The 53,938-nt window shown below is 59.2% G+C and carries 52 protein-coding genes and 10 pseudogenes; 45 read left to right on the forward strand and 17 right to left on the reverse strand.

Annotated elements, in window-relative coordinates; translation table 11 throughout:
• Window positions 1–180 precede the first annotated feature (180 nt).
• The 4 genes and pseudogenes from GA829_RS33855 to GA829_RS37050 all read right to left on the reverse strand — a co-directional run bounded on the left by GA829_RS33855 (window position 181) and on the right by GA829_RS37050 (window position 3,682).
• Window positions 181–990, reverse strand: coding sequence for an SDR family oxidoreductase (locus GA829_RS33855; RefSeq protein ID WP_195179932.1), 810 nt, complete (start codon window positions 988–990; stop codon window positions 181–183).
• Between the two features lie 729 nt (window positions 991–1,719).
• The gene (locus GA829_RS33865; protein WP_195180184.1) at window positions 1,720–2,268 is read right to left on the reverse strand and encodes a VOC family protein; all 549 of its coding nucleotides are present in this window, start codon (window positions 2,266–2,268) and stop codon (window positions 1,720–1,722) included.
• A gap of 289 nt (window positions 2,269–2,557) precedes the next feature.
• Window positions 2,558–2,701: pseudogene (locus tag GA829_RS37045) on the reverse strand (SMP-30/gluconolactonase/LRE family protein); the annotation flags it as partial.
• 771 nt (window positions 2,702–3,472) lie between these two features.
• Window positions 3,473–3,682, reverse strand: a complete 210-nt coding sequence (locus tag GA829_RS37050) for a hypothetical protein (RefSeq protein WP_258052430.1) — start codon at window positions 3,680–3,682, stop codon at window positions 3,473–3,475.
• Between the two features lie 162 nt (window positions 3,683–3,844).
• Here GA829_RS37050 and GA829_RS37425 point away from each other — a divergent pair, with 162 nt between their 5' ends.
• From GA829_RS37425 to GA829_RS33885, 4 genes and pseudogenes are all read left to right on the forward strand, one after another.
• Window positions 3,845–4,075 (forward strand): NAD(P)-binding protein, encoded by a 231-nt coding sequence (locus tag GA829_RS37425; protein ID WP_308462362.1) that lies wholly within the window; start codon window positions 3,845–3,847, stop codon window positions 4,073–4,075.
• 98 nt (window positions 4,076–4,173) lie between these two features.
• Window positions 4,174–4,881 carry a GMC family oxidoreductase N-terminal domain-containing protein gene (locus GA829_RS37430; RefSeq protein ID WP_308462363.1) on the forward strand — a complete coding sequence of 236 codons (708 nt, stop codon included), beginning with the start codon at window positions 4,174–4,176 and terminating at the stop codon, window positions 4,879–4,881.
• Between the two features lie 310 nt (window positions 4,882–5,191).
• Window positions 5,192–5,530 (forward strand): GMC family oxidoreductase, encoded by a 339-nt coding sequence (locus GA829_RS37435; protein ID WP_308462364.1) that lies wholly within the window; start codon window positions 5,192–5,194, stop codon window positions 5,528–5,530.
• A gap of 252 nt (window positions 5,531–5,782) precedes the next feature.
• A pseudogene (locus GA829_RS33885) lies at window positions 5,783–6,127 on the forward strand (helix-turn-helix domain-containing protein); the annotation flags it as partial.
• A gap of 247 nt (window positions 6,128–6,374) precedes the next feature.
• On the opposite strand, the gene GA829_RS33890 reads toward GA829_RS33885, so the two are convergent.
• Window positions 6,375–7,406, reverse strand: a complete 1,032-nt coding sequence (locus tag GA829_RS33890) for an IS110 family RNA-guided transposase (RefSeq protein ID WP_195176981.1) — start codon at window positions 7,404–7,406, stop codon at window positions 6,375–6,377.
• A gap of 71 nt (window positions 7,407–7,477) precedes the next feature.
• Between GA829_RS33890 and GA829_RS33895 the strand changes: the two are divergent.
• The 3 genes and pseudogenes from GA829_RS33895 to GA829_RS33905 form a co-directional block, all read left to right on the forward strand.
• Window positions 7,478–8,080: pseudogene (locus GA829_RS33895) on the forward strand (IS630 family transposase); the annotation flags it as partial.
• A gap of 581 nt (window positions 8,081–8,661) precedes the next feature.
• Window positions 8,662–11,208 carry a membrane-bound PQQ-dependent dehydrogenase, glucose/quinate/shikimate family gene (locus GA829_RS33900; RefSeq protein ID WP_195179926.1) on the forward strand — a complete coding sequence of 849 codons (2,547 nt, stop codon included), beginning with the start codon at window positions 8,662–8,664 and terminating at the stop codon, window positions 11,206–11,208.
• Window positions 11,209–11,252: 44 nt separating this feature from the next.
• Window positions 11,253–12,587 carry a DUF2254 domain-containing protein gene (locus GA829_RS33905; protein WP_195179925.1) on the forward strand — a complete coding sequence of 445 codons (1,335 nt, stop codon included), beginning with the start codon at window positions 11,253–11,255 and terminating at the stop codon, window positions 12,585–12,587.
• Window positions 12,588–12,594: 7 nt separating this feature from the next.
• Here GA829_RS33905 and GA829_RS33910 read toward each other — a convergent pair whose 3' ends face one another.
• Complete coding sequence (locus tag GA829_RS33910; RefSeq protein WP_195180156.1) at window positions 12,595–13,863, reverse strand: cation:proton antiporter; 1,269 nt, start codon at window positions 13,861–13,863, stop codon at window positions 12,595–12,597.
• A gap of 372 nt (window positions 13,864–14,235) precedes the next feature.
• Here GA829_RS33910 and GA829_RS33915 point away from each other — a divergent pair, with 372 nt between their 5' ends.
• The 12 genes from GA829_RS33915 (at window position 14,236) to GA829_RS33970 (ending at window position 25,719) form a co-directional block, all read left to right on the forward strand.
• Window positions 14,236–14,331: a pyrroloquinoline quinone precursor peptide PqqA gene (locus GA829_RS33915; RefSeq protein ID WP_195179924.1), complete on the forward strand. Its 96-nt coding sequence runs from the start codon at window positions 14,236–14,238 to the stop codon at window positions 14,329–14,331.
• 121 nt (window positions 14,332–14,452) lie between these two features.
• Window positions 14,453–15,391: a pyrroloquinoline quinone biosynthesis protein PqqB gene (pqqB, locus tag GA829_RS33920; protein ID WP_195179923.1), complete on the forward strand. Its 939-nt coding sequence runs from the start codon at window positions 14,453–14,455 to the stop codon at window positions 15,389–15,391.
• A complete protein-coding gene (gene pqqC / locus GA829_RS33925) occupies window positions 15,388–16,146 on the forward strand; it encodes a pyrroloquinoline-quinone synthase PqqC (protein ID WP_195179922.1) in 759 nt (252 codons plus the stop codon). The genes pqqB and pqqC overlap by 4 nt, the downstream gene beginning before the upstream one ends.
• Window positions 16,143–16,439 (forward strand): pyrroloquinoline quinone biosynthesis peptide chaperone PqqD, encoded by a 297-nt coding sequence (pqqD, locus tag GA829_RS33930; protein ID WP_195179921.1) that lies wholly within the window; start codon window positions 16,143–16,145, stop codon window positions 16,437–16,439. Before pqqC ends, pqqD begins: the two co-directional genes overlap by 4 nt.
• A complete protein-coding gene (gene pqqE / locus GA829_RS33935; protein WP_195179920.1) occupies window positions 16,436–17,560 on the forward strand; it encodes a pyrroloquinoline quinone biosynthesis protein PqqE in 1,125 nt (374 codons plus the stop codon). The genes pqqD and pqqE overlap by 4 nt, the downstream gene beginning before the upstream one ends.
• 61 nt (window positions 17,561–17,621) lie before the next feature.
• Complete coding sequence (locus GA829_RS33940) at window positions 17,622–19,448, forward strand: PQQ-dependent dehydrogenase, methanol/ethanol family (RefSeq protein WP_258052431.1); 1,827 nt, start codon at window positions 17,622–17,624, stop codon at window positions 19,446–19,448.
• A 16-nt stretch (window positions 19,449–19,464) separates the two neighbouring features.
• The gene (locus tag GA829_RS33945; RefSeq protein WP_195179918.1) at window positions 19,465–20,004 is read left to right on the forward strand and encodes a c-type cytochrome; all 540 of its coding nucleotides are present in this window, start codon (window positions 19,465–19,467) and stop codon (window positions 20,002–20,004) included.
• 5 nt (window positions 20,005–20,009) lie between these two features.
• The gene (coxB, locus tag GA829_RS33950; protein WP_195180185.1) at window positions 20,010–20,990 is read left to right on the forward strand and encodes a cytochrome c oxidase subunit II; all 981 of its coding nucleotides are present in this window, start codon (window positions 20,010–20,012) and stop codon (window positions 20,988–20,990) included.
• The gene (ctaD, locus tag GA829_RS33955) at window positions 20,987–22,927 is read left to right on the forward strand and encodes a cytochrome c oxidase subunit I (protein ID WP_195180186.1); all 1,941 of its coding nucleotides are present in this window, start codon (window positions 20,987–20,989) and stop codon (window positions 22,925–22,927) included. The genes coxB and ctaD overlap by 4 nt, the downstream gene beginning before the upstream one ends.
• Window positions 22,920–23,519, forward strand: coding sequence for a cytochrome c oxidase subunit 3 (locus GA829_RS33960; protein WP_195180187.1), 600 nt, complete (start codon window positions 22,920–22,922; stop codon window positions 23,517–23,519). The genes ctaD and GA829_RS33960 overlap by 8 nt, the downstream gene beginning before the upstream one ends.
• A gap of 421 nt (window positions 23,520–23,940) precedes the next feature.
• Window positions 23,941–24,807: a cytochrome c oxidase assembly protein gene (locus GA829_RS33965; protein ID WP_195180188.1), complete on the forward strand. Its 867-nt coding sequence runs from the start codon at window positions 23,941–23,943 to the stop codon at window positions 24,805–24,807.
• Between the two features lie 18 nt (window positions 24,808–24,825).
• Entirely contained in the window at window positions 24,826–25,719 is an 894-nt protein-coding gene (locus tag GA829_RS33970; protein WP_195180189.1) for a c-type cytochrome, read from the forward strand.
• 550 nt (window positions 25,720–26,269) lie between these two features.
• On the opposite strand, the pseudogene otnC reads toward GA829_RS33970, so the two are convergent.
• The 3 genes and pseudogenes from otnC to GA829_RS33985 form a co-directional block, all read right to left on the reverse strand.
• Window positions 26,270–26,898, reverse strand: a pseudogene (gene otnC / locus GA829_RS37695) (3-oxo-tetronate 4-phosphate decarboxylase).
• Window positions 26,895–28,148, reverse strand: coding sequence for a 3-oxo-tetronate kinase (gene otnK, locus GA829_RS33980; protein WP_195180190.1), 1,254 nt, complete (start codon window positions 28,146–28,148; stop codon window positions 26,895–26,897). The pseudogene otnC and the gene otnK overlap by 4 nt, the downstream one beginning before the upstream one ends.
• Window positions 28,145–28,912 (reverse strand): FCD domain-containing protein, encoded by a 768-nt coding sequence (locus tag GA829_RS33985; RefSeq protein ID WP_195180191.1) that lies wholly within the window; start codon window positions 28,910–28,912, stop codon window positions 28,145–28,147. The genes otnK and GA829_RS33985 overlap by 4 nt, the downstream gene beginning before the upstream one ends.
• Window positions 28,913–29,103: 191 nt before the next feature.
• Between GA829_RS33985 and GA829_RS33990 the strand changes: the two genes are divergently transcribed.
• From GA829_RS33990 to GA829_RS34035, 10 genes are all read left to right on the forward strand, one after another.
• On the forward strand, window positions 29,104–30,042 hold the full coding sequence (locus GA829_RS33990) for a ketopantoate reductase family protein (protein ID WP_195180192.1): 939 nt from the start codon (window positions 29,104–29,106) through the stop codon (window positions 30,040–30,042).
• A gap of 4 nt (window positions 30,043–30,046) precedes the next feature.
• Window positions 30,047–31,579 carry a sugar ABC transporter ATP-binding protein gene (locus GA829_RS33995; RefSeq protein WP_195180193.1) on the forward strand — a complete coding sequence of 511 codons (1,533 nt, stop codon included), beginning with the start codon at window positions 30,047–30,049 and terminating at the stop codon, window positions 31,577–31,579.
• Window positions 31,576–32,592: an ABC transporter permease gene (locus GA829_RS34000; protein WP_195180194.1), complete on the forward strand. Its 1,017-nt coding sequence runs from the start codon at window positions 31,576–31,578 to the stop codon at window positions 32,590–32,592. The genes GA829_RS33995 and GA829_RS34000 overlap by 4 nt, the downstream gene beginning before the upstream one ends.
• Before the next feature lie 88 nt (window positions 32,593–32,680).
• Window positions 32,681–33,700: a substrate-binding domain-containing protein gene (locus tag GA829_RS34005; protein WP_195180195.1), complete on the forward strand. Its 1,020-nt coding sequence runs from the start codon at window positions 32,681–32,683 to the stop codon at window positions 33,698–33,700.
• Between the two features lie 101 nt (window positions 33,701–33,801).
• The gene (locus tag GA829_RS34010) at window positions 33,802–34,620 is read left to right on the forward strand and encodes an MBL fold metallo-hydrolase (RefSeq protein ID WP_195180196.1); all 819 of its coding nucleotides are present in this window, start codon (window positions 33,802–33,804) and stop codon (window positions 34,618–34,620) included.
• A gap of 4 nt (window positions 34,621–34,624) precedes the next feature.
• Entirely contained in the window at window positions 34,625–35,641 is a 1,017-nt protein-coding gene (locus GA829_RS34015; RefSeq protein WP_195180197.1) for a zinc-binding alcohol dehydrogenase family protein, read from the forward strand.
• On the forward strand, window positions 35,642–36,496 hold the full coding sequence (locus tag GA829_RS34020; RefSeq protein ID WP_195180198.1) for a fumarylacetoacetate hydrolase family protein: 855 nt from the start codon (window positions 35,642–35,644) through the stop codon (window positions 36,494–36,496).
• Window positions 36,497–36,498: 2 nt separating this feature from the next.
• Entirely contained in the window at window positions 36,499–37,578 is a 1,080-nt protein-coding gene (locus tag GA829_RS34025) for a Gfo/Idh/MocA family protein (protein WP_195180199.1), read from the forward strand.
• 71 nt (window positions 37,579–37,649) lie between these two features.
• Window positions 37,650–37,952 carry a putative quinol monooxygenase gene (locus tag GA829_RS34030; protein ID WP_258052432.1) on the forward strand — a complete coding sequence of 101 codons (303 nt, stop codon included), beginning with the start codon at window positions 37,650–37,652 and terminating at the stop codon, window positions 37,950–37,952.
• 323 nt (window positions 37,953–38,275) lie between these two features.
• Entirely contained in the window at window positions 38,276–39,841 is a 1,566-nt protein-coding gene (locus GA829_RS34035) for a hypothetical protein (RefSeq protein ID WP_258052433.1), read from the forward strand.
• 220 nt (window positions 39,842–40,061) lie between these two features.
• Here the strand turns inward: GA829_RS34035 and GA829_RS34040 are convergent, their stop codons facing one another.
• From GA829_RS34040 to GA829_RS34050, 3 genes and pseudogenes are all read right to left on the reverse strand, one after another.
• Window positions 40,062–40,328 carry a hypothetical protein gene (locus GA829_RS34040; RefSeq protein WP_195180201.1) on the reverse strand — a complete coding sequence of 89 codons (267 nt, stop codon included), beginning with the start codon at window positions 40,326–40,328 and terminating at the stop codon, window positions 40,062–40,064.
• Between the two features lie 89 nt (window positions 40,329–40,417).
• Window positions 40,418–40,684, reverse strand: a pseudogene (locus tag GA829_RS34045) (multicopper oxidase domain-containing protein); the annotation flags it as partial.
• A 70-nt stretch (window positions 40,685–40,754) separates the two neighbouring features.
• Window positions 40,755–41,543: a nucleoside phosphorylase gene (locus GA829_RS34050; protein WP_195180202.1), complete on the reverse strand. Its 789-nt coding sequence runs from the start codon at window positions 41,541–41,543 to the stop codon at window positions 40,755–40,757.
• A 33-nt stretch (window positions 41,544–41,576) separates the two neighbouring features.
• Here GA829_RS34050 and GA829_RS34055 point away from each other — a divergent pair.
• A pseudogene (locus tag GA829_RS34055) lies at window positions 41,577–42,204 on the forward strand (class I SAM-dependent methyltransferase).
• Window positions 42,205–42,316: 112 nt separating this feature from the next.
• On the opposite strand, the gene GA829_RS34060 reads toward GA829_RS34055, so the two are convergent.
• Window positions 42,317–42,514 carry an integrase core domain-containing protein gene (locus tag GA829_RS34060; protein ID WP_195180203.1) on the reverse strand — a complete coding sequence of 66 codons (198 nt, stop codon included), beginning with the start codon at window positions 42,512–42,514 and terminating at the stop codon, window positions 42,317–42,319.
• A gap of 220 nt (window positions 42,515–42,734) precedes the next feature.
• Here GA829_RS34060 and GA829_RS34065 point away from each other — a divergent pair, with 220 nt between their 5' ends.
• From GA829_RS34065 to GA829_RS34075, 3 genes are all read left to right on the forward strand, one after another.
• The gene (locus GA829_RS34065; RefSeq protein WP_195180204.1) at window positions 42,735–43,130 is read left to right on the forward strand and encodes a thioredoxin family protein; all 396 of its coding nucleotides are present in this window, start codon (window positions 42,735–42,737) and stop codon (window positions 43,128–43,130) included.
• 9 nt (window positions 43,131–43,139) lie between these two features.
• A complete protein-coding gene (locus GA829_RS34070) occupies window positions 43,140–43,859 on the forward strand; it encodes a cytochrome c biogenesis CcdA family protein (RefSeq protein ID WP_195180205.1) in 720 nt (239 codons plus the stop codon).
• A 101-nt stretch (window positions 43,860–43,960) separates the two neighbouring features.
• Window positions 43,961–44,263 carry a hypothetical protein gene (locus GA829_RS34075; RefSeq protein ID WP_195180206.1) on the forward strand — a complete coding sequence of 101 codons (303 nt, stop codon included), beginning with the start codon at window positions 43,961–43,963 and terminating at the stop codon, window positions 44,261–44,263.
• 229 nt (window positions 44,264–44,492) lie between these two features.
• Here the strand turns inward: GA829_RS34075 and GA829_RS37055 are convergent, their stop codons facing one another.
• Window positions 44,493–45,014: a hypothetical protein gene (locus GA829_RS37055; protein ID WP_258052437.1), complete on the reverse strand. Its 522-nt coding sequence runs from the start codon at window positions 45,012–45,014 to the stop codon at window positions 44,493–44,495.
• Between GA829_RS37055 and GA829_RS34085 the strand changes: the two are divergent.
• Window positions 44,905–45,541 (forward strand): annotated as a pseudogene (locus GA829_RS34085) (DUF2270 domain-containing protein). The gene GA829_RS37055 and the pseudogene GA829_RS34085 sit on opposite strands and share 110 nt — an antisense overlap.
• A 245-nt stretch (window positions 45,542–45,786) precedes the next feature.
• Window positions 45,787–45,906, forward strand: a pseudogene (locus GA829_RS34090) (VIT1/CCC1 transporter family protein); the annotation flags it as partial.
• 165 nt (window positions 45,907–46,071) lie between these two features.
• On the opposite strand, the gene GA829_RS37060 reads toward GA829_RS34090, so the two are convergent.
• Window positions 46,072–46,170: a sulfocyanin-like copper-binding protein gene (locus tag GA829_RS37060; protein WP_258052434.1), complete on the reverse strand. Its 99-nt coding sequence runs from the start codon at window positions 46,168–46,170 to the stop codon at window positions 46,072–46,074.
• A 323-nt stretch (window positions 46,171–46,493) separates the two neighbouring features.
• On the opposite strand from GA829_RS37060, the gene GA829_RS37065 reads away from it, so the two are divergent.
• The 10 genes and pseudogenes from GA829_RS37065 to GA829_RS34145 all read left to right on the forward strand — a co-directional run bounded on the left by GA829_RS37065 (window position 46,494) and on the right by GA829_RS34145 (window position 53,080).
• Window positions 46,494–47,114 carry a PepSY domain-containing protein gene (locus tag GA829_RS37065; RefSeq protein ID WP_258052435.1) on the forward strand — a complete coding sequence of 207 codons (621 nt, stop codon included), beginning with the start codon at window positions 46,494–46,496 and terminating at the stop codon, window positions 47,112–47,114.
• 43 nt (window positions 47,115–47,157) lie between these two features.
• Complete coding sequence (locus GA829_RS34105) at window positions 47,158–47,688, forward strand: cytochrome b/b6 domain-containing protein (RefSeq protein ID WP_195180215.1); 531 nt, start codon at window positions 47,158–47,160, stop codon at window positions 47,686–47,688.
• A 173-nt stretch (window positions 47,689–47,861) separates the two neighbouring features.
• The gene (locus GA829_RS34110; protein ID WP_195180217.1) at window positions 47,862–48,116 is read left to right on the forward strand and encodes a hypothetical protein; all 255 of its coding nucleotides are present in this window, start codon (window positions 47,862–47,864) and stop codon (window positions 48,114–48,116) included.
• 237 nt (window positions 48,117–48,353) lie between these two features.
• Window positions 48,354–48,557, forward strand: a complete 204-nt coding sequence (locus GA829_RS34115) for a hypothetical protein (protein WP_195180208.1) — start codon at window positions 48,354–48,356, stop codon at window positions 48,555–48,557.
• 178 nt (window positions 48,558–48,735) lie between these two features.
• A complete protein-coding gene (locus GA829_RS34120; RefSeq protein WP_195180209.1) occupies window positions 48,736–49,788 on the forward strand; it encodes a sensor histidine kinase in 1,053 nt (350 codons plus the stop codon).
• 66 nt (window positions 49,789–49,854) lie between these two features.
• Window positions 49,855–50,220: a response regulator gene (locus GA829_RS34125; protein ID WP_195180210.1), complete on the forward strand. Its 366-nt coding sequence runs from the start codon at window positions 49,855–49,857 to the stop codon at window positions 50,218–50,220.
• A gap of 89 nt (window positions 50,221–50,309) precedes the next feature.
• Window positions 50,310–50,749 (forward strand): annotated as a pseudogene (gene tnpA / locus GA829_RS34130) (IS66-like element accessory protein TnpA).
• Window positions 50,733–51,086, forward strand: a complete 354-nt coding sequence (gene tnpB / locus GA829_RS34135; protein WP_195180211.1) for an IS66 family insertion sequence element accessory protein TnpB — start codon at window positions 50,733–50,735, stop codon at window positions 51,084–51,086. The pseudogene tnpA and the gene tnpB overlap by 17 nt, the downstream one beginning before the upstream one ends.
• Before the next feature lie 44 nt (window positions 51,087–51,130).
• Window positions 51,131–52,726 carry an IS66 family transposase gene (gene tnpC / locus GA829_RS34140; protein WP_195180212.1) on the forward strand — a complete coding sequence of 532 codons (1,596 nt, stop codon included), beginning with the start codon at window positions 51,131–51,133 and terminating at the stop codon, window positions 52,724–52,726.
• Window positions 52,727–52,864: 138 nt separating this feature from the next.
• The gene (locus GA829_RS34145) at window positions 52,865–53,080 is read left to right on the forward strand and encodes a hypothetical protein (RefSeq protein WP_195180213.1); all 216 of its coding nucleotides are present in this window, start codon (window positions 52,865–52,867) and stop codon (window positions 53,078–53,080) included.
• Window positions 53,081–53,275: 195 nt separating this feature from the next.
• Here GA829_RS34145 and GA829_RS34150 read toward each other — a convergent pair whose 3' ends face one another.
• Both GA829_RS34150 and GA829_RS37700 read right to left on the reverse strand, forming a co-directional pair.
• The gene (locus tag GA829_RS34150) at window positions 53,276–53,479 is read right to left on the reverse strand and encodes a hypothetical protein (protein WP_258052436.1); all 204 of its coding nucleotides are present in this window, start codon (window positions 53,477–53,479) and stop codon (window positions 53,276–53,278) included.
• 98 nt (window positions 53,480–53,577) lie between these two features.
• Window positions 53,578–53,751, reverse strand: a pseudogene (locus tag GA829_RS37700) (DUF982 domain-containing protein); the annotation flags it as partial.
• Window positions 53,752–53,938: the final 187 nt, after the last annotated feature.

Consider the following 53,938-nt stretch of genomic DNA (forward strand, 5'->3'; position numbering starts at 1 on the left):
TCGCATGCCGCATGCCGAGCTCGTCATGAGCGCGTTTGAGTTGCGCTTGCCAATCGGCGCGCAGGCCGAGCGTGGCATGGCCGCTTCCGATTGTGTGTTCCCAGAAATGGGGCAAGGGCGTTGATCGCGCGCCTAGATCGCCCGAAAAGTTCGCAGCCATACCGGTATTTCCTTTTTCGTTCAGCCGCCCGTCGCAAACCCTGGATACAGCGTCATTCCGCCATCGACGAACAAGGTGGTGCCAACCACGTAGTCGGAGTCGTCGGAAGCGAGCCATACAGCAGCCCTGGCGATATCTTCTGGTTCACCGATCCGACCATAGGGGACCAGTGTAAGCAGCGATTTCATGGCTTCGGGTGTGCTCCAGGCCAATGTGTTGATCGGCGTGCGAATTGCGCCTGGCGCGATAGCATTGACGCGGATACCCTTGGGCGCGAGTTCCTGCGCCATACTTTCCATCAACAGCTTGATACCGCCTTTGGACGTGGCGTAGTTGGCATGACCGGCCCAAGGAATGACCTGATGCACCGAGCTCATGCAGACAATCTTGCCTGCGGCTCGCGACACGGAAGGTACTACGCCACGGCGAAGAAATTCCCGTGTCGCAGCCTGCGCGCACAGGAACTGGCCGGTCAGATTGACATCGAGAACCTTGTTCCACTTTTCCAAAGTCATCTCGGTAAAGGGGGCGTCTTGTTGCAGGCCGGCATTCGCGACCAGGATGTCGAGTGTGCCGAACTCTTCGATCGCTCTGGCAAACATCGCTTCGACTTCATTTTGGCTGGAAACGTCGGCTTGCAACGCCAGCGCGTTCGCCCCTCCAGCGCGGATCCTATCGACAACCTTCGTTGCCGCGTCCTCGTTTGTTACATAGTTGACAACCACATCGGCTCCTGCCGCACCGAGCGCGATTGCGACACCCTCCCCAATCCCGGAATTTGCGCCAGTCACGAGTGCCTTTTGACCCGTTAAAGGTTTTAAGAAAGACATTTTGAATTGTTTCTCACATCGGGTGGGAAGCACGATGCCAAATCAACGTGCTGGTGCCATTTTTGTCAGACGTAAGTGTGCCCTGCGGCAATTGGACATGACAACCTAATGCTTGGCCAGTTCTTTTGGTTTCGACACGATTGTTTGAACACGGAGAAATATCCATGAGTGCCGACCCATCGCATATGCCGACTGTCCCTTATTGGCATCTCTGGACCGACAGGGAGGGCTTAAGCCGGCTTACCCGATGCCTTATGGAAAGTTTCCAGTTGCGGTCGATGCAACCGCCGGCCGATCCGCAATGGCAAGGCGACAAGACAAGCGGCAGAATGACAACAATGGTGACGGTTCAGCCTGTAGGCTGGGTCGGCGTCTGGCATGAGAACCCGAAGCCGCAATGGATCATCCCACTTTCGGGCCGCTGGTTCGTGGAGGCCATGGACGGCACACGCGTCGAGATGGGACCGGGAGAGTTTTCCTTCGGAGGCGACCAGGGATGCCGAGAGCGGAACGGCAGGAAAGGGCATCTGTTCAGGCACTGTCGGTTCATCACCTGCCACGTTGATGGTTGTGCAATTGGAGGATAGGGATGCGCCAGCAGCGCCTTGCGCATTCCGCTGACCTTGAGACCACAACTATCGGAAATCAAGGCGATGACCGTCTGGGTCGAATATGATGCCTTCGAAACCAGGATGCCCCTCGATCACCACATGCGTCGCTGCGGCGCTTTCATCTGAAACGGGCTTTTCGGCGCGCATTTCTGGGTCGCGGTAAGCAAGGAGCTCCAGATGCGGGCCGGAGCTGCCGTTCAAATTCGAGGCCGATTACCTCGACTTGTGTTGCCGTGCCGGCTGCCATGTTGTCAAGCCGACCCTGCTCGGCGCCACGATTGACTTGCCGTGATCCGATACGCAAACCGATGCTCTCGTAGAAGTGAAGGCTGCGCTCAGTATCCGCCACCGCCATGGCGCTGTGGTCGATGCCTAGAAATATGCCCTCATGCCCCTTCCACAATTCGGGCACCCGGTCTGGGGGGAAGCATATGAAACTCAAGCGGATGGCCTTCGGGTCCCGGAACTTGAACGCCGCTACGCCACCTGAAGCCGCTGGCAGCCGCTGTGGTCCGTCAAGCGTAATTGGCGACCAGCCATCATGCTTGGCCAGCGCCTCGCATGCCTTGCCCATATCGGTGACGACGATGGCGCAATGCTGAAACCGGGGATCGTTGCCGGTGATGTCCTTGAGGATAGGCGAGTTTTTGCCCGGCCGATCTCCCAATGCGCTGGGACCCAGGAACAGCCGGTCGGTGTCCGCGCGGTTGAAGCCGAAGACATTTGATAAAAGCCAGCCAGTGCGTTTGGCGCGGTCGACAGCAGCCGAAAGGCTTCAACCCTGGCCATGTCACCCTCTTGGCGTGCGCGCGCCGCGCCGATTTAGGAAAATGGCGTAGAGCGTATGCGATCCGCCGATGAACAGCCGATTCAGATGCGGTCCGCCGCCGAAGCAACAAATTCGAGACGCAGTAGGGGACGCCGATCTTTCCCAACAATTCCCCCTGCGGGCTGATGCAATGAACGCCGTCCTTTGCGCTTGACCAGACATTGCCGTCTTCGTCGAGCGCCAAGCCGTCAGTATAGCCCGGCTCGACCTTGTAGAAATCACATAGGCCGGAGATGGCACGGCCATCCGGTGATACGTCGCAGACCTTCATCACCTGAGCCGGGTTCGGTTTCGTCTGGTCGCCAGTCTCGGCTGATGTAAAGCCGCGATTCGTCGGGCGAAAAGGCAAGGCCGTTCGGTCCTTTCGAATGCGCTTGAGATAGTGGTTAAGCCCTTTGTGGCCGGATCGAAACGATAGACGGCGGGTGCGAGCTCACTCTTCCGTCGGAGGCCTTCATAGTCGTTGGAGATGCCGTAGACGGGATCGGTAAACCAGATCGTGCCGTCCGATTTCACCACGATGTCATTGGGTGAGTTCAAACCGGCGGCCGTTGAACATGCGAGACGAGGAGTGGTGACAGAACCGTCGTGTTCGACGCGACCGACGGCCCGGTCGAGGTGAGAACAAGAACACAACGCGTCCCTGGCAATCCCGCGCCTGCCCATTGGCGTTGGCTGATGGCGAGCGCCAGACGGAAATGCCCCCGGTCTCGGTCCAACGCATGGTGCGGTCGCGCGGAAGGTCTTGAAACAGCAGGCATCCCCAGTCGCCCATCCAGACCAGTCCTTCGATCCATCGGAAAACCTGACGCCAGTTCTTCAAAGCGGGGCGTTGGCGAGGATGTAGGAGGGAGAACTTTGGGTCGGACGATCTCGATCGGGCTGCCGGTTGTCATTATCGATGCAGGGATCATTACGGCAACACGACATCGTGCGCATAGGGGTAGGTCGATGCAAAAGGCGCGTGTACGAAAGCGCTGGCTTCATCGGCGCGTCCGCCAAAAGTGATCAGCAGGAAGCCGCCGGCCAGCGCGAAAATTCTTCAGGAAGTCCCAAAAAACGTCGCGGCCCTTGCTCGGTCCCACAATGTGAAATCATCGGTCGCCCAGAACTGCTTCCATAACAGCGCGTCACCATGCAGTAGCCGGCGAGGACGAAGGCGGCAAGCCGATTCCGCTATGCCGGTCAATACGCCAAGCGACATGACGATTTCGACGAACAGGCCGGTCAGGATCAGCACTTTAGCGGTCATCTGGAACCTGCCATCTCATTTGCCTGGTCAACAGCCCCGTGGAAATTGATGACCTTGTCCATGGCGCTGAAGGGCAGAAAGAGGAGGATCAGAAGGAGCCGTGTTGTAAAAGTTTATTGCAATGGCCACTGTCACTTTCCTCGATGTGAGGGATAACTGATATTGGGCAGCTTAACCGTTTCGACAAGCCGTCCATTGCGGGCGTGTGGGAACATGGTGGCCTGCGGATCATTGAATTGCAGCGCTAAGGATTTGGATGATGACTGCATCGAACGATCGTATGACGTGATCATCATCGGATCAGGTCCAGGAGGCGGCACCATGGCCTGGCGCCTTGCCCAGACAGGCAAGCGTATCCTGTTGATCGAACGGGGTGGCTACCTGAAAGCGTGAGCGCGAGAATTGGGATTCCGACGCCGTTTTCCGCCAGGGTCGCTATCAAACAGAGGAAACTTGGACCGTCTGCCTCAGGCGAGGAATTTCGTCCAGGCTTGCATTATTTTGTCGGAGGCAATTCCAAGGTCTATGGTGGCGTTCTCTTCCGACTTCGCTTGGAAAGATTTCGAAACGATCAGGCATCCCGACGGCGTATCGCCCGAATGGCCGGTCAAATACGACGAGTTCGAGCCTTATTATCAGGCTGCCGAAGAGCTGTTCCAGGTGCGGGGCCGTCGGGGAGAAGACCCGACAGAACCGCCATCGCGCGAAAACCCTACGCCTTTGCGCCAATCTCACATGAACCGCGCATTCAGCAGCTCTCCGACGATTTGGAACGGGAAGGTTTGCATCCATTCCACTTGCCGATGGGCGCTCTGCTGGTCGAGGACCAGACCGGTCAGGCAACGCCACATTCACCGCTTTTGCGCTGTGATCCCTTCGACGGCTTCCCAAGCCTTACCAACGGAAAGGCAGATGCACAGATCATCACGGTCGACCCGGCGCTCGCATCCAATCCGAATCTGACGCTACTGACCGGCGCCTATGCCGAACGCCTCTTGACGAACCAGGAATGGCACGGTGGTGACGGGCATCGAGGTCACGCTCGATGGCCACACATGCCGCATGACGAGCGTCTCGTCGTCGTTGCATGCGGCGCCTTGTCGTCAGCGCTTTTGATGCTGCGCTCCACAAGCGACAATCACCCCGAAGGACTGGGCAACGCATCCGGTCAGCTAGGTCGGCAACTACATGCGGCATAACAATGCGACGATTCTGGCAATCTCCAAGACGCCCCAAATCCGACGCAATTCCAGAAAACCCTGGGCCTTAACGACTTCTACCACGGCCACGATAAGAAGCCCGGCAAACGACTGGGAATTCCCGCTCGGCCATATCCAAATGGTGGGAAAGTCGGACGGGATACAAATCGAGGCTGAAGGCCTGCCGGGCTTCATGCAATGGTTTCCAACAATGCGTTTGACTGGCTCGCCAAGCATTCGGTCGACTTTTGGCTGACCTCGGAAGACCTGCCTATGTCGCAGAACCGCAATCTACTATCGGGATGGTCGGGTGCACCTTGATATGACGCCGGACCAACATGGAAGCGCACCAGAGATTGAAGGACAAGCTTCGCGCTATATTGCAGCGCGACCGACATTCACCCCCATCTTTTCGAACGCCAAGCTCTATCTCGGAAAGGATGTTCCCGTCGGAGGGACGGCCCATCAGGCAGGCACCTTGCGCTTCGGGGAGAACCCTACTGACTCGGTGCTCGACCGCGACTGCAAGGTTCACGGGATAGACAATCTTTATGTCACCGATGCAAGTTTCTTTCCCTCCATCGGTGCGGTCAACCCGACACTGACGATCATCGCAAATGCACTGCGGGTGGCGGACCGAATCGTTTGATCGGCTGGTCTGAATGCGACGCTGTCCTACCTACCTGGGCAGGCGGCATTGGGCGCAACCACCATCGTTGATTCTGGGCAAGCAGGTAGTTAGCGGTTGGGTCGCCTGTCAGAATCCGAGCTACGCATGGAAGGAGAACTCGGATCGTTTGCAATTGGAACATTAGAGCGGGATGAGATTATGGGAGTCGTGGGATTCCCAAATCACATCGGTTCTGATTCAACCTTCATGCTGGATAGGAGGCCAGCATGGATGGCAGTCTATTCGATGGATCTTCGTGATCGGGTTGTTGCCGCGGTCAAGATTGAAGGACTTTCGCGGCGCGCGGCCGCGAAGCGATTTGGGGTGAGCTACAGCGCGGCCATTGAGTGGCTGAAACGGCTGGAAGAGACCGGCAGCGTGGCGCCTGGCCAAATAGGCGGTTACAAACCGAAGAAGCTATCGGGCGCGTGGCGCGACTGGCTGATCGAGCGCTGCCGCGACCGGGACTTCACCTTGCGCGGGCTTGTGGCCGAGCTTGGCGAGCGTGGTCTGACGGTCGACTACCGCTCAGTGTGGGAATTCGTCCATGCAGAGAAGCTCAGTTACAAAAAACGTATGGCTCGCCCCGCCTGCAAGCGATTTTTGACGGCATCTCAGTCTGCGCCAACGTATCCGGTCTCGGGGCAATGATCGTCCCCGGCCAAGATGGAGCTTACGCGCGTACCGATCCTCATAAAGACGTCGGCGTCTAGCGCCATTTTTTTGGTCAGGATGTCGGCACACCGTTCGACTGTCAGGCCATCTTTTCAGTCCACTCACAGACAACGCCGGCCTGAAGGTCTCCCTTCCGGCCGATCTCTGATTATCCGACCGACGGCAACGCCGCCATCTGGAACGGACGCCCGCTTCTCAGCACCGCCCAGATGATCCTGGCCATCTTCGCCGCTAGCGCGACGACAGCCGTGTTCATATGAGTTCGCGACAGCAGGCCTCGAAGCCATTCGCCCAACAGCGTCTTCCCTTTGGCAAGGGACGGCAGCGCTGCTCGTGCTCCATGGATCAGCATCCTACGAAGATAGCCGTTGCCGCGCTTGCTGATCCCCAGAAGCTTAGGCTTACCTCCGGTCGTCATTTGTCGAGGCACGAGTCCAAGCCAGGCCGCAAGGTCACGGCCCCGGCCAAACGTCTCGGCCTTTCCGACCGACGCTACGAACGCGGTCGCATTCAATGGGCCGATCCCCGGGATCGTCGAGAGCAGCTTCATTGATGCGTCCGTGCGAGCGAGGGTCGCGAACTCCGCGTCGAAGGAGACGATGCGGGCATCGAGGGCGCGCCACTCGGCTCGCATGTCCTCGATCAGAACCCGGATCCGACGGCCGATCGCCATCTCTCCGGCGAGAAGCTGTTCCAGTCGGAGTTCAAGCTTGCGCCGCCCCTTGGCAATCATGATTCCCCGCTCGAGCAAAATCGCCCGAAGCTGGTTGATCAGAGTCGTGCGCTCGCCAACCAGCCGATCTCGAGCCCGGTGCAGGCTCTGCATGTCGAGTTGCTCGTCGCTCTTCAGATCGACAAAGCGCATCGTTGGGCGGGTCGCGGCTTCCGCTATCGCCTCGGCATCCCGATCGTCGTTCTTCTGCGCTTTCACGTAGGGACGAACATATTCGGGAGACATCAGCCGTACATCGTGGCCCTGCTCACGAAGCTGCCGGCCGAGATGATGGGCGCCGCAACAGGCTTCCATCGCCATCACGCAGGCCGGCATTCCCGCCGCCAGCTTCACCACGCTGTCCCGACGCATCCGGCGCCGCAACAGCACGTTCCCGGCTTCGTCCAGCCCGACAACGCTGCAAACGTCCTTTCCAAGATCTATACCAAGAACCTTGATCTCATTCATCGGCTCAACTCCGTGCCAGACTCATCGACGACGCAATCATGCGCCGAGGGAAAGGGGCGAGCCATTCCATAAAGACGCTGATCGCCGCCGAGCAGGAGCGTCCCGATGTGGCGCGCCGGCGGGTACAGTGGAGGAAGTATCGCGGCCGGATCGATCCGGCCCGACTGGTGTTCATCGACGAGACCTGGACCAAGACCAACATGGCGCCGCTCAGGGGCTAGGCGCCGGTCGGCCAGCGGATCAAGGCCAAAGTGCCGCACGGCCACTGGAAGACCATGACTTTCCTGGCCGCGTTGCGCCACGATCGCGTCGAGGCGCCTTGGCTGATCGATGGACCGATCAACGGCGAAAGGTTCCTCCTTTATGTCGAGAAGGTTCTCGCTCCGACCCTGCGGCCCGGCGACATCGTCGTCATGGACAATCTCGGCTCGCACAAAGGCAAGGCAGTGCGCCGCGCCATACGCGCCACCGGCGCAAGGCTGTTCTTCCTGCCGAAATACTCACCCGACCTCAACCCGATCGAGCAGCTCTTCTCAAAGCTCAAGCACTGGCTGAGAAAGGCAGCGAGCCGAACCGTCGAAACCGTTTGCGACGCCATCGGGCAGACCCTCAACCGCGTAACACCGACAGAGTGCTCGCACTATTTCGAAAACTCAGGATATGACCAAAACTAATCTCATCCCGCTCTAGTCACTTCTAAGAGTTCGTCATGAGCGGCAGGCATTGAGGTGCCTGCCGTGATCAGGTGGCAAAGCTTGATCGGCCCGCGTTCTCCGCCAGAGGCGCGGGCCTCTATCGAGAGGCACAACAACTCGGGTGCTCAGCGATCTATGTCCAGCGAGTAAAAGAACACGGTTGAGCCGTTGAAGCGGACTTTGCGCAAGCGGTCGAGAAAACCGTCCGAACATGAGCCCGACGATAACGACGGTCACAGCAAAAAAGAGGAAGTCGATTTTCGCATTTGGTTCCTTGCGAAAGAAACAGGGATCAGTCCGGATCAGGCTCGCGAAATTGTTCGCGGTCCAGCGAAGGACCGGGCGTCACTGTTGAGCGCAGCACGGTCCCTGCGAGCCCCCAGCGGCGATCAATAGCTCGGCGATCAATGGCTCCTGACGGCAAGGCGATAGTCAATCACGAAATGTTGCACTTTGGAACAGTCCGCGACCTTAGGCGTTCACGGTTATCAGGAATGCGTTGCGTTCATATTTGCTTGGATGCCCAGCGTTTTGAGGCACCGAAAAACAGGAACTGAGCCATGTACCGCACGATTGTTTCGTCGCTGACAGGATTGTTCGGCGTTCTTATTTTCATTGGCGGTGCATGGCTGGCAGTGATTGGTGGGTCGTGGTTCTTCATCCTTCTCGGCGTCGGTATGTCCGGTTCGGCATTTCTGCTTTTCCAGCGGCGCCCAGAGGGCTTAGCGCTATACGGCGTCACCGTCCTAGTGACATTCGTGTGGTCAGTTTACGAAGTCGGCTTCGACTGGTGGGCGCTGTCAGCACGGGGCAGCCTACTGGTTGTAATCGGTGTGCTTTTGTTGCTTCCGCCGATGGTTCGCTCCCTGCACAGGCCTGAAATAGGCTGGGCCCGCTATGACGCGTCGAGCGGGATTCTCGCCGGATCAATAGCCGTTGCCCTGGTCGCGGGACTCTATTCAATGTTCCTGAGCCAGCACGACACAGGCGGCGTATTTTCAGACGCCCAGATGGCGACAAACAAGACCCTTGAGACCGGCGTGCCAGACGGCGAATGGCAGGCTTATGGCCGCACCAACGCTGGTCGACGTTATTCGCCGCTCGACCAGATAACGCCAGCAAACGTCGACAATCTCAAGGTCGCCTGGACCTATCATACCGGCGACATTCGTGGCCCCAACGACCCGGGGGAAGCGACCTACGAAGACACGCCTCTCATGATTGACGGGACCGTTTATGTCTGTACGCCGCACAACCTGGTGATTGCTCTTGATGCGGTTTCTGGCAAAGAGAAATGGCGGTTCGACCCGCATTTGAAGCAGACCGCCAAGCAGACAACCCAACATCTGACCTGCCGTGGTGTTTCCTACTTCGATGGCGCATCGGCAAAGCCCGCTGCCGCCGGCCAGCAGCCTCCGGTGACAGCGGACAGCACAACCAAAACCGAGGAGCAGAGAGTAGCGGAAAGTGCGGCCGAAGTAACAACAGGTGCGGCTGGGGTACCGCAGAACGTTGTCACAGGACAGGCAAAGCGCGGCGATCCAAACCCTGTTGTGAACCACAAGACGACTGCGGCAATGGCCAATCTTGATCCGACATGTATCAAGAGGTTGTTCGCACCGACTTCCGACGGGCGGCTGATCTCCATCAGTGCTGAAACCGGCAAAATCTGCCCAGGTTTTGGCGGTGACGACGGCACCATCAACCTTTGGGCTAACATGCCCAACATCTCGCCCGGTTCTATTTATTCCACGTCTCCACCTCTCGTGACCGATCGCCTGGTGATTGTCGGCGGCTCCGTCAACGACAACGTCGCGACAACGTCACCGTCCGGTGTCATCCGGGCCTACGACGTAAACACCGGCGACCTCGTCTGGAATTTCGATTCCAAGAACCCCGATGCGACGGCGCCCATCGCGAATGGTCAGACCTATTCTGAGAACGCCCCAAACTCGTGGAGTGTTTCAAGCTATGATCCCAAGCTCGGGCTGATTTACCTGCCGATGGGCAACCAATCGCCTGACCAGTACGGAGTCGGCCGCAGCGCCAGCGTGGAAAAGTATTCGTCCTCAATCCTCGCATTGGATGTCAACACCGGCAAACCAGCCTGGGTGTTCCAGACAGTCCATCATGATCTGTGGGATATGGACGTGCCTGCACAGCCCAGCCTAGTGGACCTGACCATTGGCGGCACGGAAATCCCGGCGCTGGTCGCGCCGACCAAGCAGGGCGAGGTCTACGTCCTCAATCGCAAAACAGGCGAGCCGGCGCTCCCGGTCAAAGAGGAACTCGCGCCCAGCGGGGCGGTCAAGGCTGACACCACGGCTCCGACGCAACCCGTATCGACAATTTCGTTCAAGCCACCGCCGCTCCAGGAAAAGGACATGTGGGGTATCTCGCCGCTGGACGAGCTTGTTTGCCGGATCGAATTTCGCGACCTCTATTACAAAGGAAGGTATACTCCGCCGACAGAGCAGGGTTCGATCATCTACCCCGGCAATTTCGGAGCGTTCAACTGGGGTGCGGTGGCTGTCGATCCCAATCGTCAAATCATGTTCGCAATGCCCGTCTACCTCGCCTTTACGTCGAAGATGATCCCGCGCCCGGACCAATATACACGCGTCGTTACCAAGGAAGGTGGGGACGTCTTCAATGAGAATTTCGGTGCACCCTATGCGGCCAAGATGGGCGCATTCCTGTCGCCGCTTGGGCTGCCCTGCCAGGCGCCGCCTTGGGGCTATGTCGCCGGTGTCGATCTGACGACAGGCAAGACGATCTACAAGCATGTCAACGGAACGGTGCGCGATCTTTCGCCGATCCCGCTGCCATTCAAGATGGGTGTGCCGGGAATTGGTGGCCCGATCATAACCAAGGGCGGCGTCGCTTTTCTTAGCGGGACCCTCGATTATTATGTACGCGGCTATGATTTGAAGACAGGCAAGGAGATCTGGCGTGACCGGCTCCCAGCGGGCGGTCAGGCCACCCCATCAACCTATCTCGGCTCCGATGGGAGGCAATATCTTGTTGTCGTTGCCGGCGGCCATGGCTCGACCAACACGGCGGCAGGCGATTCCATCATTGCCTACGCGCTGCCGAAATCCGGATGAGGGATTAGATTGGGATCAGATAACGACCGCCGCGACTTGAAATCGTGAAGGCTCGGCTCAGAAAATTCCTGACGTCTCTGGCCGACACGTTTTGGCTGGTTCCTGCTGCTATGACCGCTGCAGGCATAGTGCTGGCACTTGGCATGGTCGCCGTTGATCGGAGCGGCGTCATCCCGATGTCCCTCCTGGACAATTCCTGGCTTTACAACGGCGGCGGCACTGGTGCGCGAACCTTGTTGGGCGCGGTCGCTTCCTCCACTATAGGTGTTGCCGGCACGGTCTTTTCCATTACCATTGCCGCGCTTTCACTGGCTGCTGGACAAATGGGACCGCGCCTCTTGCGGAACTTTACCAAGGACCGCGGCAACCAATTCACATTGGGCGCATTCCTCGGCACTTTCTGCTATGCCCTCATGGTCCTACGCACGGTACGCACCCAGGATGAAGGCATTTTCGTTCCGCATCTCTCGCTTACCGTCAGCATTCTGCTGGCTTTCGTCTGCGTCGCCACTCTTGTTTTCTTCGTTGGCCACATGGCGGGGCGCATTAACGTAGACACCGTCATTGCGTTGGTCAGCCTGGACGTGCAGCGCGCATTCGGGCGAATAGCCGTGAAAGAGAGACAACCATCGCCTCCTCCGCTGTCGTTCTGGAAAGAGGCAGCGGTCATTCTGGATGGTCGCCGAGGTTACCTGCAGCAGCTGGATGACACCGGATTGGCGGAATGGGCGGCCGACAAAGGAACGGCGGTGAGATTGCTGGTGCGACCCGGCGACTTTGTGTTTCCGGGGGCGCCGATCGCGTTGATGACGCCGCCGGTAGATGGCGCAGAGGAAGCCATCCGCGATGCAACCGCCTTGAGTGCGCAGCGCGGGAGCTCTGCTGATATCGAATTCGCGGTGCGACAGCTTGTCGAGGTGGCCGTGCGGGCGCTGTCTCCGGGCATCAACGACCCGCATACCGCTGTGAGCGTGATCGACCGCTTCGGCGCCGCGCTCTGTGAACTCGCCCCACTTCATCTGCCCGCTGGTGTGCTGCTGCACGAAGGAAACCCGGTGCTCGTCGTTCCAGCCGTCGGGTATGACGGACTTGCGGATGCGATGTTCCACATGATCAGGCAGAATGCAGCAGGCAGTGCCGCCGTACTCATTCGCTTGCTGGACGTGCTCACGGCGGTAACGAGTTGCGAGCACGACCCATCTCGCCGGGCTACCTTGCACCGTCATGCCGATCTGGTGGTAGGTGATGCGAAACGCAACATTTCAACGCCCGAAGATATCCAAGACATCACCCGAAGGCATTCTGGTTTCCTCGCGATGAAGGACCATGGCCCCTTTGGCCACCTCGAAGCGCTGACCCAAAATGCACCCAAGAAATAGCACGGTTTTAATCATTGCCGCTTTTGTAACTGAGCACCGTGCGGCGCGCGACGTAGCCGAGCGTCGATCCCTGCACGATCACGCTGAACAGCACAACCGCATAGGTTGCCGCCAGGATCGTTGGCTTTGCCGTGCCTTCGGGAACAGAGAGCGCCAGCGCAATGGATATGCCGCCGCGGATCCCGGCCCAGGTCAGGAACAGAACGTTGCGGCCCGACATCAGCCGGTTGACCCAAGGGACCAGGATGGGTGCACCGACAGCGAGGAAGCGTGCGGCGATCACGATTGGAATGGCCGCGGCAGCGACAAGCAGTGAAGCCGGGTCAAATCGCAAGATAAGCACTTCCAGTCCGATGAGCAGGAACAGCAACGAATTCAGAACCTCGTCGATGAGTGTCCAGAGACCGAAAAGGTATGTTTGGGTACGGTCGCTCATCGCATCGCGGGGCCCTCGATAGCCAATGAGCAGACCTGCCGCTACGACTGCAAGTGGGCCACTGACATGAATGCGCTGCGCGAGCGCGTAGGTTGCCGTCACCAGCGCCAGCGAAATGAGCACTTCGATTGCGTAGTCGTCGATCAGCCGCATGCCCCAATAGGCAATGTAGCCCGTTAAGATGCCCAGCAGAAGCCCACCACCGGCCTCTACAATCAGGAGTTCGGCGACCGACGTCAGGCTCGTGCTTTCCTCGGGCGCGCCGATCGCGAACGCCAGCAGGATCGTGAAAACGACAATGCCGACACCGTCGTTGAACAGGGACTCGCCCTGCATCTCTACTTCGAGACTTGCCGGGGCCTCAATATTCTTGAGCGTGGCCATGACAGCCACCGGATCGGTGGGGCTGATGAGCGCGCCAAAAACCAGCGCCCACGACAGCGGCAATGAAAGACCAAGAAGGCCAGCGGCCTGCCAAAACAGGAGGCCTATGATGAAGGTCGACGCTATAGTGGCGAAAGTAGCAAGCACGATCACAGGTACCGCGCGACTGAGGAGTGTTCCAAAATCTACGTGGAGCGCACCTGCGAAAAGCAAGAATGCCAGCATCCCGTTCATGACGACCGATGTAAAGTCTATTTGGAGCAGCGTCTTGGTCAGGGGCTCGAACAGGTGCTGCTCTGGCAGGATGGCGTCTATCATCACCAAAATGAGCGAGGCCACTACACTCATTGTCAGCAGGCCGATGGTGTGCGGCATAGGCAGAAATTTATGATTGATCCACCCCAACACCGCTGACGTCGTCAGGAGGAGAGCAGACATTTCGAATATCGACAGCAGCGGCTTATCTCCAGGTCGCGGTGGTAAAAAATAGATTGCTGCGAAGATGCGGCCAGCGCCGTATCGGTTGTTCTCGGTTCCAACCGTCGGGATTGCAGCGCCGCAATCTTGTACGTGTCTTCACGTCCATGGGAAAGGTACGCGGTGCGGTCAAAGTTGAGAATATGGAGAACACGGGGCTCTTTGAGAGGCGCCAGCCAGGCCCGTTGCAAAAGAGTTCGTATGCTAATTCCAGAGGAACCGGATTCGCATCACGACGTTGTGTCAACGCAAAGCCGCTCACGGCCTTATAACCACTTAAACCCTCACCATGAAGTATCGTTAGGTTGGTGACGGCAGACTCCGACGCGCTTGGTATAAAAGGAGAAAGCTATGAAGAAGACCTGGAAGAAGCCGACCATGTGCCAGGTGGCAGCGGGCTTTGAAATATCGCGCTATTTGCCTGCGGAGATTGCTTCGAAGAAATAGCCAGTAAAGCGCGCCCTTCCAAACCGGGGCGCGCTACCCCTTCCATGTCGAAGGGCCTGTTAGCGTTCAGCGGAAGAATGCTATAAAATTCATTCGACTGCTCTAATAGAGTGGCGTCCTGATGCGCATGAAGATACTCGGATCTGCCGCAGGCGGTGGCTTGCCGCAATGGAACTGTAATTATTACCTAAGCCGCGCAGCACGTTCTGGTTTGGCAGGCATTCATAAACGTACACAATCCAGCGCCGCCGTCTCGGCCGATGGGGCGGCTTGGGTCCTTTTCAACGTCTCACCCGATATCAGACAGCAGATCGCGGAGACGGCGGTGTTGCAGCCATCCGTGAATTCGCAGCTCCGCTCGACGCCGATCCGTGCGGTGGTACTCACTAATGCCGATGTCGATCATATCGCCGGCTTGCTCAGTTTGCGAGAGCGGCAGCCCTTTGCTATTTATGCGACGGTACAAGTTTTGGCGGCCTTGGACGCGAATTCTATCTTTAACGTCCTAGATCCGGAACTTGTCCCAAGACGCTTACTGCCGCTAGCGGAAGAAGTGGCGATCCGCGATGCTGAAGGACTTGAGACGGGTGTGACGGTTGAGTGCTTTCCTGTATCGGGCAAGATCGCACTCTACCTGGAAGACAGACAGCACCCGCATGCGAATTTCAGCTCGAATGCCGGTGACACGATTGGGATTCGCGTTGCTGGTGGCACCGCTGGCGGCGCGGTCTTTTATATCCCAGGCTGTGCGAGCATCGATGCCGTCCTGCGTGCAATGCTCACCGACGCGTATTGCCTGTTGTTCGACGGCACGGTCCATGCCGATAATGAGTTGATTGCCGCCGGTGTCAGTCATAAATCCGGAGTTCGGATGGGCCATCTGGCGATGTCGGGCAACGCAGGTTCCATCGCCGCTCTGGCCGATTTGAATATCAGTCGCCGGGTCTTCATCCATATCAACAACACCAACCCTGTTCTTGATGAGAACTCGGCCGAATACATGTCAGTTCGGGCAGCAGGGTGGGAAGTGGCCCGCGACGGAATGGAGATAGAATTTTGAGCGATTTCCACCGCGCGGCTAAAGGAGGCTTGTCGGCCATAAAACTCGAAGCTCTGCTGAGACAAGTAGGGGCCGAACGCTACCACCACCGTCACCCTTTTCATCAAAAGATGATCAGCGGCGCACTCTCGAAAACGGAGATGCAAGCATGGGCGCTGAACCGCTTTTGTTACCAAGCCGTGATTCCTCGCAAGGACGCGATGATCCTCGCCCGTGCCGAGGATCCCGCCTTTCGTGCTGCATGGCGCAGGCGCATCGAGGATCATGACGGAGCGGACGGCTGGAGTGGGGGTATAAAGCGATGGCTGCATCTTGCAACCTCCCTCGGTCTCGACGCTGACGTCGTCAAGAGCGAACGGCTGGCGCTGCCGGCAACACGTTTCGCAGTCGGTGCCTATCTCTCTTTCTGCACGAACCGGACGCTAATGGAGGCGGTCGCGTCGTCACTGACGGAGATGTTCTCGCCGGCCATAATCGGCGAGCGAGTTCCGGCAATGCTGGCTAAATACGATTACGTCACCGAGGACACGCTGGCTTATTTCACGCGACGTCCCGAACAGGCTACGCGCGATGCCGACTTCGCCTTGGCATACGTTCTCAAACATGCCACCACGCCGGAGCGACAGCAGCAGGTGGTCGATGCCCTCGTATTCAAATGCGATCTCCTTTGGGCGATGCTAGACGCTCTTCAGCATGCCTATGGCGAGAAGACAAACATACCGCCCGGCGCCTTCTGTCTGGAACTTTCGCCATGACGGAGCTGCGAAAAAGAGCGCTGTTGGCACCACATTCTGTTCCGTTCCTGCCAAAACACGTGCGCATTCAGTTCGATCCCGTCCGAAGCGCATTCGCCGTACTGTCGCCCGAGAAGGTTTTTTGGCCGAACGAGATCAGTCTCGACATATTGCGGCGTTGCAATGGGCGTTCCTCGGTCGCTCAGATCATCGCCGGTCTTGCCGCCGAGTATGACGCGCAGGAGGAGGACGTTGCGACCGACGTCATCGCGTTCCTACAGGGATGGTCCGACCAGCTGTTGGTCAAGCTATGAGCGCACCCCTCCTACCTCCTATCGGCATGTTAGCGGAACTAACACATCGCTGCCCCCTGCAATGCCCCTATTGCTCTAACCCGGTCGAACTGCTGAAGGCTAATCGCGAACTCGATACGCGGACCTGGCTGGAGCTGTTCGAGCAGGCCGCCGAACTTGGCGTTCTTCAGGTACATTTGTCAGGCGGTGAGCCAACGCTGCGCCGGGATCTCGAGCAGATCATAGCCAGGCTTTCCGCCCAAGGCGTTTATACCAACCTAATCACTGCGGGCGTCGGCATTGCCGATGGCCGCATCGAGGCATTTGCTGAAGCTGGGCTCGACCATCTGCAACTCAGTTTTCAGGGTGCGAGACCGGAGACCACAGAGCGTATCGGCAATCATCGGGGTAGCCACGAGAAGAAGCTCGCCACCGCGCGACGCGCTCGTGCGGCGGGCTTGCCGTTGACCATCAACGCACCCATCCACCGCCACAATATCGAAGAGGTGCCGGGATTCATTGAACTTGCACTTTCGCTTGATGCCGAGCGCCTCGAGATCGCCAATGTACAATACGCCGGATGGGCGTTGACCAACCGCGGTGCATTGATGCCTGATCGCGCTGCGGTCGACAGGCAGGTCGACATCGTGGCGACGGCGCGCGAGCGGCTGGCGGGCATCATGAACATTGACTTCGTCACCCCAGACTATTTCGCCACCTTTCCGAAGCCGTGTATGGGGGGCTGGGCGCGCGACGCATTCATTGTCACACCCGACGGCACGGTGCTTCCATGCCATGCAGCGGAGACGATACCGTCGCTCTCCTTCGAGCGATTCGGGTCCCGCGGCCTCATGGAAATCTGGCGCGACTCGCCGGCATTCAATGCGTTTCGCGGCGTCGACTGGATGCAGGAGCCTTGTCGCACTTGCGATCGGCGCGAAATCGATTGGGGCGGCTGTCGCTGCCAAGCGATGGCAATCGCGGGGGATGCCGCGGCAACAGACCCGGCTTGCGTAAAATCGGTCATCCATTCCCGTATGGAAATATTGGTCAGGAATGCCGTGTCAGGGGCTGTGCCGGGCGAGAAAGACATCAGCCCGTTCGTCTATCGCCGCATAGCCCAACAACCTCCCTCAAAATAGCAAAAACGCATGCAACCGTTCAGGCCACACGGCGTTAATCCGAAAAGGCGGGGAGGGTTGCATGCGCATTCTACTGACCATAGCGGCTTTAGCTGCCATGACAGGGTCGGGACAAGCGCAATCAGCACCTACGGCGGGGATACCAAAATCGTACTCGGACGCCACGGCAAATTTTGCCGGCGCCGGCAAGCCCGGCGAATGGACAAGTCAGGCACGCGATTATGCGAACACCCGGTTTAGCCCTCTTAAAGAAATAACCCCCGATAATGTTGGCAAGCTGAAGGTGGCCTGGACATTCTCGGACGGCACGCAATACGGTCATGAGGGCGCGCCGCTGGTAGTAGGCGATACGATGTATGTAGTTTCGCCCTATCCCAACACGGCCTATGCGCTTGATCTTTCGAAGCCGGGACCTTCGATCAAGTGGAAGTTCGACCCCAATCCTTCCCCCCAGGCAATTGGCAAGGCCTGCTGCGATGCCGTTCTTCGGGGTTGGGCTTATGCCGACGGTAAATTGATCTACAATCTCCTCGACGACCACACTGTCGCTGTTGATGCGTCGACAGGAAAAGAGGTCTGGCGGACGGCCTTGGATAGCTTGGAACATGGCGTGACCATGACCCAATCGGCCTTTGCCGCCGACGGCAAAGTATTCGTCGGCAACTCCGGCGGTGAGATGGGCGTCAATGGGTGGTTGGCCGCCCTGGATGTCGGCACCGGGAAGGAAATCTGGCGCGCGCACGCTGTCGGCCCGGACACGGATGTCCGTATCGGCGACAGTTTCAAACCCTATTACGACTGGATGAAGGGTAAGGACCTGGGGATCAAAACCTGGCCAGTGGACGCCTGGAACACGGGTGCCGGTGCTTCATGGGGGTTCGTGTCCTATGACGAAAAGACCAAGACAATTTACTATGGCACCAGCAATCCTGGTCCCCGCGTGCCGGCCCAGCGTCCCGGCGACAACTTGTGGACCAGCGCGATGTTCGCGCGGGATCCAGAGACCGGAATGGCCAAGTGGGCCTATCAGTTCACCCCGCATGACCAATGGGACTATGACGGCGTCAACGAAGCGGTTCTGCTTGACATGCCGATCGACGGCAAGATGCGTCAGACTCTGGTGCATTTCGACCGCAACACGTATGCCTACACGATCGACCGCAACACCGGCGAAGTGCTGCTGGCCAATACTTTTGCCTATCAGAACTGGTCCACCGGCTTCGACAAGAAGGCTGGACGGCCGATCGTAGATCCGGCCCGCGAGCCCAAGCCCGGTGTGAAGATCGACAGGGTCTGTCCACCCGACATAGGGCAGAAGGACTGGGAGCCGCCGGCCTTCAGTCCGAACACCGGCTTACTCTATGTCGGTGTGTTCAACATCTGTATGGGCCTGACGGACCACGAAGTCTCCTACATTTCCGGTACGCCCTATGATGGCATGGAGATGGAGCGGTTTTCAGTGGACGGCCCCGATGGAAACTGGGGCGGCCTGATCGCCTGGGACCCAGCTCATGGCAAGAAGATCTGGGAAGTCCCAGAGAAATTCATGGTCATGAGTGGCGTCATTGCCACGGCGAGCAATCTCATCTTTTACGGCACCACGGATGGATGGTTCCGCGCGCTAGACGCGTGGACGGGCAAAGTTCTTTGGTCGCAAAAACTCGGCTCGGGCATCATTGGACAGCCGATCACCTATATTGGGCCTGATAACCGGCAGTATGTGGCTGTTGCCGCCGGAGTGGGAGGTGCCGCGATGGTGCAGAAGGAGCGGCCTGGCTTCCTGCCGCGCGGCAATACGATCTATGTTTTTTCCGTCGATGGCGACACAGTCAAGACAGCGGCCGACGCCACTCCTATCCCCGTTGGAGCGGCCACTCAGCAGCAGTAACCGCCAGGAATTCGCCATGTCACTCGGTCGCATTCTTATCGCCGTGCTCATCCTCCTGGCTGTCGGCGCAGGCGCGACGGGATGGCTGATTATGACACAGAGGCAGTCGCAGAATCGAATAGACGTCGCCTATCCGGAAGGAATTGCCGCGGTTGTCCCCCTGGGCTTGAGCGCGGGTAGGTCGCCGACTCTGAGTGCCAGCACCGCGAATCCATTGGCTAACGATCCTAACTCTGTCCAGGAAGGCAAGAAACTCTTCACGTCGATGAACTGTGCGGGTTGTCATGGCTATAAAGCCAAGGGTGGGATGGGACCGGATCTCACGGACACGGCCTGGCGTTATGGCGGCACCCCGATAGATGTCTACAAGAGCATTTACGAGGGGCGCCCTCAAGGAATGCCGGCTTGGGGTAACGCTCTGCCTCCCCAAAGCTTGTGGCAACTGGTCGCTTATCTGCAGTCGTTGGGCGGTACATTCAGCGCCTCGTCGGGTGACGGCAAGCAGCAAGCGGCGGCTGACCAGGGACAGGGAGCCCCGGCGGGACAAAAGCAATGAGGCGCGTGGCGTCTCTCTTTTTGTTCACCGTTGCGCTTTCCGGTTGCAGCGGGTCTCCACTCGGCTATCTCGACGCGACAAGCCCGATTGCTGGAGCCATTGCCAGCCTTGGCCTCGGCCTCACGGCAATTTCGATCGCGGTCTGCATTGTTGTCGGCGTGTTGCTTGTCGTGGCCCTATGGCGCGGACGGCGGGCGCACGATCTCGCGATAACGCCGGTCAATGATCGTACGGCCATTCGATGGATCGGATTTGGCGTAGCAATTTCGACAGTCTTTCTCGTTGGCTCGGCAGTATGGACGCTCCTTACGGTGAGTTCGATCAGTCAGCCGGCACAGGCCAGCGCGCTCAGCATTGATGTCATCGGCCAGGAATGGTGGTGGGCAGTCAAATATCGATCGTCGAATCCTGCGCGCGAATTCATCACCGCCAATCAGCTGGTGATTCCGGTAGGTGTTCCGGTACAAATCAATTTGACATCCAAGGATGTCATTCATTCCTTTTGGGTGCCGAAACTCGGCGGCAAGATGGATATGATCCCGTCGCGCACCAATGTCACCTGGCTCCAGGCTGACAAGGTCGGCGACTTTCGCGGTCAATGCAGCGAATTCTGCGGTCTCCAGCATGCCAACATGGCGTTCAATGTGCGCGTGCTGTCGAAACCCGATTTCGAAGCCTGGTGGGACCGCCAGCTTCTACCGACCGTAGGATCAGGGGATGATCCGCGCCTCAAGACATTCCTCGTGCGCTGCGCTGCCTGCCACACGATAAGGGGTACTCCCGCCGGAGGCATTCTGGGACCTGACCTCTCGCATTTCGGGGATCGCGAGACGATCGCTTCAGGTCTGATGACCAACACGCCCGCCAATCTGGCCAAATGGATCAACAACACGCAGACCATCAAGCCGGGCGTCAAGATGCCGGAACTCCATATGCTCGCCAGTGAGATCGACGACGTAACCACCTATCTGGAGGGGCTGAAATGACGGCCGTGCACCCCAATATGGAAGTTGCCTCCAGACGCCGGAAACTCCTCGATATCTGGGAAACAGCCCCCGGTCTGTACGGCTGGTTGGCGACCGTCGATCACAAGACCATCGGCATCCGGTATCTGTGCACAGCGTTCTTCTTCCTGGTGATCGGCGGGATCGAAGCGCTGGCGATGCGAGTCCAATTGGCCCAGCCGGACCTTAAAATTCTGTCGCCCGATGCCTACAACCAGCTTTTCTCGATGCATGGCACGACCATGATGTTCCTCTATGCCCTGCCTATGCTGTCGGGTTTTTCCAACTACCTGTGGCCGTTGATGCTGGGTTCGCGCGACATGGCTTTTCCGCGACTGAATGCGTTGAGCTATTGGGTTTTTCTGTTTGCGGGCATCTTCCTCTACATCAGCTTTCCGCTTGGTCAGGCGCCAAATGGCGGCTGGTTCGCATACGTGCCAAACACGAGCCTCGAATACGACCCAGGCATCAACATGGACGTGTTCGCGCTTGGACTGGTCTTTCTCGGCATTTCAACTGTGGTCGGTTCAGCCAATTTCATCGTGACGCTGCTGAGGTGCCGTGCGCCCGGAATGTCCGTCAACCGACTGCCAATATTGGTCTGGGGCACGCTCACGGCCTCGGCTGCGAACCTGCTCGCGGTTCCGGCGGTAAGCCTCGCCTGCGCCATGCTCTGGCTCGATCGTCGATATGGCACACATTTCTTCGACGTTAAAGGCGGCGGTCAGCCTCTGCTTTGGCAGCACCTGTTCTGGATATTTGGGCACCCTTGGGTTTATGCGCTTGTCCTGCCAGCAATGGGCATCGTTTCCGACGCACTCCCGGTCTTCTGCCGTCGACCGCTGGTTGGCTATACGCTGGTCGCGATCTCGACCGTGGCAACGATGATCCTGGGCTTCGGCGTCTGGGTACATCACATGTTCGCGACAGGGCTTCCCGTAATGTCCCTATCGTTCTTCAGTGCCGCGAGTTTCGTCATCGCAATTCCCAGCGCGATCGCCGTGTTCGCCTGGATCGCAACCATCTGGACGGGCAAACTTCAGTTAACAACGCCATTCCTTTTCTTCGCCGGCTTTATAATGCTGTTCGTCATCGGCGGGGTTTCGGGCTTCATGACCGCATCGGTCGCACTCGACTGGCAACTGACCGACACCTACTTTATCGTCGCTCATCTCCACTACGTTCTGCTCGGGATCAATGTCTTCCCGGTCGTCGGCGGGCTGCATTTCTGGTTTCCAAAGATGACCGGCAGGATGATGGACGAGCGGCTCGGCAAATGGACCTTCTGGACCATGTTCATCGGGTTCAACGCCGCGTTCTTTCCCATGCATGTGACCGGCTTGATGGGCATGCCCCGACGCATCTATACCTACCCTACGGACATGGGCGTCGGATGGTTGAACATGTTGTCGACCCTCGGTGCGTTTGTCTTCGCCGTGGGTGTTTTTCTATTCCTTATCAACGTAGCAAAAAGTCTCAAATCGGGCCTGCCGGCAGGTGACAATCCCTGGGACGCGCCAACCCTTGAATGGGCGACCACGTCTCCGCCGCCTGTCTATAATTTTGCGACGATTCCTCAAGTCGCCTCGCGTTATCCGCTGTGGGAGGATCGCCTTAAGGAGACCGAAGAGAGGTCGATAATCGGCGATGCCGTTCGTGACGGAATGGTCCTGGATAAAGGCAAGGAGACAATCGGTGTGACACCGCTCGATGCCGAGCCCAATGTCGTATTGAAGATGCCCGGTGATAGCATTCTGCCGTTCTTGCTCTCGGTCGGCATGACGGGGTTGTTTTTCGGTTTGTTGGCGCAAGTCATCTGGTTGGTCGCCCTTGGCGCCGTATGCGAATTCGGCGTTCTGGCACTATGGCTGACGCCGGAGCCACACGCGGCATTGGAAGAGGTCGAAATCCATGACTGACCGAACAGCCAGCGAAACACTACCGGTTGGCGGGTCCGGAACTGTTTCCACCGCGTGGTGGGGAATGGCCTGCCTCATCGCGACCGAGGCAATCCTGTTTGTCTATCTGATTTTCAGCTACGTCTATCTCGGCTCGCAGCAGACCGGTCCCTGGCCGCCGACGGGACCGCCGAGCCTGAAGCTCGTGATCCCCAACACCGTTATCTTGGTCGCCAGCAGCTTCGTGGTCGCCTGGGGCCAAAGCCAATTCCGGCAGACCGGGAACAGCCTCAGACTTGCGCTGGCGCTGGCAGGGACGATAATCCTTGGCTCCGCCTTCATCATCATTCAGGCCTTCGAATGGGCGGGAAAAGGCATCGTGCTCTCGACCAGTGCATATAGCTCCGCGTTCTTCATTCTCACCGGCGTGCATATGGCACACGTCGCGGTGGGACTACTGATCCTGACGATGCTGCTGGTCTGGACGCTTATGGGCCGGTTCAGGGGCGTACATCACGAGCATATCGCACTTGGCGCGCTCTACTGGCACTTCGTCGATGTGGTATGGATCGTTGTCTTCATCACCGCCTATGTGGTCCCTCAATTCTCATGAGCGCTCTACACCCCCTTGCCAAACGTGTTCAACACCCTGCGCCTTTGCGCCATGTTGCGCCCTACCACCTGATTTTGGCGGGGCTTTTCGCGGCACCGGGAGCGTGGCTATTGCAATTGCTGCTTTCGTATTTTCTAAACGGCGATCGTTGCCCTAAAGCCCCCGCCGCTGCGATCATACCGTTCCTCACTGTGCCCACTGCAATCATCGCGGTGATTGCAGTGGCAACCTGTCTCTTTGGATTGTTCGCCGCCCACCGAACATGGCGGCTTACTCGAGCGGAAGCTCCCGGGGACCATCATGAGGCATTGACGGCTGGAGCTGGCCGAACTCGTTTCCTAGGGCTTTGCGGGATTGTTTCGAGTTCCATCTTTCTCGTCGGCGCTCTGTTCGCGCTGCTTGTCCCTTATCTGGTCTTGCCATGCGCCGTCCCCTTTTTCTGAGTGCGGCAGTGGCGGGAACCGCCAGCCCCGCATTAGCCCACGACGCCGGTTCGGCCGTCTGGACATCATGGTTCGGAGACCCACCGGTCGAGGCGCTGCTTGCCATTCTGCTGGCGCTGTATCTGACCGGGCTTGTGACAATGCTTTCGAGCCGACATCAGAAATGGGCGGTCAGCAAGGGTAGGGTGCTGGCGTTTTTTGCTGCTGTTCTAGCTCTTGTTTTAGCACTGCTGTCACCTGTCGACGCGCTTTCGGAAGAGTTGTTTTCGGTCCACATGTTTCAACATCTGCTGCTCATTCTCGCGGTTGCGCCGCTCCTCGCATATTCAAATGGCCATCTTGTCGTTTTGCGAGCGTTTTCAATTTCAACCAGGCGTTCTATCGGGCAGGCAATCGCCGCGATCCCGGGCATGAAACAAGCAGCCCACAAGGAGGTTGCCGCCTGGATAGCCGCAGGCTTATTCGTCACCACGATGTGGTTCTGGCACATTCCAGCGGCCTATGACTGGGCTCTTGGCAACGAAGCCGTCCACGTTTGTGAACACATCACGCTTTTGGTGGCCGCCACGTTTTTCTGGCGCGTGGTACTCACCAGTGGCAAGCGACGCCTCAGCCCAGCAATGGCGGTCGTCCTCGTCTCATTGGTCGGCATACAAGGCTCGTTCCTTTCGGCGTTGATTATGTTTGCTCCTCATCCGCTTTACGCTGCCTATTCCGGCAATGGGCTTGACGACCAGGTACTGGCCGGCGTGCTGATGTGCATCCCTGCGTCTTTCGTCTATCTCGGCAGCACCATCTGGGCATTGTCGCGTATGTTGGGAAACAGTCGCACCCATGTCAGATAGCATCGAGCCCGAGGCATCATGGTGAATATAGGCGCCCGCTGGAAATGGTCGATCGCGGCGGTGGCCCTTTTGGGGTTGGCCACAGCAACCTATTTTTTGAAGCCCGTCACGGGACCCCCACGCAACTTGGCTTTGGCGGGCGACGCCGCCCGCGGCGCCTATATAATCCGTCTCGCCGGGTGCGGTTCGTGTCACACGGACCACGAAAACAGCGGCGCGGCACTTTCCGGCGGCAAACCATTGACGACACCGTTTGGAACATTTTATCCGCCCAACATCACGCCGGATAAGCAAACCGGCATAGGAAACTGGACGCTAGCGCAATTTTCCGATGCGCTGAGCAATGGCAATAGCCCAAGGGGAAATCTGTACCCCGTCTTCCCCTACAATGATTTGACGCTGATGAGCGATCAAGACGTTGTTGATCTCTACGCGGCCGTCATGGCGACGCCTGCGATTGCCCACACGACGCTGCCCAATCGAGTGATCTTCCCTTTCAATATTCGGCTTCTGGTTTCTGGATGGAAGAACCTCTTCTTCTCACCGCATCGCTATCACGACGATCCGTCCCATTCGGCGTCCTGGAACCGCGGCGCTTACCTTGCCAACGGCCTCACGCATTGCGTGGCCTGTCACTCGCCGCTCAACGCGCTCGGTGCGGTTACAAGCGGCAAGAGGTTCACCGGAAATTCCGGCGGCGGTCCCGGAGGAAAAGCGCCACCACTCACAGTGCTTGCACTGCTACAGGACGGTTATACGAGAGACAGCTTCGCGGAAACTCTCAAAACAGGTCTAACTCCCAACGCCGGCAAGGTGGGCGGCGAAATGGGATTGGTGATTTCCGACGAAACTTCACATTGGACGGATGATGATCGCAAGGCAGTCGCCGATTATCTCTTGAATTTGAAATAGGCCGCAGTCCAAGTTGGCTTCGTAAGAACCCAAAAACGAAAAACCCCATCCACTGTTTTCAACAGGAGGGGGTCAACGTCACACCTCCATGGCTGCATGCTTAGCCAATCATTACTTTAGTCGGGGGTTTCGCTAGATTCCGGACGTTGGTAATGGGCCGTTGATGTCAAGGGCTTTGGGACAAGCGCGGTCGGCCGCCAGCCGGATTGGATCAGGGTAACCGAAGAGCGCGGAAAGCAGCGAACGTTCGACCACACCATTCGCAATGGTGCCAGCCCGCCACGGGTCGAATAGCGAAAAAGCCCACCGTGCCGTGGCCGGGGTCGGCGCGCTAAGCGGCAAAATGGGATAGACGACATGAACTCAGTGGCTCAGGTAAGGTCTGGAATTTTCGATGCCGACAGGCTGGCCGCCGACATGAATACCGATTTCGTCTCGCATGGCATGACCGACGCCGCGCCAAAGCCTTGTCGGCATTCCGAAAGAAGATACCGTTTGTGAATTTTTCGCAACGATTTCGCAACGGCTTCACGACTCGCTGAAACTGAGTTCACGTTTGTCGACGCTGATCAAGTTCGCCTACCATATTCGCGGATAGCCGACGCACAGACAGCTGTCTTGTCAGAAACACCAGTTTTGCCGTTTCTTCCAGTTCCTCCGCGGCAAAGACTGCATCGCGAAAACTGCGCCCGGAAACCACCGGACCATGATTGGCCAGCAGGACGGCCGCATGATCGTGCGCCTTGGCCAACACCAGCGGCCTGACGTCGGCCGACCCAGGATGGGTATAGGGCAGAAGCGGCACGCGCCCGACGCGCATCACAACATAGGGCGTGATCGGCGGGATGGCGTCATCTGGATCGGTATCCTCGAGACAGGAGAGCGCGGTGAGTGAAGATGCACCACGCCCGCGGCCTGCGGTCGCGCCTCATAGAATGCCATGTGAAGGGGGATTTCCTTGGTCGGGGCATTGCCTGACACAGCCATGCCCTGGGCATCCAGCTTCGACAGTCTTTCGGGTTCCAGATACCCCAGGCAGGAATTGGTCGGCGTGACCAAAAACCCGTCGGCAAGCCGAGCCGATAGATTGCCGGACGAGCCGGCGGTGTAGCCGCGCCTGAACAGGGATTCTCCCCAGCGGCAGAATTCGTCGCGAAGCTGCTGTTCTTCTGAAGTCACGTGGCGTCACCTCCGAGCACAGCGAGCGCGCGTTCAAAAAAATCATCAGCGCCGAAATTCCCGGACTTCAGCGCGAATGCCAGCCTCGGCTTGCCGTCGAGGACAAGCGCCGGGACTCCCGTATCGATCTCCGGACCGACCTCAAGGGCCGATGCGCCGAATGCCGAGGCGACCGCGCCCGATGTTTCGCCACCAGCTACCACGAGCCGCCGGAAGCCGGCAGATACTGCCTTTGTAGCGAGTTCGGCGAAAATAGTCTCGAACGCTTCGGCCAGCCGTTCGCGCCCATGCCGGGTCTGTGCCGCCGAGACTTCGGAAGGCTCCGCTGTCGAGTAGACCAGCGGGCCCGCACCCTTATGGCTGATCAGGAAATCGAGGCAGCCTGCAACAGCTGCGCCCGGATCTAGTGCGTCGACGGCGTCCAGGCGCTTTGAGGGATGGCCACTGCCATAGGTGGCGATCTGCCGGCGCGTCGCTGAGGAACAACTGCCGGAGAGGATGAGGCCAGGCCCATTGCCCCCTGCGAGGCGCTGCCGACCCCCGATCCCCGGGTGGATTCCAAAATTGCCGGGCAGGCCCATGGCAATCCCTGAGCCGCCAGTAACCAGCCGGTGAGTCCTTGCTATCCGGCCCAGCGCGCGCAGATCGTCATCCGAGATCGCGTCGGTAACGATCAGTCTTTCGCCTTTGCGCTTTGCCAGGCGCAAGGCGGCCTGGCCGCTGCCCGAACGCAGGCTTTCCAGGCCGAGATGGCCGACCTTGAGTGCGGTCTGCCGCGCCAACCATCGCCTGATGTCGGGATCGGGCATTGGCGTCAGTGGGTGATTTTCCATGCCCGACTCACTGAGCAGGCAATCACCGACGAAGAGGTGGCCGTTGTAGATCGTGCGGCGGTTGGCCGGAAATGCAGGGCAAACCAGCGCTAACGTCGTGTCTAATTCCAGAAGCAGCGCTTCCGCGACCGGGCCGATGTTGCCTTGCGGCGTGGAATCGAAAGTTGAACAGTATTTGAAAACGATCTGTTGGGCGCCGTTGGCAACCAGCCACCTGCAGGCAACCAGCGATTGCGCCACTGCCTCGCTAGCCTCGCTCGAGCGCGTCTTCAGCGCAATGACCGCTGCGTCGATCTCTGCCTTCAGTCGTCCGGTCGGCGTGCCGACGAATTGAACGGTTCGAGCGCCGGCCTTGGCGAGGGTGTTGGCGATGTCGCTGGAACCCGTGAAATCGTCGCCGATGACGCCGATCTTCATTCGTTGTGGTCGCCCGTCGCGCGATCGCCCGTGTCATGGTCGGCCACCTCGTGATGACTTGAGCGCTGGCGCCAGAACATCGTCGTCAACTGATCCAGATGCTCACGCATCGCCTGCTCCGCGCGATCGGGCTCGCGTGCGACGATGCCGTCGTATATGGCGCGGTGGGCCTCGTACGCCGTCTGTTCCTGCCCGTCAGCGGCAAGCGTGACAATACGCTGTTCCTTCAACCATTCCGAGATCTGGTCATGCAAGGCGACGAAGACGAGATTGCGCGCGATGCGCGCCAGCTCGAAGTGGAACGCGATATCGGTGCTGGTGAAACGATCACGGTCACCGATTGCCAACCGGTTGGCTTCGAGCGCCTGGGCGAGGGATTGAAGATCCTCCTGCGTCGCTGTCCGTGCCGCCTCGCGGGCAAGGCCGACCTCGAAGAACATGCGCGCACCCTGAAAGGAGCGCTGCCCTTCCTCGGTCGACAGCATCTGCCGGACGGCGGGCGCCATACCGGTGAAAATATGACTGGCGGTCGGCATCAGCACCTTGGCGCGGGCGCCGTTGGTGAGTTCGACGAGCCCGGCCTTCTGTAGCGAGATCAACGCCTCGCGAATGGCCGGGCGGCCAACGCCGAAGCGCGCTTGCAGGTCACGCTCGGGCGGTAGCTGGTCTCCGGGCTTTAATTTGCCGGAGAGAATCTGGCCCTCGAGATGTGTGGCCACATGCTCGAAGAGTTTCTTGCGTTCTATGATTAGGGGGTCGACCATAGACCTTTCATACCATCATGCTTGACAACCATGCAACAGCTTGCAATGCTAAAAATGCGAGATCGAAAACGATGGCTGAGATGCTGCGAGCATCGGCCAGCGGCGGTTTGGGCCGCTCGCTCTTGCACGCCACATCGGCAGCCTGACTTGCTTGTTAAGACGGCGATCGCATCGCCAAGGGAGGAATTTGAATGAAAATCGCCATTCTGGGCGGCGGCGGAGCTATGGGCGGGATATTCGGGGGATATCTTGCACGCGCCGGCAATGACGTGACGCTCATCGACGTCTCCAAGGCGGCGGTGACGGCAATCAACGACAACGGCCTGACCATCGAAGAGAAGGATGGTTCGCAGCCGGTGATCAAGGTGCCGGCAAGCGACAATCCCGCAAGCGTCGGACCGGTCGATCTCATCATCAATTTCGTAAAGTGCTATCACACCGAAGTTGCGGTTCGGGCTGCAGCACCTATGATTGCCAAGGATACCGCGGTGCTCAGCCTGCAGAATGGCTGGGGCAATGCACCGCGCATTGCCTCAATTGTCGGCGAGGACCGAGTGCTGGTCGGCTTGACCTATCATGGCGGCACGCTACTGGCTCCCGGCCGCGTCAAGCATCCCGGTTCGGGCATGACTTATATTGGCGAGCTAACCGGCAAGCCGACCGAGCGCCTAGGCAAGGTCATCGAGACCTTCCGCGCCGCGCAGATTGAGACGACGCAGTCGGACAAGATCCTGAACGAGGTCTGGAAAAAGCTGGCGCTCAATGCCTGCACCCTGCCGGTTGCCGGGCTACTGCATTTCATGTCGCACGAACTCGTCGCCTTCGACGGCACCAAGAGCCTGATGGCCGCTATCCTCAAGGAGGTGGTTGCCGTTGCCACCGCGCAAGGCATCGCGCTCGACTACGACGAACGCTGGGCAGCGATCACCGGCCTGCTCGAAAACGCCGTTGGCGGCAAGGCGTCCATGCTGCAGGACGTCGAAGCCAGGCGGCAAACCGAGATCGAGGTCATCAACGGCGCCATCGTCGCGGCCGGCCAGCGCGTCGGCGTGCCGACCCCGCACAATGAGACGATGGTCTGGATGATCGAGGCCGTTGAGAGCCATTACCTCCAGGCCAAGGCTCAGTAGCGCCATGGCGCCCAGGCTGGAAATCAAGAACCTTTCCAAATTCTTCCCCGGCGTGCGGGCGCTCGATGACGTCTCGATGAGCGTGGATGGCGGGGAAATCCACGCACTGCTCGGCGAAAATGGGGCAGGCAAGTCAACCCTCGGCAAAATCGTCGCCGGTGTTTATCTGCGCGACCAGGGCACCATCCTTGTCGATGGTGTTGAAACCGGCCAGCCCGACGAAAAGGCTGCCGGCGATCTCGGTATCGGTATCGTGCATCAGGAAGGCTCGCTTGTGCCGCAGCTCTCGGTCGCCGAGAACATCTTCGCCGGCCGGCAGCCCACGCAATGGCTGGGTCAGGTCGATGTCCGCGCCATGCGGGATCGGGCCAGGGCGCTTATCGCCCAGCTTGGCGTGGTTATCGATCCGGCATTGAAGGTCTCAGCTCTGTCGCCGGCGCAGGCCCAGATCGTCGAGATCGCCAAAGCGTTGTCTCGCGACCTCAGGATCCTGATCCTCGACGAGCCTACAGCCGCACTGACCCTGACTGAAACCGAAAAACTGTTCGACGTGGTGCGCCGGCTGGCCGGAAACGGGGTCTCGATCATCTACGTCTCGCACCGCCTCGCCGAGATTTTTGCACTCTGTCATTCGGTGACGGTTCTCAAGGACGGCAGGCTTGCCGGGACCCGCCGCGTTGCCGAGACCACAACGGACGAACTGATCCGCCTGATGGTGGGGCGCGATGTGCATTTCGCGCGCTCGACGGCTGCCCGCAAGATCGGCGACATCGTGCTCGAAGCCGAAAATGTCCACGCGCCGCCACTGGTGCGGTCGGCCTCGATCAAGGTGCGGGCCGGAGAGATCGTCTGCCTGGCCGGACTTATCGGGTCCGGACGCAGTGAATTCTGCGAGGCGATCTTTGGCGCGCGCCGGAAGCGCTCGGGATCGATCCGGATCGTCGGCACGCCGATCGATCCGAAAGGCCCGTGGGACGGCAAGCACGCCGGTATCGGCATGGTGCCGGAGGATCGCAAGGCGGCCGGCCTGTTCCTTGGCATGGACATCGTCAACAACGTTGCCGCGACGGTTCTTTCCAAGGTTTCGGCGGGGGTAAACTTTTCCAACTCAAAGGCTGAAGCGCTAGCGAAGAATTTCATCGACGAACTGCGTATCGCGACGCCGAGCGTCTATCAGGTTGTCGGCAATCTCTCCGGCGGCAACCAGCAAAAAGTGCTGCTCGCCAAATGGCTGGCAATGGAGCCGCGCCTGCTGATCGTCGACGAACCGACGCGTGGCGTCGACGTCGGCGCACGCTCGGAAATCTATCGGCTGTTGCGGGCACTCGCCGACAAGGGCGTCGCCTTGCTCGTCGTGTCCTCGGACCTGCCTGAGGTGCTGGCTCTTGCCGACCGCATCGTTGTGATGGCGGAAGGCAGGACCGTGGGTGAACTGCCGGGCGAAGGCGCGACCGAAGAACAGGTGCTGCGTCTCGCCACCAGATACACGGCTTCGGTGGCTGAAGCTCGCGATCAACCAGGGATAGCGGAGGCATGACGATGCGGATCACGCAACCGATGGCGGAGAATGCCGAACGCCGACGCGAAAATCTTTTCGTGCGTGTTGTGCGGCGCCTAGCCGATTCCAGGGAATTGACGCTCTTCGTGCTCGTCATCGCGCTCGCGCTAGCGATGAGCATCGTCTACCCGAACAACTTCCCCACCGCATCCAACATGCGGGCCGTGCTTCTCAACCTGGCTCCTGTCGGGATCCTTGTCTGCGGCATGATGCTATTGATGATCGGCGGCACATTCGACCTGTCCGTCGGCTCGACCCTGGCCTTCTCCGGGGTCTGGGCCGCTGTCGTGGCAGGATGGTGGGGCTGGCCGGCCGAAGTCGCGATTGTGGTCGGGATTCTGGTTGGCGCTCTGTGCGGCCTGGTCAATGGGCTGATCGTCACGCGCATCGGTATCAATGCGCTGATAGCCACGCTCGGCACCCTAACCATCTATCGCAGTCTGACCTATGTCACCGCCGGCACCGGTGTCACACCGATTACCGACGCCTTCGCCGCTTATGGGCGGGCAGCGGATCCGCTGCTGCGCATCCAGTCGCCATTCTGGGCGATGCTGGTACTTGTGCTCATCGGTGGCTGGCTGGTCGCGCGCACGCGCTTCTTCCGGCAGTATTACTTCATTGGCGGCAATCCTCGCGCAGCTCAGCTCTCGGGCATTCGCGTCGACCGGCTCATCTTGATCGGCTTCGTCATCATGGGAGCGCTGGCAGGCTTGGCCGGCGTTCTGGGAGCGGCGCGCCTCAACAGCGCGGTCGTCAACGCCGGCGTTGGCATCGAGCTGAAGGTGATCACCGCCACGGTGCTTGGCGGCGCCAGCCTGAAAGGCGGCGAAGGCACGATCCTCGGTGGCATTCTCGGCGTGCTTTTTATCGCACTCATCGAGAACGCCATGATCATCAACGCGATCGGCGTGTTCTGGCAGGGACTGGTGGTGGGTCTGGTCCTGCTGTTTGCCGTCTCGCTCGATCGTTTCAAGACCAGCGGCCGCGCATGAAATCAGGCGAGGACGGGAGGAGGCATTCGGACAACCGGATGACATGCGGGAACTGGGACTAGAAAAACAACATCAGGAGGAAACGGGCATGAAATCAACAATGAGAACGATACTCTCCGGCGCAGCCCTAGCTGCCACGGCATTGCTCTGCACTTTGCCTGCTAATGCGCAGGAATCATCCTTCGGGCCGGCCAACGCGAAAGAGACCTACTACTGGATTTCCAATAAGGCGAACCTGCCGCTGTTCGTGCAGTATGACTATGTCGGGATGAAGCGGATCGCCGAAGAGCTCGGTGTCAAGGTGATCGTTGCCGGACCGACAGATTTCGACGTGCCTGGCTTCATCTCTGCAGTCGATCAAGTCTGCGCGCAGAAGCCGAACGGCGTCTCCGTCGTCGGCGGCTGGGACCCGTCGCTGACGGAGTCAGTCAAGAAATGCATGGAGCAAGGCGTGCCAACCGTTGTCGATGACGGCGATCTGCCGGCCTCTGGCCGTCTCGCCTATATCGGCACCAACTGGACTCAGGTCGGCGTCGCGCAGGCCAAGAAGCTGATGGAAATGCTGCCCAAGGGCGGCAAAATAGCGTCGATGTCGATCATCAACGCCGGAAACATGCGTGAGGCCGTAGCAGGCTTCAAAGCCTATGTCGAAGCCAATGGCGGCGGCAAATACACCATCGTCGCCAATGAGGATGACGGCGGCGACGCGCAGAAAGCCGCGCAGGTCACGGCGGCGATTCTTGCGGCCAATCCCGACATCGCCGGTCTCGCCGGTTTCGATTCTGAATCCGGCGCCGGCATCGTCACGGCACTGCGTGAAGCCGGCAAGAAGCCCGGCGACATCAAGGTGACCGCGATGGAGCAGACGCCTGACTTCTTCAAATCCGCGAAGGAAGGCTGGGTCGACGCCATCGTGGTGCAAAACCGCGAGCTGTTCATCTACTACGCGGTCAAGTTGCTGCACGACTACAACACCAACACGCTGAAGTCGGCTGGCCTCTCGTCGAAGGATGGCGGCCGTCCGATCCCGGACTCTCTCGATACGGGCGTCATCCTGATCACCAAGGACAATGTCGACAAGGTATTGACGGCGCTAAACGTGAAATAGGCAGAAACTCAATGTCGCGGAGCCTTGCGTCAGGCTCAAGCAGCGTCCGGCGGCGTGATCTCCCTCGCCGTCGGACAGCCAACCAATCCCAAGGATATGAAATGGCTCTTCATCCCACCACCCGCATGCGCTTCCACGGCGTCGCCGCCTACGAAATCTTGACGCGGGACGGATTGCGCATCCTGTGCGATCCGTTTCTGGACCAGAATCCCGGCGCGGCAACAAAATCGACCGACTTCGATCATGTCGATCTGGTCATCGTCAGCCATGCGGCCTTCGACCATCTCGGCGATACCGACAAGATCGCCGCGAAATATGGCTGTCCAATCGTTTGCGGAGGCGAGGTGAAGGCGTGGCTGATGGACCGTGGCATCCCGGCCAACCAGATCCGCGCCACGACCTGGGGCATTAGGGTCAAGGTGGCCGGCATCGAGATTCAGCCGCTCGAATGCCATCACTGGTCGCAGATCAGGCTGAAGGACAATTCCTTCATTTCCGGCGTGCCGATGGCCTTCATCGTCTATGCCGACGACAATCTGCGCTTTTACCACTACGGCGACACGGCCATCTTTTCCGACCTCAAGCTTCAGGCAGAACTTTACAAGCCGAATGTCGGCTGTATCGGAATCGCCAATCCGCAAGAGATTCTTCACCTGAACCCAATGCCGGGCGAGATGCTGACCGGCGAGATGAGCCCTTATGAAGGCGTTCTCGCAACGCAATGGCTTGGCCTGGAGACAGTGCTGCCGTGCCACTACATCAAACTCGATGGTGACAAGGACGTCGCCGAATATATGAAGCATCACCGGGAGGCCAAGGCGCGCGGCGAAGCGATCGCCGATCCCTATCTGCTGCGTGCCGGAGACTGGATCGAGTTCGATCGCGACGGCAAGGTCGTGCGACCGGCCAAGGCGGCTTGAGGACATGCGTGCCGCAATCTTTGATGAGCCGTTCAGCTTGCGCATCGCGGAAGCGCCGAAGCCGGTTCCAGGCCAGGGCGAGGTTCTCGTTCGGGTCAGGGCCGCGGGGCTGTGTGCTGGCGACCTTTACATCTACACCGGCAAGAACCCTTACGTGACCTATCCAAGGATCGGCTGCCACGAGATCGCTGGCGTGGTCGAGGCCTATGGCCCGGGCACCAGCGGCCCCGCGATCGGCACACGCGTCGTCGTCGATCCCTTCGTCGGCTGCGGCCGCTGCTATCCCTGCCGGCTCGGCAAGCGCAATTGCTGCGCCAACCTCACCATTGTTGGCGTTCATCGCGAGGGCGGCTTTGCGGACTTCGTCACGGCGCCGGCTCAGAACCTGAATGTTGTGCCCGACAATATTACCGATTTCGAGGCTGCCTTCGCGGAGCCGGTGGCGATCGGCGTGCAGGGGTGCCGGCGCGGCGTGGTCACGGCTGAAGATACCGTGCTGGTACTCGGTGCAGGACCAATCGGTCTGGCGATCGTTGAGGTCGCGTGCGCGCTCGGCGCCAAGGTCTATGCCACCGATATCTCGCCAGACCGATTGTCCACCGCCGCCGATCTTGGCGCTATCCCGATCGCCGGAGGAGTTGGCCTGGTTGAGCGCGTGCTTGAGATCACCAAGGGCGAAGGCATGCCGGTCGTCATGGAAGCAACAGGCGTTGCTCCGGTCATGGAACAGACCATCGAGCTCGTCGCCGCCGGCGGGCGCATCGTCATTCTAGGGCTGCTGAAGAAAGGCGTCGGCGTCACCTTCCCGGGTCTCGATTTCACCCGCAAGGAGGTGACCATCCTGGGCTCACGTGCCTCCGTCGATTGTTTTCCCGAGGCACTCGAATTGCTTGCCTCGGGCAAGATTCACTACCCGAAGATTGCAAGCTCCTTCGCGCTCAGCGAAGCGCCGGCCGTCTTCCAGAAACTCGCGGACAATCCAATGGCCCTGCACAAGGCCGTATTCCTTTCGGAGGACTAGATGAAGCTTGTTACCTTCTCCCACCCTCAGGGAGGCCACAGTCATCATGCCGGCGTGCTCGACGGCGATCACGTCGCCTGCCTGACGGAAGCCGGTATCGCCGGCAGCGTGATGGAGATCGTGCTGGGCGGCAAAGCCATCCTCGACCGTATCCGCGATGGCCTTGCCAAGGCTCCGCGCCATGCGCTCGCGGACGTGATCCTCGAGGCGCCGATCCGCCCGGGCAAGGTGCTGTGCTCCGGCATCAACTACAAGGGCCACGCCGAGGAAAATCCCAACGCGAAAATGCCGACCGAACCGTTTTTCTTCACCAAGCTGCCGACCTCGGTGGTCGGACCCAATGTGCCGGTTGAAAAGCCTGTCAGGACAGAGCAGATGGACTACGAGGTGGAGTTTTCCGCCGTCATCGGCAAGAAACTGCACAAAGCAAAGGAAGCCGACGTGATGCCGGCAATCTTCGGCTATACGCTTCTCAACGACATTTCGGCACGTGACGTCCAATTCAAGGACAACCAGATCACCATCGGCAAGAACTTTGCCGGCTTCTCGCCGATCGGTCCGTGCATCGTGACCTCGGACGCGATGCCGCATCCCGATAATGTCGCGCTGAAGACACGGCTGAACGGCAAGACCCTGCAGGACGGCAGCACTTCGGACTGGCTGTTTTCCCTGCCGCAACTCGTCTCCTTCCTGTCGCAATACATTCCGCTCGAACCTGGCGACATCGTCTCGACGGGAACGCCGGCCGGCGTCGGCATCTTCCAGAAGCCGCCGATCTTCATGAAGGCCGGCGACGTCGTCGAGATCGAAGCCGATGGCATCGGCATCCTTAGAACACCCATCGTTGCGGGATAAACATGGCGACGGTGGCGATCCGGATTGGGGTGATCGGCTGCGGCTTCTACGCGCAGAACCATCTGCATGCGTGGAAGGAACTCGCTGCCGATGGGGCCGTGCTTGCCGCGGTCTGTGATGTGGATCCCGGCAAAGCCGAGGCAGCGGGCCGGACATTTGGCGTGCCCTTTTACACGGATGCCGCTGCTTTGCTTGCGACCGAGCGTCTTGACGGCGTCGACATCGTCACCCGTCACGACACGCACCGCGCGCTCTGCGAACTGGCGATTGCGCGAGGCGTTGCCATTATCGTGCAAAAGCCGTTGGCCCCGAACTGGGACGACTGCGTCGCCATTGTCGAGGCAGCCGCAAAGGCCGGCGTGTGGCTCGCGGTGCATGAAAATTTTCGCTTCCAGACGCCGATGCGCCATGTTCGGCGCGTCATCGACAGCGGCGCCATCGGCACGCCGAACTGGGCGCGAGTGACATTCCGAACCGGCTTCGACGTCTATCTCACGCAGCCTTATTTCTACGACGAGGAACGGCTGGCAATCGCCGATGTCGGCATCCATGTGCTCGACCTCGCACGCTTCTTTCTCGGCGAGGTCGAGCGCATCTCCTGTGAGACCCAGCGCCGCAATCCCAAAGTGCGGGCCGAGGACACGGCCACGATGCTTTTGCGCCATCGCAGCGGCGCCGTCAGCGTTGTCGAATGCACATACGAGGCACGGCGCGACCCCGATCCGTTTCCGGAAACGCTGGTGGAGATCGAGGGCGACAAAGGCTCGATCATCGTTCGTCCGGGCTCGATCATGCGGGTCACCAGCAACGGAACAACGACCGAGGAGGACATCGGCTCACCATTGCGGTCCTGGACCAGCAATCCCTGGCATGTCGCGCAAGAAGGCGCATTCATGGCCTGCCGCCATTTTCTCGATTGCCTTCAGCGCGGCGTGCCTGCCGAAACCTCCGGCAAGGATAATCTCAAGACCTACGCCCTGGTTGACGCAGCCTATCGCGCGGCCGCCGAACATCGGGCAATCATTCCCGCCCAATGGAAAGAAAACACCGGCGCCCTCTCGATGGAGCGGTGGGCACAATGACTGCGATGGGTCAGCAAAAGGCGCAAAGGCGATCGAAGCAAAAGGCCCGTGCAGCCACCTTCGCGATCACCGTGACGTTTGAACTTATCAAGGGCGGCCTTCCCGAATTTCATCGGCTGGTTAGCGAGAACGCGGCGCTTTCCGTCAAGCTCGAGCCGGATTGCTTGCGCTTCGATGTGTTGACGCCGTTGGATGCAACCGGTTCCACGGGTGTTTTCCTCTATGAGATATATACGGATCGCGCGGCCTTTGACCTGCATCTTGCCTCGGACCATTTCCGTCAATTCGACCAGCGCTCGCGCGACCTGGTGATCAACAAGACCGTTCTCGCCTATGCCGTGCTGGAAAATGCCAAGGTCGCGGAACGCATATGAGCGGCTACGTCACCGCGTTTGATCTGTTCGGGACGAACGAGCCGGTTGCCGAACGTCGGACCCTTACGGCCGGACCGCTGACCGCGATCCTTGAAGAGGGCAACCTTCGCACGATCTGCTTCGCTGGCGTCGAGGCGGTCCGAGCGATCAACTATCTGGCGCGAGACGCATCCTGGGGCACATACAAGGCAGAGCTTTCGAACATTCGCATATCGGAAGACGAGGCCACGTTTGAGGTTGGCTACGACGGGCTGTGCACCGGTCCGCAGGGCCGCTTTTCCTACCGGATGACAATAAGAGGCAAGGATTCCGGCGCGCTGACGATGGAAGCGGAAGGCGTCGCTCTCACTGACTTCCCAACCAATCGCACCGGGTTCGTTGTGCTCCATCCTTCCGAGACAGCAGGCGGACGGCTGGCGATCACACACAGTGACGGCCGGATCGAGGAAACGGTATTTCCCGAGGCGATCAGCCCAGATCAGCCGGCCTTCGACATCGCCACGATGACGCACGAGCCGCAACCCGACATGGTCTGCACGGTCAGCATGGAAGGCGATGTTTTCGAGATGGAGGATCAGCGCAACTGGACCGACGCCTCGTTCAAGGCATATGTCCGTCCGCTGTCGAAGCCGCGACCCTATATCATCGCCAGCGGTTCGAAGGATGTCCAGCGTGTCACGGTCTCCATCCAGGCCAAGACACCGAAGACCCGCCCTCGAGCCGCAGACCGGGCGACGCTGACGCTAGGTGGACCTGCCGGACGGATGCCGGCCATGGCTCTGTTTCTCGACCCAGATGACCTGCCCGAAGCCTTGGCCTCAGCACCCCTGCTGGGCCCGGCACAGCAAGTTATTATCCGATTCGACAGCTCGCGCGGACATAATGCAAAGACGCTGGCAGAGGCATCCAGATTGGCTGCCTCGATCGGAGCCCTGCTGGCGATCGAGGCGGTCTTCGATGCGGTCGACCCGACGTCGGAGGCAAAGGCTGTCGTCAATGCGATCCGGTCGTCGGGTATCGAAGCCAGCGCTGTCCTGATTTCACCCCGGCGGGAATTCAAGACAAGGGGGTCGAACCTGGTCCCTCCGGGCGAACGGCCAGTCAGCGATCTCGTTGACGCGCTCAAATCAACCGGTATCACTGCTGCCATCGGCGCCGGCACCCCTTCCTTGTTCACTGAATTCAATCGCAACCCGCCAATCGGCGATGCCGATTTCATCTTCTTCGGCAACGCCGCGGTCGTACATGCAGCCGATGACCTTTCCGTCATGGAAACCTTGGGCGTCTATCCTTCCGTCATCGCCACGGCGCGGTGTCTGTGCCCGGAAAAACCGATTTGGCTCGGTCCCTGCACGATCGGAATGCGCCACAATCCCTACGGCCCCGGTGTGGCAGCAAATCCTGGTCGTGTCAGAATACCTGCTTCGGGCGAGGACCCTCGGCATGGCGCGCTGTTCGGTGCGGCCTTCGCGGTTGGTGTCGCAGCTGAGGCTGCCGCGGCTGGTGTCGACCGACTCATGATCGCGTCTCCAAACGGTTCATTCGGCCTGCTCGGCCCGACCGGAATTCACCTTCCTATCCAGGCAGTCCACGCCGCGCTCGCGGCCGCAGCCGGTGCGGAGCGCTACGAGGTGTCTTTCGATCGCTCGGGTATCGCGGCTGTTGCATATCGCAGCGGCGAGAGTACCCGCATCCTGATCGCAAATCTTACCCCCGAGGATATCGAGCTTTCGATCCCTCGGGCTATCGACTCAGCCTGTATCATCGAGCCGTCGGCGAAGGTTTCAACATTGCAAATCAAGTCGTTACTGCTGGGTCGCTATCGAACGATGATACTCACTGCATCCGCATCGGTCGATGCTCGATACCGCTCGGCGATAGCCCCTTGACCCAAGACGGACTACCGTTAGGCGTGCGTCTTAGAGGACATTCAGATTAGCGCTTGTAGGATCGGTCAGCCGTTTCCAGACTGCCCATTACGCGACTTTTTGAGCACAAATGGCGAACGGACGGAAGTCGGCCCTCGGGCCTATTCAAAAGGGTTTTCCAACCGTCGGACGCTCCGGAGCACCAAGTCGAAATTCGGCATAGGGCCACAGATCATGGCGATCAAGGCACCGTAGTCTCGCCGCAGGGCGTCGGCAGCAGGGCGAAGGTCGGCGGTTCGGCAGATGCACGGTCGTATTCCTTGCGGTTGAAAAACATGCGAGCATGAGCCACGCAGTCGGCGCCAAGATCCCTGTTCGCCATCGCCCGGCGGCCGGTTTCAGACTCCATGAGCCGATGAATGTTATAACCGTGGCGTGAGATCCGTTGTCCGCCACCACGCTGCTCACTCTTACGCTCAAACCAGTGCCGCAGGCCATGAAGGATCAAGACTTAGGCCCAAAAGGTCCGCTCCGGATCGACCGTCGTTACCACTTGTCATCGCAAAGAAGCCCGACCGCGTGATCAAACGATGTTGATCAAGCGGCGGCCGTCTCTCGCGAACTTGCCTGGTCGATCCTGATGGCGATGTGATGCCAGAAGGTGCCGGCATTAGGTGGTGTGAATTCGTAGGTGAAACGCTCGGCGGGCTTGATCGGCGATTGTGTCAAGCCCGGCACGCCATCCATGGCGTTCTACAACCTGATGCCGTGCCAATGAACCGTGGTGTTTTCGTCAAGCCCGTTCTCGACGACAATACGGATCGGCTGACCCCGTCTGATGCGAAGCGTCGGACCAGGGATCGTACAGGCGCCATCGAGGCGCGATCAGATCGAAAGTTGGAACCACGCGGCCATTGACGTGTCCATGCAAAAATCAAATGTCGTGCAGACCGACAATCACGCTTTCAAGCGCCATCAGTGCGTCCCGTGCGCCGTCCGCATCTCCTTTCTCGAAATCATCCCCGCTCTGCCCCATCGTATTGGTGACATGAGCAAGGCAGAGCACCCGCGCGCCTGCAGTGCGGGCAAAAGTGTAAAGTGCAGCCGCCTCCATCTCAACCGCGAGGATGCCTTTGGTCCGCGCTGCGTTGATGGCTTCGATGGTTTCACGAAAGGGCGCATCCGTCGTCCAGCTTGCCCCGACAATGCTATGCAGCCCCGTCTGCGCCAGCGCGCTTGCCGCCCGCGTCACAAGGTCAGGGACAGCCTCGGCGAACTCCGACGGAGGAGCGTAGTGATAGCTGGTCCCCTCGTCCCGCAACGCCCTGTCGATGACGACAAAGTAAGGTGGAGGCCCCGCCGGCACAATCTGCCCGGCCGAGGTGAGGCTCACGAGCAGCTGGCATCCAGTGGCGAAAAGTTCTTCGGCTACGAGGACGGCAAAGGACGCGCCGACCACCCGCCCCACAATCCCGACACGCTGGCCGCCAAGGTCGAATGTGTCCAGTTCGGTGTGATAGCAGGGCCAGTTCGCAAACGGTTGCGCTGACCCCGTTCGGCGCAAGTGGCGTACCAAGTCGCCATCCGGATCCAGAATGCATACTGGCGGCACTTGCTCAGCGGCCAACCCCTTCTGTCGCCGAGCCTCTCGCAACAGAGCCGCAGGGGTAAATACGGATGTCGTGGCTATGTGCTTGTTGTCGAGAATGGGTGGAGTGACCATATTCCGCTAACCTTGAACCGGAGGGAGAAACTTATGGGAAGCGAGAGCCGTCAGGCCCATTGGGAGGACGTGTACACCAGGAAAAGCGAGAAAGAAGTCAGCTGGTTTGAAGAGAATCCCGCTCCTTCGCTCGAACTGATTGCCGCTTTAGCGCCAACCAACGACCTGGCTATCATCGACATCGGAGGGGGTGCTTCACGTCTGGTTGATAGCCTTATCGAAAAGGGCTTTAGGGACATCACGGTCCTTGATTTGTCCTTCGCCGCATTGGAGGCTGCCAAAACCCGCCTTGGAGAACGGGCCGCGCAAGCCCATTGGCTCGTTGCCGATGCCACGAGATGGGAGCCGTCGCAAAACCTACGACATCTGGCATGACAGAGCCGCCTTCCATTTCCTTACCGAGGAGCAGGATCGTGTTGCCTACGTCGCGCGCCTGAGGCGAGCCCTAAAGGCCGGAGGACACGCGATCATTGCCACTTTTGCCCCTGACGGGCCAGACCGATGTAGCGGTCTTCGCGTAGAGCGTTATGATGCGACGAGCCTCGGCCAGACGCTCGGGCCGGGATTCGAGTTAGTCGACACTCGGCAGCATACGCATGTGACGCCTTGGGGTTCAACTCAGTCATTCCAAATCAGTATTTTTCGGCGGGTTGCCTCGTAGTAAGCGCCTCCCTGCACGATCTGTCGATCATTGAATTCCGGGCTGGAAATTACAGCGGAAAACTCAATTCTGAACGGTCCAGTTCCTGGAGATCGGATCATGATTTGTGGCCTCATGCGGCCAGCTTTTCCAGTCTCATTTTCGATGCGAACTCGGCTGGCGTGATGTTGGCAAGGGTCGAATGTGGTCGGTGCTCGTTATGATCCTCCTTCCATAGCTGAATCCCTGTCAGCACTTGGGCAAGGTTCAGAATTGCGACAAGCCGAACGACCGGGAGCAGCGTATTGCCTGAGATGATCTCGGAAGCCATGCAACGCGCTATAACGCGCATGCAGGCTATACAGCCGCTAGGAAAACGAGCTTCGCAAAAAGCCCCTATGACCGGTGCGGCAAAGAAGCCGAACGGATCTTTGTCAGGTGTGGAGTATCGCGCCAAATGTAACAAATCGGCTTTCCGTGACGAAGTACGAATTATCATCTCATGTCCGCCGTCACCCTTTTTTGGTGGGCAGACAGTTCAGGAGTGAGCCATGCTTGATCGACGTGCTTTTCTCATCGCTCTGACCGCCGCATCAACGTTCGCCTCGGCTCCTTCCGCGCTCGCCGCCGATCAGATGGCCTTCACCCAGCAGGCTTTCGACGCCGCGCAAAAGGCGGGCAAGCCAATCCTGGTCGAGATCACCGCGTCGTGGTGCCCGACTTGCAAGGCGCAGAAGCAGGTGCTTGGAGGGCTGCTACCCATGCCTGAGCACAAGAATCTGGCGGTCTTCGAAGTTGACTTCGACGCCCAAAAGGATGTCGTGCGGGCTTTCAACGCGCAAATGCAGAGCACGCTGATCACCTTCAAGGGCGCCACAGAAGTCGGAAGACTGGTCGGCGAAACCAAGGCGGATGCCATCAAGCAGCTGCTCGATACGACGATCTGAGCGACCGCTATGCTTGGTGGACTGGGTTTTTCGTTGCTTGCGGGTGTGCTATCGACGGTTTCGCCCTGCGTCCTTCCTTTGATCCCGGTCGTGCTCGGTGCCGCGGCGAGCCAGCATCGCTACGGCCCTGCGGCGCTAGCGGCTGGCTTGGCCATTTCGTTTACCACCATCGGTCTTTTCATCGCGACGATCGGGTTTTCAATCGGGCTTGACGGCGGCATCTTCCGGAGCGCCGCCGCGATCGTGATGCTTTGCCTCGGTTTCGTCCTCGTCGTTCCTTCATTTCAGGCGCAATTCTCGCTCGCCGCGGGGCCGGTCGGCAATTGGGCCGAACAACGCTTCGGCGGATTTTCGTCGGTCGGGCTGTGGGGCCAGTTCGGAGTCGGCCTGTTGCTCGGTGCGGTCTGGAGTCCATGCGTCGGTCCGACGTTGGGCGCCGCATCCGTGCTTGCGGCGCAAGGTCATAACCTCGCGCAGGTTGCCGTCACTATGATCATTTTCGGGATCGGCGCGGCACTTCCGCTTTTGATCCTTGGGACACTGTCGCGCGAAACTCTTTTGCGCTGGCGCGGTCAGTTGGCCAGTGCCGGCAGCGGGCTGAAAATCGCGCTCGGGTTTGTGCTGATCACCACCGCCGCTGCGATACTCACCGGCGTCGACAAGGCGATTGAAACCGCCTTCGTTAACGCCTCGCCCGCGTGGCTGACGGCCTTGACGACACGTTTTTGAAGAAACTCCCGACGGCATCGGGCGGCCGTGGAGACGTCGACTTGAAGCGCCCGAAACACCGCAACCGTTGCGCCATGCAATGGCGCAACAAGGAGGAAACAATGAACGCGTTGAAACTAACCACTCTGTTCTGTCTGTTCGGCCTTTCGGCTACACCGGTCTTGGCCGATGATGCGATGGGCATGATGAAAATGATGAAAGGTGGCGAGGTCATCGCCGTGATGCCTGACGGTCACATGGGAACGATGACCATGACCGATGAAAAGATGATGGGCGACATGATGAAGATGTCGAAGCCCCTCGATCATTGCGTCATGATGATGACCGGCGCCGACGGCAAGACCTACATGGTGGACACCTCGACGCCTGAGGCAACGAAAGAATGCGAGAAGATGGCGAAGTAGCATCCATTCGGCACGAAGCCGCCGGTTAAAGGCGGTTTCGTGCTGGGTGTCGCCAGGTTTGAATCCAGCGTCCGAGCAACAATCGCCTCTGAAGAATCGACCGGTTCAGGACCTGAATTCTCAAACTCGTTCTTCTGACCAACTTGAACGGTTGTCGCCAGCTTCAACCCGTACCACATCGCCCCTCCGGTCCGTGGTCGCGTCTCCGCATTTGTCTGCCGATTTGTGATTAGCCTATTGCGTACACCTTACTTTCATCGCGCGCGCGGGCGATGGTTTCGAGGAGCTGATGGCGGGCGGTAGCAGCGGCGCGCATGGCGGCGACATCCACATGAAGTGCGCACACCTCATCCGCTTCAGCGCCGAGGGGCATATCCCGGATATCGACCTCATAGCGCGGCCCGGTGATGGGTCGGATCGCAATCAAGACAGCACATCGACGGCAGGCCCGGCGCCCTGTGACGTTGTGCGTTCGCAAGAAAGTCTGGCTGCGCCCTCCGGCGGGGAAGGTGTCAAGCAGGCTCGGGAACGATATCTCCATTAAACTGTTTTCCAAGCAGGGTGGAGATGTGGTCATGGCAGATGCGTTGGCGGCCCCGCAACCCATCGGAAGACCGTTTTCGTCTGGCGAACTCGTCACCGTGATGTCGCATTTCCATCGCGCGGAGATTGCGCGCATGGCGGGATGGCGCGACCGTCTGGACCGGACGAGCAACTGGGCTATAACGGTCGTCGCGGCGATGCTTTCCATATCGCTTTCGACGGCCAGCGCGCATCACGGCGTGCTCCTGTTCGCCATGTTGCTTGTCCTCTTGTTGCTGTGGATAGAGGCACGGCGATATCGCTTCTTCGACTTCTACCGCGCCCCGCGTCAGACAATTCGAGCGCCACTATTTTGCACAGATTTTCTCACCGCAGCCGGACTTTGCCTCCGATTGGCTGTTGATCGTCGGGGAGAGCCTCCGCGCGCCCAAATTTCTGGTCTCACAACGCGTTGCGTTAGCGCGGCGTCTGCGCCGAAACTACATCCACATGCTGCTGATCCTTCTGCTTGCCTGGATCCTCAAACTGTCGACGCCTAGTCTTCTCACCGAAGGCGTCCGCGTCGGCTTCGTCGGTTCGGTACGCGAGGCCGTTAGTGCGGCAGCGCTGGGGCCAATCCCCGGCTTAGTCATCGTGGTTCTGGTCCGGCGGGACTCTACGCCGGCCTGCTGGTCACGACCTTTTCTCACTATCGGTCACGACGGCGAACTTTCCTTTGGCGACGTTCACGTGTAGGCGGCAACGCAAATCCCTATCGCGCGTTGTTGGTGCTTTACTTGTTCATTTTCGGCATGCCGATAACCGGAGCTTTGGCGTGGTACTTCAGCCTTGGTGCCATGGGCGAGATCCATGATCTCGCCAAGCGGTTGTCATCGTTGTCCGTCTCCCTCTATGGCAGCATTATTATGTAAATCGGGGGTGCTCATCAGGATGCTGCGGCCAGCCGCACGGCGTGCGCGGTGACCTCATGAGCCGTCTGCATGCGGCGCATTGGCTGGCTGCGGGCCGCAGTGCTTGGCGCCAATGACGGCATCGTCTCGACGGCGAGCCTGATCATCGGCGTGGCGGCAGCCAACGCCGTGGCCTCCAATGTTCTGGTGCCGGTATAGCGAAGGCGGATTACGATCCACTCCCCGCTATGCCCAACGTCAGGCGACGGTGATGCGGTCTTCAACCACACAAACATCGTGCACTACCCAGGCAGCCGTTCCGTCGCCCCGGCGGTTAACCTACAAAACTGCCGATCCCGTCCGCTTCCGAAAGGCCTATGGCTCGACGGTGAATTCGGCCCACATGCCGGCGCCATAGTGACCTGGCACGTTGCAGATAAGCAGGTATTTTCCAGCCTTCAGATCGACAGTCAACGAGCCTGATTTGCCGGGATCGAGCTCCGAAACCTCGCCCTTGTCGCCAGCCTTGTCTTCGTCGACCCGGTTCTCGCCTCAAGGTAAGGAAGCGGCTTGCCGGGATCAGCAAGGTACATCACGATCATTTCGTGAACGTGTCCTTGGGAGTCATTTTTCACATTGAATTGTGACCTCCCCAGCCTTCACCGCACCGGGCGAAGCCTTGATGCCCTATGGTCGCCTTGGCGAGATCGAGGCCAGGCGCTGCATAGGCGAGACCCATCGGCATCTCCGTACTCGCGCCCTTGTCCCACAGCGAAATCTGGACAAGCGAAGGCAGCGTGGACGGCGCCGGCACTGCCGGCCATGAGCATTGCGGCAGCAAGCCCGAGCGCTGCTCTCCTCGATATGGTTTTCATAGCGATCCTCTTTCAGGAAGGCAGCTGAAGCGCTCTTCATCCTGGCTCGTCATCCTGCTTGCGGTGTCACCCGCCGTCCTTGCGCCAGATCAAACCGTCCGGCGCGAGCCCGATCGGCGATGCCGATCCAGCTGTCAGCCAGTTGTCAGGTTGAACTGGTTTATGCCGCACCGATGGCGTCATGTTCGCCGTCTGACTGAAGTCGATTCGAAATCCTACCCACAGGCGCAACATCCGCGCCCACTCTTCAAAAATGGAGCCATCATGTACCGCACTCTTGTTCTAGCCGCCCTCGCGGGCTTGATTGCAGGGCCAGCACTCGCCGCAGGCGGCAGCTGCAGCACCGCCCCGAAATCACAGTTCAAGCCGAAAGCAACGCTCGAGGCGCAGTTGACCGGCGAAGGCCTCACTGTCCGACAGATCAAGGTGGAGAAGGGCTGCTACGAAGTCTACGCGGTGGACAAGGCCGGCAAGAAGGTGAACTTGGCCTACAATGCCGAAACCCTTGAAAAACTTGACAATGCCGAAGCCGGCGAAAACTGATCTGAGCGTTTCGGAGGCCGCGGACGCGCAGCCATCTCCGGAGATGGTACGCGTCTGGGATCGGGTCGTGCGAAGTTTCCACTGGGCGCTGGTGCTCAGCTTCGTCACGGCCTGGTTCACCTCCCATTCCTGGGAGAATATCCATCACTGGGCTGGATACGCCGCTGCCGGGCTGGTCGCGATGCGGCTCGTGTGGGGCGTTATGGGCACGCCCTATGCGCGCTTCTCACAATTCGTGCGTGATCCTGCGACGGTGCTGCGCTATCTCGCGGCAATACTGAGCAGTCGCGAAGACCACTACATCGGCCACAATCCGGCTGGTGGCGCGATGGTGATCCTACTGATTGCGGCGATGGGTTCAACCGGGCTGACCGGATGGCTGATGACGACGGACACCTATTTCGGCGTGTCGTGGGTTGAGGCGGCGCACAGCCTGGCTGCACACGGCCTGCTGCTGCTCGTCTTCCTCCACATTGGCGGCGTTGTGCTGGCAAGCTTTCGCCATCGCGAAAACCTGGTTCGAGCCATGATCACGGGGCGAAAACGCAAAGCCGAGCCGGCCGACGTCGCCTGACGATGCGACTGGGGCGAATGGATCGGACACATCCGATTTCGGTGAGCGAGCTCTTTAACTCGGCGACCCGTGAACCGGGAACGCACCTTTTCTGATTCGATCCGCTTCGAAGCTGCCAGCCTCTGTTTCCTGTTCATTGCCTCCCATCAGAGCCTTCAAATTTGGAGAGCATCATGACTACGGCTGATTTCAATATCACTGTTTCGAAAGTAGCGACCATGGCGCCAACGAAACTTCGACTGGGTTCCCTGACAGCGTTGGTGATTTCGATGGTCGGCTCCGGCGTCTTCAGCCTCCCGCAGAACATGGCGGCTGGCGCTGGTCCCCTGGCAACCCTGATTGGTTCGTCGATCACCGTGGTCGGCTGTTCAGCTACCAGCAACTCCAGCGCCGGCGCCGCTGGTCGTGCTGCCGGGGAATGTGAATAAGTTCAAGGAAATCGTCCTTCAGGTCCAGTTCGCTATGCTGGCATTCGGTTATTACAATGGAGACCTTGGACGGCTGTCAGCCCTCTCAAGAGCGAACGTCAGACGTCGTGGCTCCAAAGTGGCACGGCAGCTTCTTGCGGAACAGATACATTCCCTGCAAGCCGATCGCTTGGTGCCAGCCTACCACTGTGGAACCGTATGGCGCTCAACCGCGTTGATCTCCAGAGGAGATCAGATATGTCTGCGAGAGAAGAAGACTACCGAACCAATAGGGCCGACTTTGCGAATGTGGCCGGTGGCCGTTTTGCCGCCGATGGCGTTAGAGATGAGTTGGCGGCCCGAAAAAAGAAGACTCTATGGCTAAAAGATCAGCGAACAGCCAAGTTGGCGGAAAACCCCTTGGAAAGCTTGCCGCAACATAAAGTCAGGCCTCGCGGCTAGTCCCGGGAGGATATGGCCTTGTCTGCGCGCCGTTCAAAGGCAGATTTATGTTCATAGCGAAAGATGCTCGACGTGATAGCGTGGGACATGTTTTTCGATTGAACATGATTTTTCGATCGACGTTCATGCCGAGTGATGGCTCGCTTCGCGAGCTTTCGGCCCCTGAGGGCCAAGTATTATGGCGTCACACCTAACCCCACACTTGGAAGCTGCGAGCACGATTGCCGTGGTCGTGTCGTCAAACGAACCTCTTTTGTTCCTGACGGACAGCATGAAGGTTATTGCGGCCAGCGCTTCGTTTTGCCGGACCTTCGAGATCGACCCGGCCTTGGTCCCCGGCCGGATGCTGTCAGAACTTGGTGCGGGCGAATGGGGTATGGCAAAGCTTGCTTCGCTGCTCAAGGCGACTGCCTCGGGAAGCGCTGAAATCGCAGCCTATGAAGTTGACCTTGTTCGACCGGGGCGGAAAATCCAACAGTTGGTTGTGAACGCCCGCAAGCTGGATGATGGCGATAATGACCACATTCGGCTGTTGATGGCGGTAACCGACGTCACTGACGCTCGCGCAGACGCGAGGCAAAAGGACGATCTGATCCGGGAGAAGGCTATCCTTATGCAGGAGGTCCAGCATCGGGTTGCCAACAGCCTCCAGATCATCGCGAGCGTGTTGATGCAGAGCGCCCGCAGGGTTCAATCCGAGGAGGCTCGCGGCCATCTGCACGACGCCCATAACCGGGTGATGTCAATTGCAGCAGTGCAGCGGCATCTTGCATCGTCTGGGGCTGGCAAGGTGATACTTCGAACATATTTCGTGCAGCTCTGTGAAAGCCTCGCCGCGTCGATGATCTACGATCGAGACCGGCTCACAATCGCCGTAACCGTTGACGACAGTGTCGTGAAGTCGGACGCGTCGATAAGCTTGGGCCTGATCGTTACCGAACTCGTGATCAATGCACTAAAGCACGCCTTTCCTGAACAACGCTCCGGCAAGATCACGGTCGACTATCGCTCGGATGGGGGAGATTGGACCCTTTCTGTGAAAGACGATGGCATTGGCATACCGACCGGCCGAGGTGCCGCAAAGCCAGGGTTAGGCACTGGCATTGTCGAGGCCCTCGTCAAGAATTTGCAGAGTGAGATTAGGGTAACCGACGGCAAGCCTGGCACTGCAGTGTCGATTATCCACACGCAAACAGCCCACGCAGGTGAAGATTTGCCAGCGGCGGCGTAGCCCGATGATCAGCTCATGCAACCGTTAGGCCACGCGAACGTTCGTCCCGTACAATCCGGAAAATTCATGACCCGCAAGGCTGTCATTCTCATCGTTGAAGACATCGCTATCATCAGGATGGGAGCAGTCGACCTTGTTTCATCTGCGGGGTACGAGGCGCTTGAAGCAAGCAATGCCGATGAGGCGATCCGGCTTCTGGAGGCGCGTTCGGATATCGACCTGGTGTTTACCGATGTCGGGATGCCCGGAACAATGGATGGCATCAAATTGGCGCATTACATTCGCAACCGATGGCCGCCTGTAAAGCTAATCGTGGCATCTGGCAGGGCAATCATCGAAGAGATCGAGCTTCCAGAAGGAAGCCGATTTTTTCCTAAGCCTTACAGCGAGAGCACGATAGTCGAAGAGATGCGCCGGATGGTGCGGATCTGATTGATACGAAGTAAGCGCGCAAATCCCCGCACCTGTTCATTGATCAGGCAGTGAGGGAGTCTGTGTCCACAAGGGAGACAGTGGACACAATGACATTGGATGGCACGGGAATATCAGGGCAGCTTCGGGTCGTGCGGGTTCTTCGCAACGGCAAGCGACGGTTTGATCCGGTTGAGAAGGAACGCTTGATCGATGCGGCCCTTGAGCCGGGGTATCGGTTGCAGGGCTGGCGCTGGAGCATGGGGTCAACGCCAATCAGTTGCGCAATTGGGTCAAGCTGCGCCAGGACCAGCGGGCGGAGAACGCGTTGACGGTTCTGCCGGCCTGCGCGGCGTCGACCTTTATTCCAGTGGTCGAGGCAGCGCCGATTGCGCGGCCGCCGGCCACGACGGGTCGGCCGACATCGCCACGGGTGCGCTTGAAGGCGTCGCTGCCGAACGGGGTGCGGCTTGAGCTTGAAGGTGCGGATGCCCAGGCTCTATCGGCGATGATCGAAGCGTTGGGGCGTTGCGATGTTCCGGCTGGCTGATGATCTACGTGTCTATCTTCACCGGGAGCCGATCGACTTCCGGGCGGGGATCAACAGCCTTGCGATCCTGGTCGAGCAGTCGATGGGCCTCAACCCGTTCGATCGCGCGGTGTTCGCCTTCTGCAATCGCCGCCGCACCCGGATGAAATTACTATTCTTTGATCGGTCGGGCTTTGTGATGGTGCTGAAGGCGCTGACGGAAGACAAGTTCCGCTGGCCTCGGCGGCAGGAGACAGTGGTGCCGCTTGACGCCGAGCAATTGCACTGGCTGCTCGACGGCATTGATATCGACGCGATGGTCCGCCACCCGGTGCGGCAATATCAGTTTGTCGGCTGAATTTGGCCGTTGACGTTACGGCATGCTTCAGATTCAAGAATCCGATGAATCGAGCCGGCACCCCGACCGTTGCGGAATTGATGGCGCTTCTGGCGGCGAATGCGGCCGAAATCGCTGCGCTGAAGGCCGAGCGGGAAGCTCTTGCGCAGCGCGTCGTCAAGCTTGAGGAAGAACTGGCGCTCGCGCGGCTGCATCGTTTTGCGCCGCGCAGCGAAAAGCACATGGATCGCGTCTTCAACGAAGCGGAGAAGAACGCGGTTGAAGGGGACGACGAGGGCTGCGACGGGACGGATTGCGTTGATCTGCCGAACACGGGATTGCCGGAGGCCGAAAAGGCGGAAGGCAAGAAACCCGGCCGAAGACGCCTGCCGGAGAACCTGCCGCGCGAGCGCGTCGAATACGACCTTGCCGACGATCAGAAGAATTGCCCGTGCTGCGGCGACCGGATGCATCGCATGGGCGAGCTGGTTACCGAGCAGCTTCATATCGAGGTGAAGGCGAAGGTTTTGCAGAATGCGCGGTTCAAATATGCTTGCCGGCACTGCGACCGCACTGGGATCAGCACGCCAATCGTCATTGCGCCGATGCCCGCGCAGCCTTTGCCTGGCAGTGTCGCCACGGCCTCGACGCTGGCCTTCGCGCTCGTTCATAAATATGTTGATGGCACGCCGCTCTATCGTCTGGCGCAAGCCTTCGAGCGTGCCGGCGTTCCTGTCAGCCGCGGCGCGCTGGGCCACTGGGTGATCGGCTCGAGCGAAAGGCACCTCATTCGCGTCTATGACGCGCTGAAGCTGCGGCTCCGGTCCCAGACCGTCATCCATGGCGACGAGACCACGGTCCAGGTGCTGAAGGAAAAGGACAAGGCCCCCACCAGCACCTCGTACATGTGGGCCTATCGCAACGGCGAGGACAGCGAGCAGCCGATCGTGCTGTTCGATTATCAGCCCGGTCGCGGGCAAGAATACCCGCAGACCTTCCTCGCCGATTATCGCGGCATCTTGATGAGTGACGGCTACTCGGCCTGGCGCACGTTGAAAGGCGCCACGCATGTCGGTTGCATGGCTCATGCCAGGCGACGCTTTGTCGAAGCCCTCAAGGCAAGGAAGAAACCCGGCGGGCCGCCGGCGCAGGCCCTCAAGTTCTTCGACCAGCTCTACCGCATCGAAAGGCAGGCGCGGGACGAAAAGCCGGACGACGGGGATGAAACGCAGGCCGACTACCTGCGTCGCTTTCGCCATAAACACAGCGTCCCGGTCCTGAGCGCCCTCAAGGCCTGGCTCGACGCAATCGCTCCAAAGGTCGTGCCCGACACCAAGCTTGGCGATGCCGTCTCCTATACACTCAATCAATGGGAATATCTGACGCGCTATACAGATGACGGCAGGATGCCGATCGACAACAATCTTCTGGAGCGGGACATCCGACTTTTTGCAACCGGAAGAAAGAGTTGGCTCTTCAGCGATACCGTGGATGGGGCCAAGGCCAGCGCTGTCATCTACAGCCTCATGCTGACCTGTCGGGCATGCCGCGTCGAACCCTTCGCGTGGTTGCGCCACGTCCTAACCGAACTGCCGCAGCGTCCCGACAACGCCGATATAGAGGACCTGCTGCCCCACAACTTCAAAAAGCAGCCTGCCTGACCCTCCGCTTCAAGCCGCTTTACGACGTGCACTGAAATGCGCGCTTACGATACGAATCCCTAATAGGGATTTATAAAATCCGCCCGGAAAGCGTTCTCTGTACGCGTGAATGTAGACCAGGTGTGCGCTAGGAAAACATTGGCAAAAAGGAGTGGGCAGCTGGCCTACACGCTGATTTGGTACGGCAAACAGGGCATGGTCGAGAAAATGCCGTTCGACGGTGAGAAAGCCGCACGGGATTACGCGCTGGCGCAGTTTCCGGCCAGAACCCAGGACGGCATCGTGGCGGTGGAAGTTCGCAAGGACGACGGCACGGTCGTTTCAGCCAGGCAGGCACCAGCTAAATCATGCTGATAGACAGGAAGAATTTAGGTCTTCTATTGTGACGCCTTGACCTAAACCTTTGGGAGCCCGCGCCTCTGGCGGAGAGCGCGGGCCGATCAGATTTTCGGAACCCAATATTCGGCAGATAGCGAGGGGTCGATACCTACCGCACAGCACAAACTCGCAGAGATCGCCGTCCTGAGCGGTCCATAAGCTGACAGGCATTTAACGTTGCGCCTTCAAAATCCTGGCCTCCCGCAGCAGGGATGCCCGATCGGTGCCAACCATGCCGATCAGTGCCTGAGCCTGCGCCTCGGTGATGCCGGTTTCGCGCGCCAGGAAACGGACGAGAAAGTCTTCTTGCTCCTCCCTGTGTCCACGGTCCCGCCGTTTCTCATCGGCGATGTATGACGATTTGGGCTGCTCCACCGAACGCGGTGGGGGTCGTCATCATGGATACCTTGCACGTTTAGACCAGCTTCCTTGGCAGCCGCCAGAAACGCCCGACGGGCTTTTTCAACATCGTCCGCGGTAGTCATTGAGTGCGTGCAAGCTTGCAGCGCGTCCAGATATCTTGGGCCGTGCGCTTGAGGCCACTTCTCCATCATCAAGACGGCAGTCTCGGACGCACTGCACAGGGTGAGAACTTCGCCATTAGGTAACTCAACTGTCACTGGTACCCTGAATAAAGCGTCTTTCATCGTCACCCCCTTATCAATCAATCTCAGCGAACGGAGTGTGAACTCGATGCCAATCTCAATCACCGCAGCGTTTTCGGGGCTATATCAGATCGGCGAAGCCTTCAGGTGGCCGGGTTCGATGAAAGGCTCAGACCCAAGCATCCATTGGCAGCTTGGGGCGTTGAGACTGACGTCAACGGGCTTTCAA

It is taken from the genome of Mesorhizobium sp. INR15, assembly GCF_015500075.1.
GTDB lineage: Bacteria > Pseudomonadota > Alphaproteobacteria > Rhizobiales > Rhizobiaceae > Mesorhizobium.

Coding starts and splice junctions, on each gene's coding strand:
- GA829_RS33855 (WP_195179932.1), bottom strand. CDS start 990: ATGTCTTTCTTAAAACCTTTAACGGGTCAAAAGGCACTCGTGACTGGC.
- GA829_RS37050 (WP_258052430.1), bottom strand. CDS start 3,682: ATGACCGCTAAAGTGCTGATCCTGACCGGCCTGTTCGTCGAAATCGTC.
- GA829_RS33890 (WP_195176981.1), bottom strand. CDS start 7,406: ATGAATGAGATCAAGGTTCTTGGTATAGATCTTGGAAAGGACGTTTGC.
- GA829_RS33900 (WP_195179926.1), top strand. CDS start 8,662: ATGTACCGCACGATTGTTTCGTCGCTGACAGGATTGTTCGGCGTTCTT.
- GA829_RS33915 (WP_195179924.1), top strand. CDS start 14,236: ATGAAGAAGACCTGGAAGAAGCCGACCATGTGCCAGGTGGCAGCGGGC.
- pqqB (WP_195179923.1), top strand. CDS start 14,453: ATGCGCATGAAGATACTCGGATCTGCCGCAGGCGGTGGCTTGCCGCAA.
- pqqD (WP_195179921.1), top strand. CDS start 16,143: ATGACGGAGCTGCGAAAAAGAGCGCTGTTGGCACCACATTCTGTTCCG.
- pqqE (WP_195179920.1), top strand. CDS start 16,436: ATGAGCGCACCCCTCCTACCTCCTATCGGCATGTTAGCGGAACTAACA.
- GA829_RS33940 (WP_258052431.1), top strand. CDS start 17,622: ATGCGCATTCTACTGACCATAGCGGCTTTAGCTGCCATGACAGGGTCG.
- GA829_RS33945 (WP_195179918.1), top strand. CDS start 19,465: ATGTCACTCGGTCGCATTCTTATCGCCGTGCTCATCCTCCTGGCTGTC.
- ctaD (WP_195180186.1), top strand. CDS start 20,987: ATGACGGCCGTGCACCCCAATATGGAAGTTGCCTCCAGACGCCGGAAA.
- GA829_RS33960 (WP_195180187.1), top strand. CDS start 22,920: ATGACTGACCGAACAGCCAGCGAAACACTACCGGTTGGCGGGTCCGGA.
- GA829_RS33965 (WP_195180188.1), top strand. CDS start 23,941: ATGCGCCGTCCCCTTTTTCTGAGTGCGGCAGTGGCGGGAACCGCCAGC.
- GA829_RS33970 (WP_195180189.1), top strand. CDS start 24,826: ATGGTGAATATAGGCGCCCGCTGGAAATGGTCGATCGCGGCGGTGGCC.
- otnK (WP_195180190.1), bottom strand. CDS start 28,148: ATGAAGATCGGCGTCATCGGCGACGATTTCACGGGTTCCAGCGACATC.
- GA829_RS33985 (WP_195180191.1), bottom strand. CDS start 28,912: ATGGTCGACCCCCTAATCATAGAACGCAAGAAACTCTTCGAGCATGTG.
- GA829_RS33990 (WP_195180192.1), top strand. CDS start 29,104: ATGAAAATCGCCATTCTGGGCGGCGGCGGAGCTATGGGCGGGATATTC.
- GA829_RS33995 (WP_195180193.1), top strand. CDS start 30,047: ATGGCGCCCAGGCTGGAAATCAAGAACCTTTCCAAATTCTTCCCCGGC.
- GA829_RS34000 (WP_195180194.1), top strand. CDS start 31,576: ATGACGATGCGGATCACGCAACCGATGGCGGAGAATGCCGAACGCCGA.
- GA829_RS34005 (WP_195180195.1), top strand. CDS start 32,681: ATGAAATCAACAATGAGAACGATACTCTCCGGCGCAGCCCTAGCTGCC.
- GA829_RS34010 (WP_195180196.1), top strand. CDS start 33,802: ATGGCTCTTCATCCCACCACCCGCATGCGCTTCCACGGCGTCGCCGCC.
- GA829_RS34015 (WP_195180197.1), top strand. CDS start 34,625: ATGCGTGCCGCAATCTTTGATGAGCCGTTCAGCTTGCGCATCGCGGAA.
- GA829_RS34020 (WP_195180198.1), top strand. CDS start 35,642: ATGAAGCTTGTTACCTTCTCCCACCCTCAGGGAGGCCACAGTCATCAT.
- GA829_RS34025 (WP_195180199.1), top strand. CDS start 36,499: ATGGCGACGGTGGCGATCCGGATTGGGGTGATCGGCTGCGGCTTCTAC.
- GA829_RS34035 (WP_258052433.1), top strand. CDS start 38,276: ATGGAAGCGGAAGGCGTCGCTCTCACTGACTTCCCAACCAATCGCACC.
- GA829_RS34050 (WP_195180202.1), bottom strand. CDS start 41,543: ATGGTCACTCCACCCATTCTCGACAACAAGCACATAGCCACGACATCC.
- GA829_RS34060 (WP_195180203.1), bottom strand. CDS start 42,514: ATGGCTTCCGAGATCATCTCAGGCAATACGCTGCTCCCGGTCGTTCGG.
- GA829_RS34065 (WP_195180204.1), top strand. CDS start 42,735: ATGCTTGATCGACGTGCTTTTCTCATCGCTCTGACCGCCGCATCAACG.
- GA829_RS34070 (WP_195180205.1), top strand. CDS start 43,140: ATGCTTGGTGGACTGGGTTTTTCGTTGCTTGCGGGTGTGCTATCGACG.
- GA829_RS34075 (WP_195180206.1), top strand. CDS start 43,961: ATGAACGCGTTGAAACTAACCACTCTGTTCTGTCTGTTCGGCCTTTCG.
- GA829_RS37055 (WP_258052437.1), bottom strand. CDS start 45,014: ATGGAAAGCATCGCCGCGACGACCGTTATAGCCCAGTTGCTCGTCCGG.
- GA829_RS34105 (WP_195180215.1), top strand. CDS start 47,158: ATGGTACGCGTCTGGGATCGGGTCGTGCGAAGTTTCCACTGGGCGCTG.
- GA829_RS34110 (WP_195180217.1), top strand. CDS start 47,862: ATGACTACGGCTGATTTCAATATCACTGTTTCGAAAGTAGCGACCATG.
- GA829_RS34115 (WP_195180208.1), top strand. CDS start 48,354: ATGTCTGCGAGAGAAGAAGACTACCGAACCAATAGGGCCGACTTTGCG.
- GA829_RS34120 (WP_195180209.1), top strand. CDS start 48,736: ATGGCGTCACACCTAACCCCACACTTGGAAGCTGCGAGCACGATTGCC.
- GA829_RS34125 (WP_195180210.1), top strand. CDS start 49,855: ATGACCCGCAAGGCTGTCATTCTCATCGTTGAAGACATCGCTATCATC.
- tnpB (WP_195180211.1), top strand. CDS start 50,733: ATGTTCCGGCTGGCTGATGATCTACGTGTCTATCTTCACCGGGAGCCG.
- tnpC (WP_195180212.1), top strand. CDS start 51,131: ATGAATCGAGCCGGCACCCCGACCGTTGCGGAATTGATGGCGCTTCTG.